At 53.5% G+C, this 57,671-nt stretch carries 49 protein-coding genes and 3 tRNA genes (2 of these 52 cut by a window edge); 32 read left to right on the top strand and 20 right to left on the bottom strand.

Annotation, left to right across the window (positions count from 1 at the left end; translation table 11 throughout):
* The 3 genes from RBB62_RS06815 to RBB62_RS06805 form a co-directional block, all read right to left on the bottom strand.
* Positions 1-42, bottom strand: a tRNA-Met gene (locus tag RBB62_RS06815) (it extends 33 nt beyond the left edge of the window).
* Between the two features lie 83 nt (positions 43-125).
* Positions 126-202, bottom strand: a tRNA-His gene (locus tag RBB62_RS06810).
* 491 nt (positions 203-693) lie between these two features.
* Positions 694-769: transfer RNA gene (locus tag RBB62_RS06805), tRNA-Asn, on the bottom strand.
* 1,321 nt (positions 770-2,090) lie between these two features.
* On the opposite strand from RBB62_RS06805, the gene RBB62_RS06800 reads away from it, so the two are divergent.
* The 5 genes from RBB62_RS06800 (at position 2,091) to RBB62_RS06780 (ending at position 6,479) form a co-directional block, all read left to right on the top strand.
* Positions 2,091-2,861: an ABC transporter ATP-binding protein gene (locus tag RBB62_RS06800; RefSeq protein ID WP_309397989.1), complete on the top strand. Its 771-nt coding sequence runs from the start codon at positions 2,091-2,093 to the stop codon at positions 2,859-2,861.
* A complete protein-coding gene (locus RBB62_RS06795) occupies positions 2,858-3,628 on the top strand; it encodes an ABC transporter permease (RefSeq protein ID WP_309397988.1) in 771 nt (256 codons plus the stop codon). Before RBB62_RS06800 ends, RBB62_RS06795 begins: the two co-directional genes overlap by 4 nt.
* Entirely contained in the window at positions 3,615-4,436 is an 822-nt protein-coding gene (folP, locus tag RBB62_RS06790) for a dihydropteroate synthase (protein ID WP_309397987.1), read from the top strand. Before RBB62_RS06795 ends, folP begins: the two co-directional genes overlap by 14 nt.
* Positions 4,429-4,797: a dihydroneopterin aldolase gene (gene folB / locus RBB62_RS06785; protein WP_309397986.1), complete on the top strand. Its 369-nt coding sequence runs from the start codon at positions 4,429-4,431 to the stop codon at positions 4,795-4,797. The genes folP and folB overlap by 8 nt, the downstream gene beginning before the upstream one ends.
* A gap of 1,025 nt (positions 4,798-5,822) precedes the next feature.
* On the top strand, positions 5,823-6,479 hold the full coding sequence (locus tag RBB62_RS06780) for a polysaccharide deacetylase family protein (protein WP_309397985.1): 657 nt from the start codon (positions 5,823-5,825) through the stop codon (positions 6,477-6,479).
* A gap of 59 nt (positions 6,480-6,538) precedes the next feature.
* Here the strand turns inward: RBB62_RS06780 and RBB62_RS06775 are convergent, their stop codons facing one another.
* Together RBB62_RS06775 and RBB62_RS06770 are read right to left on the bottom strand one after the other, a co-directional pair.
* Positions 6,539-7,225: a hypothetical protein gene (locus RBB62_RS06775; RefSeq protein WP_309397984.1), complete on the bottom strand. Its 687-nt coding sequence runs from the start codon at positions 7,223-7,225 to the stop codon at positions 6,539-6,541.
* A gap of 73 nt (positions 7,226-7,298) precedes the next feature.
* A complete protein-coding gene (locus tag RBB62_RS06770) occupies positions 7,299-8,951 on the bottom strand; it encodes an ATP-binding cassette domain-containing protein (protein ID WP_309397983.1) in 1,653 nt (550 codons plus the stop codon).
* Between the two features lie 55 nt (positions 8,952-9,006).
* Between RBB62_RS06770 and RBB62_RS06765 the strand changes: the two genes are divergently transcribed.
* The gene (locus tag RBB62_RS06765; RefSeq protein ID WP_309397982.1) at positions 9,007-9,597 is read left to right on the top strand and encodes a hypothetical protein; all 591 of its coding nucleotides are present in this window, start codon (positions 9,007-9,009) and stop codon (positions 9,595-9,597) included.
* A 15-nt stretch (positions 9,598-9,612) separates the two neighbouring features.
* Here the strand turns inward: RBB62_RS06765 and RBB62_RS06760 are convergent, their stop codons facing one another.
* Entirely contained in the window at positions 9,613-11,322 is a 1,710-nt protein-coding gene (locus tag RBB62_RS06760) for an NAD-dependent malic enzyme (RefSeq protein WP_309397981.1), read from the bottom strand.
* Positions 11,323-11,698: 376 nt separating this feature from the next.
* On the opposite strand from RBB62_RS06760, the gene RBB62_RS06755 reads away from it, so the two are divergent.
* Both RBB62_RS06755 and RBB62_RS06750 read left to right on the top strand, forming a co-directional pair.
* The gene (locus RBB62_RS06755) at positions 11,699-13,987 is read left to right on the top strand and encodes an ABC transporter ATP-binding protein (protein WP_309397980.1); all 2,289 of its coding nucleotides are present in this window, start codon (positions 11,699-11,701) and stop codon (positions 13,985-13,987) included.
* Positions 13,988-14,015: 28 nt separating this feature from the next.
* Positions 14,016-14,489 carry a DUF1854 domain-containing protein gene (locus RBB62_RS06750; protein ID WP_309397979.1) on the top strand — a complete coding sequence of 158 codons (474 nt, stop codon included), beginning with the start codon at positions 14,016-14,018 and terminating at the stop codon, positions 14,487-14,489.
* Positions 14,490-14,666: 177 nt separating this feature from the next.
* Here the strand turns inward: RBB62_RS06750 and RBB62_RS06745 are convergent, their stop codons facing one another.
* A complete protein-coding gene (locus RBB62_RS06745) occupies positions 14,667-14,966 on the bottom strand; it encodes a hypothetical protein (RefSeq protein WP_309397978.1) in 300 nt (99 codons plus the stop codon).
* Positions 14,967-15,448: 482 nt separating this feature from the next.
* On the opposite strand from RBB62_RS06745, the gene RBB62_RS06740 reads away from it, so the two are divergent.
* The 20 genes from RBB62_RS06740 (at position 15,449) to RBB62_RS06645 (ending at position 35,750) form a co-directional block, all read left to right on the top strand.
* On the top strand, positions 15,449-15,943 hold the full coding sequence (locus tag RBB62_RS06740) for a GbsR/MarR family transcriptional regulator (protein ID WP_309397977.1): 495 nt from the start codon (positions 15,449-15,451) through the stop codon (positions 15,941-15,943).
* A gap of 3 nt (positions 15,944-15,946) precedes the next feature.
* Positions 15,947-16,495, top strand: coding sequence for a transcription termination/antitermination protein NusG (gene nusG / locus RBB62_RS06735; protein ID WP_309397976.1), 549 nt, complete (start codon positions 15,947-15,949; stop codon positions 16,493-16,495).
* A 247-nt stretch (positions 16,496-16,742) separates the two neighbouring features.
* Positions 16,743-17,369, top strand: coding sequence for a WecB/TagA/CpsF family glycosyltransferase (locus tag RBB62_RS06730; RefSeq protein WP_309397975.1), 627 nt, complete (start codon positions 16,743-16,745; stop codon positions 17,367-17,369).
* A gap of 1 nt (position 17,370) precedes the next feature.
* Positions 17,371-18,777 (top strand): hypothetical protein, encoded by a 1,407-nt coding sequence (locus RBB62_RS06725; protein ID WP_309397974.1) that lies wholly within the window; start codon positions 17,371-17,373, stop codon positions 18,775-18,777.
* Positions 18,774-19,622, top strand: coding sequence for an ABC transporter permease (locus RBB62_RS06720; RefSeq protein WP_309397973.1), 849 nt, complete (start codon positions 18,774-18,776; stop codon positions 19,620-19,622). Before RBB62_RS06725 ends, RBB62_RS06720 begins: the two co-directional genes overlap by 4 nt.
* A 2-nt stretch (positions 19,623-19,624) precedes the next feature.
* Positions 19,625-20,866 (top strand): ABC transporter ATP-binding protein, encoded by a 1,242-nt coding sequence (locus RBB62_RS06715; RefSeq protein WP_309397972.1) that lies wholly within the window; start codon positions 19,625-19,627, stop codon positions 20,864-20,866.
* Positions 20,850-21,665, top strand: coding sequence for a class I SAM-dependent methyltransferase (locus RBB62_RS06710; RefSeq protein ID WP_309397971.1), 816 nt, complete (start codon positions 20,850-20,852; stop codon positions 21,663-21,665). Before RBB62_RS06715 ends, RBB62_RS06710 begins: the two co-directional genes overlap by 17 nt.
* 60 nt (positions 21,666-21,725) lie before the next feature.
* On the top strand, positions 21,726-22,883 hold the full coding sequence (locus tag RBB62_RS06705) for a glycosyltransferase (RefSeq protein WP_309397970.1): 1,158 nt from the start codon (positions 21,726-21,728) through the stop codon (positions 22,881-22,883).
* A 29-nt stretch (positions 22,884-22,912) separates the two neighbouring features.
* Positions 22,913-23,977: an acyltransferase family protein gene (locus RBB62_RS06700; protein WP_309397969.1), complete on the top strand. Its 1,065-nt coding sequence runs from the start codon at positions 22,913-22,915 to the stop codon at positions 23,975-23,977.
* Positions 23,978-23,980: 3 nt separating this feature from the next.
* Positions 23,981-25,156, top strand: a complete 1,176-nt coding sequence (locus RBB62_RS06695; protein ID WP_309397968.1) for a glycosyltransferase — start codon at positions 23,981-23,983, stop codon at positions 25,154-25,156.
* Between the two features lie 254 nt (positions 25,157-25,410).
* Complete coding sequence (locus RBB62_RS06690; RefSeq protein ID WP_309397967.1) at positions 25,411-26,286, top strand: glycosyltransferase family 4 protein; 876 nt, start codon at positions 25,411-25,413, stop codon at positions 26,284-26,286.
* Complete coding sequence (locus tag RBB62_RS06685; protein WP_309397966.1) at positions 26,283-27,524, top strand: glycosyltransferase; 1,242 nt, start codon at positions 26,283-26,285, stop codon at positions 27,522-27,524. The genes RBB62_RS06690 and RBB62_RS06685 overlap by 4 nt, the downstream gene beginning before the upstream one ends.
* Positions 27,505-28,383 (top strand): glycosyltransferase family 2 protein, encoded by an 879-nt coding sequence (locus tag RBB62_RS06680; protein ID WP_309397964.1) that lies wholly within the window; start codon positions 27,505-27,507, stop codon positions 28,381-28,383. Before RBB62_RS06685 ends, RBB62_RS06680 begins: the two co-directional genes overlap by 20 nt.
* Positions 28,380-29,531 carry a glycosyltransferase gene (locus RBB62_RS06675; RefSeq protein WP_309397963.1) on the top strand — a complete coding sequence of 384 codons (1,152 nt, stop codon included), beginning with the start codon at positions 28,380-28,382 and terminating at the stop codon, positions 29,529-29,531. Before RBB62_RS06680 ends, RBB62_RS06675 begins: the two co-directional genes overlap by 4 nt.
* Positions 29,528-30,367 carry a hypothetical protein gene (locus tag RBB62_RS06670; protein WP_309397962.1) on the top strand — a complete coding sequence of 280 codons (840 nt, stop codon included), beginning with the start codon at positions 29,528-29,530 and terminating at the stop codon, positions 30,365-30,367. Before RBB62_RS06675 ends, RBB62_RS06670 begins: the two co-directional genes overlap by 4 nt.
* A gap of 26 nt (positions 30,368-30,393) precedes the next feature.
* Positions 30,394-31,401 carry a glycosyltransferase family 4 protein gene (locus tag RBB62_RS06665; RefSeq protein ID WP_309397961.1) on the top strand — a complete coding sequence of 336 codons (1,008 nt, stop codon included), beginning with the start codon at positions 30,394-30,396 and terminating at the stop codon, positions 31,399-31,401.
* Between the two features lie 35 nt (positions 31,402-31,436).
* The gene (locus RBB62_RS06660) at positions 31,437-32,627 is read left to right on the top strand and encodes a glycosyltransferase (protein WP_309397960.1); all 1,191 of its coding nucleotides are present in this window, start codon (positions 31,437-31,439) and stop codon (positions 32,625-32,627) included.
* On the top strand, positions 32,624-33,769 hold the full coding sequence (locus RBB62_RS06655) for a glycosyltransferase family 4 protein (RefSeq protein WP_309397959.1): 1,146 nt from the start codon (positions 32,624-32,626) through the stop codon (positions 33,767-33,769). The genes RBB62_RS06660 and RBB62_RS06655 overlap by 4 nt, the downstream gene beginning before the upstream one ends.
* Positions 33,766-34,917 carry a glycosyltransferase gene (locus RBB62_RS06650; protein ID WP_309397958.1) on the top strand — a complete coding sequence of 384 codons (1,152 nt, stop codon included), beginning with the start codon at positions 33,766-33,768 and terminating at the stop codon, positions 34,915-34,917. Before RBB62_RS06655 ends, RBB62_RS06650 begins: the two co-directional genes overlap by 4 nt.
* Complete coding sequence (locus RBB62_RS06645) at positions 34,914-35,750, top strand: glycosyltransferase family 2 protein (RefSeq protein ID WP_309397957.1); 837 nt, start codon at positions 34,914-34,916, stop codon at positions 35,748-35,750. The genes RBB62_RS06650 and RBB62_RS06645 overlap by 4 nt, the downstream gene beginning before the upstream one ends.
* A 141-nt stretch (positions 35,751-35,891) precedes the next feature.
* Here RBB62_RS06645 and RBB62_RS06640 read toward each other — a convergent pair whose 3' ends face one another.
* The 3 genes from RBB62_RS06640 to tsaD all read right to left on the bottom strand — a co-directional run bounded on the left by RBB62_RS06640 (position 35,892) and on the right by tsaD (position 39,084).
* Positions 35,892-37,601 carry an NADPH-dependent assimilatory sulfite reductase hemoprotein subunit gene (locus RBB62_RS06640; RefSeq protein ID WP_309397956.1) on the bottom strand — a complete coding sequence of 570 codons (1,710 nt, stop codon included), beginning with the start codon at positions 37,599-37,601 and terminating at the stop codon, positions 35,892-35,894.
* Positions 37,602-37,761: 160 nt separating this feature from the next.
* Positions 37,762-38,031 (bottom strand): hypothetical protein, encoded by a 270-nt coding sequence (locus RBB62_RS06635; protein WP_309397955.1) that lies wholly within the window; start codon positions 38,029-38,031, stop codon positions 37,762-37,764.
* Positions 38,032-38,046: 15 nt separating this feature from the next.
* Positions 38,047-39,084, bottom strand: coding sequence for a tRNA (adenosine(37)-N6)-threonylcarbamoyltransferase complex transferase subunit TsaD (gene tsaD / locus RBB62_RS06630; protein ID WP_309397954.1), 1,038 nt, complete (start codon positions 39,082-39,084; stop codon positions 38,047-38,049).
* A gap of 61 nt (positions 39,085-39,145) precedes the next feature.
* Here tsaD and RBB62_RS06625 point away from each other — a divergent pair, with 61 nt between their 5' ends.
* Positions 39,146-40,129, top strand: coding sequence for an SAM-dependent methyltransferase (locus RBB62_RS06625; RefSeq protein WP_309397953.1), 984 nt, complete (start codon positions 39,146-39,148; stop codon positions 40,127-40,129).
* 1,346 nt (positions 40,130-41,475) lie between these two features.
* Here RBB62_RS06625 and trxA read toward each other — a convergent pair.
* The 9 genes from trxA to ilvE all read right to left on the bottom strand — a co-directional run bounded on the left by trxA (position 41,476) and on the right by ilvE (position 48,320).
* Positions 41,476-41,808 carry a thioredoxin gene (gene trxA, locus RBB62_RS06620; protein WP_309397952.1) on the bottom strand — a complete coding sequence of 111 codons (333 nt, stop codon included), beginning with the start codon at positions 41,806-41,808 and terminating at the stop codon, positions 41,476-41,478.
* A 30-nt stretch (positions 41,809-41,838) separates the two neighbouring features.
* On the bottom strand, positions 41,839-42,828 hold the full coding sequence (locus RBB62_RS06615) for a hypothetical protein (protein ID WP_309397951.1): 990 nt from the start codon (positions 42,826-42,828) through the stop codon (positions 41,839-41,841).
* Between the two features lie 115 nt (positions 42,829-42,943).
* On the bottom strand, positions 42,944-43,816 hold the full coding sequence (locus RBB62_RS06610) for a 1,4-dihydroxy-2-naphthoate polyprenyltransferase (RefSeq protein ID WP_309397950.1): 873 nt from the start codon (positions 43,814-43,816) through the stop codon (positions 42,944-42,946).
* Positions 43,817-43,834: 18 nt separating this feature from the next.
* Positions 43,835-44,797, bottom strand: coding sequence for a PulJ/GspJ family protein (locus RBB62_RS06605; RefSeq protein ID WP_309397949.1), 963 nt, complete (start codon positions 44,795-44,797; stop codon positions 43,835-43,837).
* Positions 44,798-44,803: 6 nt separating this feature from the next.
* Positions 44,804-45,439: a type IV pilus modification PilV family protein gene (locus RBB62_RS06600; protein ID WP_309397948.1), complete on the bottom strand. Its 636-nt coding sequence runs from the start codon at positions 45,437-45,439 to the stop codon at positions 44,804-44,806.
* A gap of 8 nt (positions 45,440-45,447) precedes the next feature.
* Positions 45,448-46,158 carry a type II secretion system protein gene (locus RBB62_RS06595; protein ID WP_309397947.1) on the bottom strand — a complete coding sequence of 237 codons (711 nt, stop codon included), beginning with the start codon at positions 46,156-46,158 and terminating at the stop codon, positions 45,448-45,450.
* A 1-nt stretch (position 46,159) separates the two neighbouring features.
* Positions 46,160-46,729: a type II secretion system protein gene (locus RBB62_RS06590; protein ID WP_309397946.1), complete on the bottom strand. Its 570-nt coding sequence runs from the start codon at positions 46,727-46,729 to the stop codon at positions 46,160-46,162.
* A 4-nt stretch (positions 46,730-46,733) separates the two neighbouring features.
* Complete coding sequence (locus RBB62_RS06585) at positions 46,734-47,342, bottom strand: prepilin-type N-terminal cleavage/methylation domain-containing protein (RefSeq protein ID WP_309397945.1); 609 nt, start codon at positions 47,340-47,342, stop codon at positions 46,734-46,736.
* A gap of 111 nt (positions 47,343-47,453) precedes the next feature.
* Entirely contained in the window at positions 47,454-48,320 is an 867-nt protein-coding gene (gene ilvE / locus RBB62_RS06580; protein WP_309397944.1) for a branched-chain-amino-acid transaminase, read from the bottom strand.
* Between the two features lie 150 nt (positions 48,321-48,470).
* Here ilvE and RBB62_RS06575 point away from each other — a divergent pair, with 150 nt between their 5' ends.
* The gene (locus tag RBB62_RS06575) at positions 48,471-48,914 is read left to right on the top strand and encodes a hypothetical protein (protein WP_309397943.1); all 444 of its coding nucleotides are present in this window, start codon (positions 48,471-48,473) and stop codon (positions 48,912-48,914) included.
* 489 nt (positions 48,915-49,403) lie between these two features.
* Here RBB62_RS06575 and RBB62_RS06570 read toward each other — a convergent pair whose 3' ends face one another.
* Positions 49,404-52,691, bottom strand: coding sequence for a GH39 family glycosyl hydrolase (locus RBB62_RS06570; RefSeq protein WP_309397942.1), 3,288 nt, complete (start codon positions 52,689-52,691; stop codon positions 49,404-49,406).
* 400 nt (positions 52,692-53,091) lie between these two features.
* Here RBB62_RS06570 and RBB62_RS06565 point away from each other — a divergent pair, with 400 nt between their 5' ends.
* Complete coding sequence (locus tag RBB62_RS06565) at positions 53,092-56,523, top strand: golvesin C-terminal-like domain-containing protein (protein ID WP_309397941.1); 3,432 nt, start codon at positions 53,092-53,094, stop codon at positions 56,521-56,523.
* Positions 56,524-56,606: 83 nt separating this feature from the next.
* Positions 56,607-57,671, top strand: partial view of a LamG-like jellyroll fold domain-containing protein gene (locus RBB62_RS06560; protein WP_309397940.1) — the beginning only. The gene runs 2,157 nt beyond the window's last position; 1,065 of the gene's 3,222 nt are visible here — the first part of the coding sequence; it begins with the start codon at positions 56,607-56,609; its stop codon lies off the right edge, out of view.

Raw genomic sequence — 57,671 nt, 5'->3', positions numbered from 1 at the left:
CGACGTATGAGACCGGAGCTCTATCCGTTGAGCTACTCTGCGATGAAAGGGAGTCACGAAGAGCCGATGACTAATCGCGAAGCCATGAGATGCGGCAGCATTTCGGTTCCAAGGCTGCGCCTTGGTGGTCAGGTGGGTGGGATTCGAACCCACTTCCCCAGGCTCACAACCTGATGCCCCTGCCCCTTGGGCCACGCACCTGTATTTAAGAAAGAATATGAGATACGCCAGTATCTCGAGTGCAGGGCATTGCCCTGCTGGTAGGCTCAGGAGGACTCAAACCTCCAACACAAGGTTCGCGCCCTTGTATGATCTTCGCTTTCACCATGAGCCCAACAAAAGCTTTGCATTGCAAAGCTTTGAAGAAAGTGGTGCCCCCGCATGGAATCGAACCACACTCCCCTTGGGGAATCGGCGGCTTAGCAAGCGGCGTCGTAACCCACTACGCAGCGTCCTCTAAAAGTGTGAGATGCGCAGCATCTCGGTTCCAAGGCTTGCCTTGAAAAATTGCGCCGCCGTCTGGTTTTCTCCGCATCCTAGCAGAGGGCCATTTCCTGGTGTTCCAACACAGACGGCGGCATCTTCCCTTTAAGGTAATAGTGATGGCTTCGGAGATCATTGTATCTCAGCAGCAGCCATTCGTTAATTATAGAAACGCGGCGCGATTATCATGCGCTCGGGCCTTTGTGAAATTGGCTCGGTGGACAGGCTTCGAACCTGTAACTGCCTCCTTAACAGGGAGGGGTTCTGCCAATTGAACTACCGCCGAACAAAAAAGCCATCAGTATGGCCAACATGAGAAACGCAGTTTCTCGGTTCCAAGGCAAAGCCTTGGTTGCCGTTACACCACCTTCCTATTGCCGAAAAAAGTGAACCGCCGGGCATTGAGCGCCGACGGTTGAATTTAAAAGACGCAGTTTCGCGTCAGAATGCTGGGGCGATACCCAGCTTTGATTTATAAATATAGATAAAGCACTGCTGTTTCGCCCCTCTCGCGATTTCCGGGAGTGGCCGGTTTCGCGGTTTGGACGCCATTTACGAGACGTTCTACCTGGCATAGGGCGGCCAGGACGCCGTTCAACTGTTGCTTTAAATGCTGTAAAAACAAAAAGGCCCGAGCGCTTGGTTGGAGGGCGACTCGGGCTTCACTGGTTATTCGATAACTCATTTCGGTTATTCCTTGGTAAACCGACAACCGCTCTTTCGCGGTTTGGGTGAAGCGCACCCTCTCGCCTTTTGGCGAAAATCTGCCCAGCTCGACTGTGAGCCATAGGCGGTATTAATGCCTAAGTCACCGAGCCGCTCAGAGCAGTTTGGTATGTGGTTAATCAGGTGCATGTCGTTTAGTTGGTTGATGTCCGGAATATTTCTGAAGCTAGTTGCTCTGTCAAATAAAAATATTAATTTATTTTATTTTTTATTTTTATATATCACTTACGTAAGCTCCGCCCGGACAGCTAACTCACCGGTTGCGGCAGGTCAGCGCCAATAGCAGCGCACAAAAAAGCCCGGAAGCAGATTGAGCTAACCGGGCCAGGCGAATGTGTTCGTAGTAAACTTCTATCGATCGCAAAAATGCTTTAGTCGTTTATCGCACACACGCGGCCCTTGGCCCAAGGAACTATAGCCAATCCATTGCGGATTCTTTGATAAATCCCCATGCTGGCCCTCTAGACAAAATTGGACTTTGAGTCGCGTGATCATTGTTCGTGAAAGTTACTGATAGAAATCAATACTACGCCCGAGTCAACAGCGGATTATCGCATCGAGCAAAATGCCCCCTCAAGCTTAGGCGTCACCCAGATTAATCAGCGCAACGGCGATTGCCCAACACAAGATACCCAGACGACGGGTCACCTGCCATCCCGCGCTGAAAAAGCGCTTCGCAGCGCCAGCGTTTCTGACGGTGGTGGTGGACTGTATGGTTGCGGTGTTCATAAAAGGTTGATGCAGACAATTTACTTTTCCCTTAAAATCAAGTGATTTCAGGAATCTTCACCTAAGCGTTGCATTGAAAACAACACATGCTAAGGTTCGCGCCGTTATGCCTTGCCGACTGCTACCCAGAAACTTATGCATCCTGTTCGCGAATGACGACTGAGCCACAACTGCGGATTGAGGGAGTTAGCAAACGATATGCCAACGGGAAGGCTGTCCTCGAAAATTTCTCTTTAGACATTCAAAATGAGGAGTTTGTGGCCTTCATTGGGCCCCGAGGCTGCGGCAAATCGACGATACTGCGCCTCATCGCCGGGCTCACGCCCATCACCTCTGGTCAAATTCAGCATGCTGGCGGCGGGGACATCAATCAACGCACGTCCTACATTTTCCAGGAATCCGCCCTCCTGCCCTGGCGCAATGTCGAGAGTAATGTCGGACTGCCGCTGAGACTGCGCGGCCTAAAAGCAGCCGCCATTAGCGAACGCATCCGCGACGTGCTCAAGCTCTGGGACATCAACCACGTCAGCAACCGCTTTCCGCTGCAACTGACCCCTGGCATGAAGGTCCGCACCTCGCTGGCCCGTGGGTTAATCACCCAACCCCGCACCTTGCTGCTCGATGAACCCTTTGCTGCCCTTGACGCCATTGCCCGCAACAAGCTCAGCGCCGACCTGATGAAAGTCCGCCAGAAGCGCCACTTTACGGCGTGTCTCGTGACTCACTCGGCGGCAGAGGCTGTTTTCCTGGCCAACCGCGTGGTCGTGCTGGCGGCGAATCCCGGCCGCATTGCGGAGATCATTGACGTGCCCGAAAGTTATCCTCGCAAGCTGGAGTGGCGTGAAACCGACGCCTTCCAAGAGGCCGTCAACCAGGTGCGCAATGCCCTGAGCCGCGTGCAGGAGGACGCGAAAAAAGCATGAACCTGAAATTCATCCTACCGATCATCGTCGCGGTGATTTTCTTTGGCGTTTGGGGCTGTCTGGCGTTCATCAACACCGATCTCAACGTCCTGCCCGGGCCGATCGCCACTTGGAAAGCGCTTTGGGCCGACCGCGGCGCGCTCTTTGCCGCGCTGGGCGTGGACACTGCGGCGATGCTGCTTGGTTTCTTTCTCGCCGTGACGCTGGGCGTGCTGACCTCCATTGCACTCATGACTTACCAGGGACTCCGCCTCGCCTTCGCACCGTGGGTGACGATCCTCCGCATGGCGCCCATCATTACCCTTGCTCCGATCGCGATCATTGCACCGGTTTCGAGCTTTGTTTCGGTCCTCATCGTCACGATGCTAGCGTGCTTTTTTCCAGTCGTTTACGTGGCGACTCCGGCGCTGATGGCAACGGACAAACCCCTACTCGACCTCTTCACGACCTACCGCGCGAGCTACTGGCAGGAGATCACCATGCTGCGCCTGCCGCATGCCCTGCCCCAGCTCCTCACAGCAATTAAGCGCGCGGCAATTTACGCGCCGATGGCCGCCATTGTGACAGATTACCTGGCGGGACTGATGATGAAAAAACCCGGCCTTGGCCAACTGCTGGGCCAATACATCGACGCGCAAAACTACGCTGGCGTCACCGCTCTCTGCATACTTGCGGCGCTGACTGGCGTCGTCATGGCGGGCACGGTTCACGCGATTTCCTACTGGACCCTCATGCACTGGCACGACAACGAACATGGACACGCTTAAGCAACGCTGGACGCCGCCGCTCTGGGGCCAACGCACCTACCTGATGGGTATCCTCAACGTCACGCCTGACTCCTTTTCCGACGGCGGCCAATTCGCCACGCCGCTCAACGCGCTCGGCCAGGCGCAAGCAATGGTGCGCGAAGGCGCGGACCTAATCGACGTCGGTGCCGAGTCCACTCGACCGGGCGCGGAAACCATCTCCGCCGAGGAGGAAATTGACCGCCTGCTGCCCGTGCTCGAAGCGCTAGAGGAAGTCCTCGAAACACCCATTTCGGTCGACACCTATAAGGCCTCCGTGGCCCGCAAGGCGCTCGAAGCCGGTGCCCACATCATCAACGACATTTGGGGCTTCCAACACGATCCCGACATGGCCGCGACTGTGGCCGAATTTGGCGCTGGCGCCGTGCTGATGCACAACGGCCGCGGCGCGGAATACACCGGCGACATCGTCGATGAGGTGAAGCGTTTCCTCGAGCACTCCATCAACCTCGCGCTTCACGCGGGCGTGGATAAAAGCCGAATCGTGCTCGACCCCGGCATCGGCTTTGGCAAAAGCGTCGAGCAAAACCTCACGCTCATGCGCCGCCTTGGCGAGTTGCGTAGCCTCGGCTTTCCGATTCTCCTCGGCGCATCGCGCAAATCCGTGATCGGCAAAACACTCGACCTCGATGTCGACCAACGCCTCGAAGGCACCCTGGCGACCAGCGTGGTCGGCGTCCAACAAGGCGCGGACATCATTCGCGTACACGACCTGCAAGCCAACCAACGCGCCATCCGCATGGCCGATGCGATTTACCGTCATGGATAAAATCCACCTGCGCGACATGGCCTTCCGCGGCCACCACGGCTGCCTCGAATTTGAGCGCCGCGACGGCCAGATGTTTTACGTCGACCTCGCGCTCGGGCTCAACCTCCGCAAAGCAGGCCTCAGCGACGACCTCAACGACTCCGTCAACTACGCCTTGGTCTTTGAAACCGTCCGCAAAGTCGTCGAAGAAGAGACGCATAATTTAATCGAGCGCGTGGCCGAGCACATTGCAGCGCAGGTCATGGAAGCGTTCCCGCCCGTCCAGCAAGTCGACGTGGAGATCAAAAAGCCCAACGCCCCCATCGCCGGAAATTTCCGCGAGGTGGCGGTGGCGATTTCGCGGATGAGGAGTGGGAAGTGAGGAAAAAGATTAAAGGAAAAAGATTAAAGTCCAGCGAGGCGCATTGGAGAATCCCAACGCACACGGATTCCTTTGTGGAGTGCGCCAGCCCTCTGGCGCTTTTAGCATTTTGCGCAAACCGAGAAGGTCCGAAGCGGCTTTGCTCCGTTCCAAAGCGCCAGAGGGCTGGCGCACTCCACATCGCAAATTCGCGCACAGTCACTTTTTCCTTTAATCTTTTTCCTTTTTCCTCCCCCAAGGGGTGCCCAGGGGGGGGGGGGGTAAAACCGTCTCGCATCAATCTATCAAAGAACAAAATTCCCGCCCGCTCGCCGTCAACGAGGCGCAGGTGGGGCGCAGGCAGCTCAGGGGCCACCGGCAGGAGCGACGCAAATACGTCTGCTCACACGTCTGACGCTGCGCTGGGCAGGCTGGCATAGAGCGTCCGGCGTGGAGTTGGTTTACGGCAACATTGGGCGTCGGGCGCCGGGCATTTTACACCTACCTGGCGGCGAATGGGCCCGCTGACGTAACTCTCACACGACGGCGACTCGAAAGCCCCCGCATGGCGTCGACTGGGATACCTGAGTGGTGATCGCTAAGGCGGATGATGTTGGATGGGTAAGTTCATAAGTATGTAGGTGGGTAAGTTCGGGAGTTTAGAGTTGGGTGTTCCTATTAAACTGACTGAGGTAGCGCAGGCGCGTTCCCGAGCCGCACCCCATGCTGACAGTTTTCCAAACCATCATCCCCCAAAGTAGATTGAATAAACCCACTCCGATGGGGTGTGGGGCGGGGACGCGCCTGCGCTACCTCAGAGTGATGGCTAGAATGAATTAACGATGATCACTTGAATACTATTCCATCCACCCCAATTTGCCAAATATAAAGTGCTCACCTGAGCATTTTATTAGTGAGTGGCTCTGACTATTAACTCGCGCTGGGGATCAATGGGTTACAAACCCACTTGCGCCCATAATGCGTTATATTTAGCTGGCGTTGCCGCCCCCTACCCGTTCAAAATGCGGCCACTCATGCAAAAACCAATGCGAGTTGTCCAATGCTGGGATGACGGTGTGACCACCGATATCCCACTGATCGAAATCCTCCGCCGCCACCAAGCCAAGGCGACGTTTAACCTGAACACCAGCGTTTATCAGCAGGAGCGTTCCTACCTGACCACCTTCAAGGGGACCGAGGTGCTGCGCCTGGCAATGTCCGAGCTGCGCGGCGTTTACGAGGGCTTCACTATCGGTAATCACACCGTCAGCCATCCCTCTTTACCCACGCTACCCGACGCCGAGGCGCGCCGCGAAATCGTGGATGGGCGCGACTTCCTGCAGCAGCATTTTCAGCAGCCAGTTGACGGCTTTGCCTACCCAATCGGCCACTATGACGCGCGCATCATGGAGCTCGTGCGCGAAGCTGGCCATGCCTACGCACGCACGATTGTGCCAACAGACGTCGCCTTTCCACCAGCCGACCCAATGGCTTTTCACCCGCATTGCCACTTCCTGGCTGAGGATTTTGACACCAAGTACGAGGCCGCGAAAACCAGCGGCGTCTTCTACTTCTGGGGGCATTCATTCGAGCTGCTCGATGACGCAATGTGGACCGACTTTGAGCGCAGAATCTCCCGCATCGCCGCTGACCCAGAATCCGAATGGGCCGAGCTAACCGATCTGTTCGCCGCAATTCACTAACCCTTGGCCAAGCTTGCCTGACATAGCCGTGCTTTCAGCCCTTGAATTAAAGTTTATCTCTAAAGATTCTTCAAAATGATATTCTCCTCAATCTGCTGCTCCGCATAGCGACTGGTCGCATACTGGTCCAGTATCTCGCCATCGGAAGATCGTAAGAAAATCACCAAGTCAATCCGGCTACTACCGCTCTTTGAATCCGTCGAGCGCCCCATCGTCCTGAAGCTGTTGTATTGAATGGCCATCCAGGATGTTTTGTCACCGACTTCGAATTCCCAAATACTGTCGTCCTTGCAGACGCCTTTGATTTTCTTACGTCCCCAGCTGGAACCATTGTAAAAGAAGCAGTCTGCCACCACATCGACTTCAAACGGGCAAAACGTCTTCACCTTCACGCCGAAACGACGCTCTTTGGTCCCCTTACGGTACTCGGTGCCGAACATATCGTAGCTCTTCGACTCACGACTGGAAGTAAACAACGAACGCACGTCAATGCTCGCCGGGAAAATGCCGATCACTGCATTTCGCGCAACATCCTTACTGGCGTCATCCAGCAAATCATAATCGTATTTAAACACGCGGCCGTCATCTCGCTTGAGCGTGAGCTTCCCATTATAGAAACCGGTTATCGTGCACTTAATCTCCTGCCCCTCTTTATTACTCAGGGTCAGCAGCTTCTCCTTGGAAAAGGCCTCGCTGCCAAGCACGACAAAAAGCAGCAGGAAAATAAAATAGCGAACAGCAAACATTGGGATAAATCATTGCCCGATCTCCCGCCAATTCAAGTAATATATAAAATTATTTTAAACCTTATCCGAACAATCACCATTGCTTCTTTGAACAACCAATCGCAACCATTACAATGCCTGCGGTGCCTTGGAGCCCGAGCACCGTTAATGCGAGCCAGGGCGAGGTAATCCATTCGCTGTTGGAATCACGGTAGGCGTCGAAAACTCGGCTGTCGACCATCGAGCTCATGTAGCCGCCCCACCCCCAGTAGGCATTGATAAAAGGCCGGCAAACCCAGATTAGATAACTCGGCAAAGCCAGCACCACGCCCGAGAGCGGCAGCTGAAATCCGACCAAGTAAATCGACAAGAGCGATGCTTTTTCCGCCGAGCGAAACAGCGCGCTGAAGCCCAGGCAGACCAAGGTCATCGACACACAAACGCCGGCCAAGACCGCAATCTGCGAAAGCCAGGGGCCCGGAAATTGGCAGATCACTTTAACAAAGCCCGTCATCCACGCGCCTTGCAACGCCGCCAGCACGCCCACGAAGACCAGTTTCGACAGCGCATAGGAGCCGACGCTCAGCCCCGACAAGCGCTCCTTTTCGTAGAGCGTTCGCTCACCCGCGATCTCGCGCGCGCCGTTGTTGGAGCCCATCAAGGTGAGCAAGATCACTTGGAACATGATCAGCCCCGTAACGAGCGAGGCGGTTTCCATTTTCTCGATGCGGATCTGGATCTCCTCCTGCATCTGCTGGAGCGTCCCCTCACGCTCTAAGGCCAGGCTTTCGATCTGCGGCAGGCCATCGAGCGCGAAAATCACCACCAGGCACGGGAAGCCAAAGGTAATGGCCAGCGTGAGCCACAGGTAGCCGCTGTCGCGGAAAAAAAGCAGCAACCGACGACTGAGCAGCGTCATAAACTGCGCCGCCATGCCGGGACGCGCCTCAGTCACGGATTGCGCTGGCTGCGGTGGAGGTGTTTCAAGTGCTGCCTTGGCCTCGGCCCAACGCTCCTGCCAATGGCTCAGCTCATGCTGGTTGAGCAGGTCGTAAAGGTGCAGGGCGTCAGGGATGCCAAAGTATGCGCAGAGTTCTTCGTTGTTCCCCTGGAAGACCACATCGCCCTCGTAAACCACCGTAATGCGGTCGAAGAGCTCCAGCTTGGCCAGGTTGTGAATGATGCACAGGAAGGTCTTGCCGTCGCGTTCGCTCAGGCTGCGCAGGAGCGCGAGGATCTGGTCTTCGGACAAGGGGTCGAGGCCGGAGGTCACTTCGTCGCAAACCAGGCATTGCGGATCGAGCGTCATTTCGAGGCCCAGACCAAGGCGACGCAGTTGCCCGCCCGAAAGCGACTCCACGCGCTTCTCGCGGTGCTGCGCCAGGCCAATGGTTTCCAAAATATCCTCCAACCGCTGCTTGCGCTTAGCCGTATCGGCCACATTGAGCTGGAGCGTGAAGCGGATTGACTCCTCCACCGTCAGCTTCGGCTGGGCGATGCTGAACTGCGGCGCAAAGCCCACCAAGCCGACCAAGTCCTCCGATCGGCGGATTAATTGGTCGCCACAATAGGCTTCTCCCTCGGACGGCAAGATGCCGAGGATGGCTTTCATCAGGGTAGTTTTTCCGCAGCCGGAGGGGCCAATGACGGCGTTCAGCCCGCCTTCGAGGAACTCAGCCGAGGCCCCCCGTAAAATCATGGGGCCCTGGCCGCCGGCGCGGACAATCATATTTTTGCAACGTAGCATGAATCAAAAAAGCATTTGCGTGGTTTAACAGGATTGATTGACTCAAGTTGTGGCAATGCGAAAAAAACTCCCAATTTATCTCACCCTCGGACTCCTGCTGGCCCTCACCCCGCTAGAAGCGATCCAAGTCAAAGAAAACGCCCTGCGTAACAAGCGCCTGTTCGGGATCGAACTGCCGGAAAACCTGCAGTCCTTCTACGGGCGGCACGACCGCATAAATTCCGTTTCTTTGCAGGAATACCAGGCCGGGCCTTACGCGGTGACCGAAGTCGTGATCGACATGGCCTCCAGCCCCTGTCAGCTCCGCCTTTACCATACTGAGTTGGGCACCCTGCAGGACCTGAAAGACGCCGCACCCAGCGGCCCCAATGGCTACAAGCCCAACGTGCCAAGCCAAGTCACCAAGTTAGCCGAAAAAGGCGCGCAACGCGCCAATACCACCAATCCCCCCGTCATTAAAGACTACCCGGTCACCACGCATGCCAAGACAATTGAGTTTCGTGTCTCCTCCAAAGTAGAGCTCGAGACTTTCTACAAGTCATTCGTTGGCGCCTTCACGCAAAACAACGCGACTGGTGCCTCCGATGAGTCAGACGACAAAGCCGAGGCCCGAGGCCTCGCCGGCACTCTCTTCCAGTTAGATTAAATTGGTTTCTCCGGATTAGTCCGGGCGATACGGCAGGTAATCCGCCTGCCAGACTTTACCGCGCACGAGGCTTTCCAGGTCATCTTTCGTGCCCACTGTCGCGACGCCTTCGTCGTAAGCCTGTGCGCCCACCGCCAAGGCAATCGCCTGGCAAACTTCGCGCGCGTCTTCCAAGAGCGGCAACAGAGGCGCGGCTGGATCTTCAAGCGAAGGCGCATGGCTGGCGAGGCACTCGACGGCGGCGAAGATCATGTCGTCACTGACAACACTGGGCTTCGTCGCCACCACGCCCAAGCCAATGCCGGGGAAAATGAACGCGTTGTTACACTGCGTCACGGGAATGGTTTTGCCCTGATAAACGGCATCGCCAAACGGGCTACCCGTCGCGACAACCGCGCGGCCTTCCGTCCAGTTAATCACGTCTTGCGGAACCGCTTCGCATTTCGAGGTCGGATTGCTGAGCGGCATGACGATGGGCCGCTCCACGCGGTCGGCCATCGCGCGGATAATCGCCTCCGTGAAGGCGCCCGTTTGCGACGAGACACCGAAGAGCACCGATGGCGCAGCATGTTTCACGACCTCGGCCAATGTGATGTTTTGCGCGTCCTGCACATGCCAGTCGGCAAATGCGTCGGGCGACTTCGCGTAGGGCTTCTGGAAATCTGCGAGGTCTTGGCCTTCCTGCAAAACGCCGTTGATGTCCACCAGGTAAAAGCGGCTGTAGGCCTCCTCTTCCGACAGACCTTCGCGCATCATCATGAGGCGAATTTTATCAGCGATGCCCACGCCCGCCGTGCCACCGCCAAGGAAGGCCACACGCTGATCTTTGAGCGACTGCCCCGTCGTCTTGAGTGCAGCCAGCAGAGTCGCGAGCGCGACGGCTCCAGTGCCTTGGATATCGTCGTTAAACGTGCAAAGCTGCGGACGATAGGTTTGCAAAATGCGGGTCGCGTTCGCCTTCCCGAAGTCTTCCCAGTGCAGGTAAACCTTGGGAAACTTGCGCTTCACGGTGTCGACAAACTGCGCGATGAAGTCGTCGTAATCCTTGCCGCGCACGCGCTCATGACGCCAGCCAATGTATTCCGGATCATTGAGCAGTGACTCGTTGTTCGTGCCCACGTCGAGGCCGATCGGCAGGCAGGTGCTCGGGTTGACGCCCGCGCAGATCGTGTAGAGCGCGAGTTTGCCCACCGTGATCCCGATACCGCCGGCACCTTCGTCGCCCAGGCCGAGGATGCGCTCGCCGTCGGTCACGCAGATCACATCGACGTCCTTAAAGGCGCGGTGTTCGAGGATTTCCTCCATGCGGTCGCGGTCCGGATAACTCAGGTAAATGCCGCGCGGTTGATTAAAATTATGGCTGTAGTTCGCAATGGCTTCGCCGACGACCGGCGTATAAATCAGCGGCACCATCTCGCTGACGTGATCCTGAATGATGCGGTAGAACAGCGTCTCGTTGCGGTCGAGCAGGCTGTTGAGGAAAATGTTTTTATCGAGTTCGGTCGGCTGGCGTTCCAGCTCGTCCAAGACCTCCGTCAGTTGAATGTCGATCGAGCGCTCCGCCGAAGGGAGCAGCCCTTTCAAGCCGAGCTGGAAGCGTTCTTCCGCGCTGAAGGCCAGGCCTTTATTTAAAAATGGATGATGCAGCAGCGACAGGCCGCGCAAGGCAACGCTCAAGTATTGTTCGCCGGTAGCAGGCATGGTTTTGGGTAAGGCATCAATCATGCGCAGATCAATAAACCACGGCTTGATTTTAGGCGATGGGAAAATTGCCCGCCTCTTATTTTGCCCGTCATCAATCTGTGACAAAATGAAGGGTTGACGCGCTGGGCATATTTATCATCTTAACTCTTCCACGAAAGGACCCACCAACCATGATGAATCACGCAGCACATATAAAATCCGGCTCACAGACAGCCCGCTGCGCAGGGATTTTCCTCATCGCGGTCATGGCCACTCTCGCCTCTCCGGGTCCCCACGTCACTGCCTGACGATTGCGCATTTGCCGCAAAAACGCACACCCGGGACCTCGAAAGCCCGGGCTTTTTGTTTATTCACCCAATTGCGCTACCTCGAACTCTCTATTAACTGACCACCAGCAATGTCCACCGAAACTACAGACCGCCACCAATTGGACCGCCAGATCATCGAACGCTACGCCGGGCAACCCTCCAGAATTCCCGCCGAGCTGATCGACCGCGTGAAAACGCTCAACAACGGGCGCGGGCCCATGCTGTATGCTTTGGTCGACCTCAATGCCGAGGGTAAGCTCCAACAAGGCTGGCTCGTGCTCGGCCACGACGAGTTGTTTTACTTTGCCTCGGCCGAAGACACCTCCCCCGAGCGTGTCGCGCGCAGCGAAATCGAGGCCGTCACCGAGCTGCCCGGCCTGAGCTCCAGCGCCCTACTCTTCCTGCGCCATGACTCGCGTTTACCGCTGATGCAGGTCAATTACTCGCGCCGGCAAAAGCAGGCTATGGAGAACATCCGCTTCGTCGTGGACCAGCAGTTGAAGGGGCACACCGTGTCGCCCGAAGACTCAGACCGCGCGTATGCGGAGTCCGTCAGCGCGAAGATTAAAGACGCGCAGTCCTCGCTCATGTCGGACCAGTTTCAGATCATGAAGCGGCTGCTCAAATACGTGCTGCCCTACCGCAAGGAGGTGATCATCGGCTTTGCCTGCGCCCTGGTTTACACGGCAATCAACCTCGTCGTTCCCTACGCGACGAAGTACCTGATCGACCAAGTGCTCACGCCGATGGAAAACGGAGAGCTCACCAGCGAGATGGCCACGAAGATCAGCTTTGTCATTCTCGGCGGTCTGGCCGTGCTCTATTTGGTGCGCGAGATCTGCGTGTGGCTTCGCCTTAAATGGCTTGCCTATCTTGGCGAATATGTAGCGCACGATTTGCGGCGCGACCTCTACGGCCACCTGCAAAAGCTCAGCCTGAATTTCTTCTCCAAGAAGCAGACCGGCAGCATCATCAGCCGCGTCAGCTCGGACACCGACCGCCTGTGGGACTTCATTGCCTTCGGCGTCGTCGAATCGACGCTGGCCGTGATCATGCTCATCGGCTTGGGCGCGATGCTCATCGGGTTAGACTGGCAACTCGGGCTCATCCTCGTGCTCCCGATCCCCGGCTACCTGTATGCGTTTTACCGGCACAGCAAGCACATCAATACCTACTTCCTCAAAGCCTGGCGCAAGTGGTCAGACGTGACCGCCGTGCTCTCGGACACCATTCCCGGCATGCGCGTCGTGAAGGCCTTTAGCCAGGAAAAGCGCGAAGTCGGCCGCTTTGGCGAGCGCAACCAGAAAGCCTTTGAGAGCTTCAAGAGCGTGCACGATGTGTGGACCAAATTCTGGCCCATGCTCATGGGCACCGTGCAATTTGTGACGCTCATTGTCTGGGCCATCGCGCTACCCCGCGTATTTGGCGAATGGGGCGCGCCACTGTCGGTTGGCACCTTTGTTGCCTACCTGATGTACATGGGGCTCTTCTTCCAGCCGCTCAACACGCTGGGGCAACTCACGCGCATGCTCAACCGCGCCGTCAGCTCCGCGCACCGTGTTTTTGAAATCATCGACACCGAGCCCGATCCCGCCCTCTCCGGCGAACGCGCTTTAGTCGACGACCTCGCAGGCGACATCCGCGTGGAAAACCTGACGTTCTCTTATGACGGCGTGCATGAGACGCTGCGCAACGTGGATTTCCACATCAAGCCAGGCGAAATGATTGGCCTCGTCGGCCCTTCGGGCGCGGGCAAAAGCACGATCACGAACCTCATCGCCGGTTTCTATCAGGCAACGGGCGGCCGCATCGTGGTCGATGGGCGCGACTTGTCCGAAGTGGATGTTTCGAGCTACCGTCAGCACCTCGGTATGGTTTTGCAAGAGCCCTTCCTGTTCCACGGCTCGTTATTGGAAAACATCCGTTATGGCCAGCGCGACGCCAGTCTCGCGGACGTCATCGAGGCAGCCCGAGCGGCGAACGCCCACGACTTCATCTGCAAGCTGCCGCTCGGCTACGACACCGTGGTCGGCGAGCGCGGGCACACGCTGTCCGGCGGTGAGCGTCAGCGAATATCCATTGCGCGTGCGATTCTGCACAACCCGAAGATCCTCATCCTCGACGAGGCCACGAGCAACGTCGACACCGAGACGGAGCGGAAGATTCAGGACGCGCTGAACCACCTCGTCCGCGGGCGCACGGTGATTGCCATTGCCCACCGCCTATCGACGCTCAAGCAGGCCGACCGCCTGCTCGTCATGAAGAACGGCCAACTCGTCGAAGAAGGCACGCATCAGGCGCTGCTCGAAATCGAAGACGGCGTTTACCGCAAACTCCACGACATGCAAAGCGAGCTGCACGAGCAGTTCGCGATCTAGCCACGAACAATCTCAATAGCCAACGACCATGAATTCCACCGAACCACTCCAACTCACCTCATGCGGGGCCGGGCGCCTGACCGCTTGGCGCGAAGGTGAAGACGCCGCGCTCGTGCGCCCAGTCAAGTGCTTCCCGCTCAGCGATCCCGGGCATCACCTCTCCCTGCGCAACGACAAGAACGAGGAGCTGGCCTTCATCGCCGACCCTACAGAGCTCGATGCGAGCTCACAGGCAGCGCTGATTGAAGCCCTCGCGGCGGGCAGCTTTACGTTCAACGTCACCGCGATTGAAGAGATCAAGACGGACTTTGAGCTACGCGCGTGGAAGGTCGACACCGCCGCCGGCCCCCGGCAGTTCCAAACTGCGCTCGACGCCTGGCCCCGTAACGTCGATGATGGCGGCTACCTGATTGAGGACGTTTTTGGCGACCTCTATCGCCTGCCCGCGCTCAATCAGCTCGATAAGGACAGCGCCAAGCGTCTGTGGATGATGGTCGGCTAGAGATAACAAGCCCTTAGAGGGCGTCTAAAAACTCAATTGGTCTACGCCGGAGAGCGTCTTCGGGGTCAAAATATCATTTCTTCATTTCGACGAAACTGGTTTCGCCTCGATTCAGAAGCCGAAATCTTGCCTCCCAAATACATCTCGCCGACTCGATCAGACTTTTTAGACGCCCTCTTAGCCTGGTAGCATATCTGAGTAGCAGTTACTCGGCGTGTATTCCTTGATAAATTTCATTAAGGAATCATCTCCCGGGAAATCAAAGAATCGAAATGCTTCAGGCATTACGCCCGATTCCAGAAAACTGTAGAGACCATAATGTTCTACGGGATATTTTTCGCGTAGCAACATACAGTGCCCACGCAACACCAGACGAAAATCCGGATCGATTTTTAAAATATGCAGCAGGCGCTGGGTCAGGCCTTGTAGTTCACCAAAAAACTGAGGGGTATTACTCTCGAAATATACATAAACCATCCACCCCAGAATACATTAGTCACCACAGCCGTAAAGCCCATTTGGGATGAATAAGAATCATACTAACCCTAAAAACTGTTCACACTACGGCTTGCGATCATAGGGACACTTCGATTGACCGATTTGGAGATGCCAACGCTTCCTAGCAGCCACAACTGTGCGATATTGGCGGCTATCGCCATGCCAAAACCAGGAATCGCGACCAACTGGTAAACTCTTTCAAGCTAGGGAGTTTTCATCTGACTTGGCCGAATCAGGTGGGGAAAAGATTGAAATGCCAACGCAGTGATCTTCCAATCTGGCTCCAAGCCTTGAGCCGAGTGCTTTTCCGCGCCAGCGGCGTTGGCTTTTCGCTCACAGGCAAGTCGATCAGCCGGGCAATCAGCCCCACAAAAGTGGTCATTACTACAGTGAAGACTGGACTATCATTTATTTCAAAAAAACTTGAAAATAGCGGATTTGAGAACAGAATATTACCTTAAATGGATGATAACCCGACAGTTACCGCGCTGTCCGAACTGGAGGCTGAAGCGGTTGCACTATTTGTTAGACTCGTGCAGGTGCTCGGCCTACCGAAGTCGATTGGGCAAATCTACGGGCTGATTTACATTTCGCCAAAACCTGTTTCCATGGAGGACATAACCTTGCGGCTAGGCATCAGCTTGGGCTCAGCCAGCCAAGGACTACGCCAACTGCGCTCGCTCAAGGCAATTCGCGTCACCTTCATTCCCGGTCAGCGCAAGGACCACTACCTACCAGAAACCGAGTTTCGCAAACTCATCTCCAACTTCATAGAAGACCAAGTGCGCCCGCATATCGAAGTCGGCCAGGCAGCGATTGACCACATGGAAAAATTAACGATAGAAGCGCCCGAGCCCGAAGCCGCTCACTACCGCGCCCGAATTGACAAGCTACGCCGCCTGCACACCATAGCGGGCAGCGCAACGCCTGCACTCGCCAAGTTTATCAATTTCTAAAAAATGCCGCTCATCCCACCCAGTTGCGAAACGCCGTTATGGTTCTGCATCAAGACGCAACCGCGTCGCGAAAGAGCAGCCTACAAGACTCTGCAAACCCTGCCCGGCGTCCTCCCCCTACTGCCAATGGCGCGCTACCCCAAGCAAACCAGCAAAGGAAAACGCAATACGAGTGAGGCCATATTTCCGGGGTATCTGTTTTGCTATTTCTCACCGGTTGACTCCAGCCGCAGCGTTCAGTATTCGCAGGGTGTGGCCTACATCATCAAGCGCGGCGACAAGCTTGTCTCGCTGCGCGAAGAATTAATCGAGGAGATTCGCGAGCTAGCGCCAGAAGGCGTACTCGACCTCGAGCCCAAGCCAATTGTGCCCGGAGAACGCGTGCGCCTGATTCAAGGTATTTTCTCTGGCAACGAGGCGGAAGTCGTCAGCTTGGCACCCTCCGCTGAACGCGTCAAAGTGCTATTGGAAATCCTCGGGCGCGAACAAGAAATCAGCCTACCACTCGAAGAAATCGAGCGCATATTCGAAAACCCTTTCAACGACGAGTAACCCTACACTGCCGCCTACCGCGGTGATCCGCCCACATGGGCGAAGCCCACAGTCCCTTAAAGCACACATTGGCTTTGCGCACCCACGCATCCGGCCAAGGGCGGCAGCATACTCAAGCCTTAGGACTCAGCGCACGATGACACGCGTACTGGGAATCAATTTCTTTCAAGGCTCCCCCGAGGAGGCGGTGAAGCGCGCATTAAGCGGCGGACTAACTGTGGCCCCATCCGGGCCGAACTTAGCCGACATGGACATCATGCCAGCCTACAGCCGCGCAGTCCAATCCGCAGATCTAGCGGTAGTCGACAGCGGCTTCCTAGTGCTTTGCTGGAAGTTTTTTCGCAAAAAAAAACTCAGCCGTCTTTCCGGACTTCTACTACTCGAAACCATACTTGCCAACGTAGAGCCCCTGCGCGACATGGAACAAGTCTGGGTAATGCCCACGGCAGAATCTGCGGAGCGCACGCGCACATACCTCAATGCCTGCGGTATTAAGCTTTCACTCAAAAACTTTTACATCGCACCACACTACGACAGTGGAGCACTTGAAGACATTGCTTTGCGGGACAAAGTAAGTGCGATGCGCCCTGCACTGATCATGGTAAATGTTGCAGGTGGTAAACAGGAAGTACTTGGGCACTGGCTACTACAACAGCTCGACTACCGACCAGCCGTGATCTGCACTGGCGCAGCAATTGCCTTTAAAACAGGAGAACAGGCAAATATCCCAACTTGGGGCGATCGCCTGTTTCTGGGATGGTTCTTACGAATACTCTCTGACCCCAAGCGCTACTTTGGCCGCTACTGGCGCGCCATACGGCTGTGGCGTCATGTCCGAAAATATGGCGAACGAGCGCCAGTGATCCAAGCCTGAGATGTCGTTAATAAAGAACCATCCGGCGAATCGGCCCAACACATACACAAGTGAAGGCGCGCATCAGCAGGCCTCAGCCAAAGCACCACTACAAACAAAAAATAATTCCGGACTCAACCGACAGTTAAAATACTTGATTTGGCTTTATGTGTTTTTGCTCCTGTTCGATGGCGCATTTCGTAAGTGGTTTCTACCTGGCCTCTCAGACGTGTTACTCGTTTCGCGCGTTCCTGTAATTGCACTCATCTACATATTAGCCATTCCCGCCCGAGCTTTCACCGTCAACGGCTTTGTGGCGATGGCCGGATTCTTGAGTTTGGTCACCTTGCCACTGGCATTGCTCGGACATGGCAGCATCCCCACCGCAATCTATGGTCTGCTCGCCAACTTCTACGCAATTCCATTAATCTTCGTCATTCCCAAAGTTCTCGATTACGATGAAACATTACAGATTGGGAAAGCGCTACTCATCATGGTCATTCCCATGACGGCCTTAATTAGCCTGCAATTTTACGCGCCACAAAGCGCCTGGGTCAACCGAAGTGTAGGCGGGGTCGAAGGTGCAGGATTTACTGGAGCACTAGGTCGCTTTCGACCACCTGGTACGTTTAGTTTTATCTCCGGCGTTGCCCAGTTTTATACGTTGGCATTTGCGTTTTTCCTCAACGAGTTCATCAATAAACGCAGTTTGCCACTATGGTTTCTCCTCCCGACTGGGGCCGCGTTCACAATGGCAATTTACGGCTCGATAAGCCGACTGCTCGCCTTGTCTATCGTAATGGTATTTGCCTTCGGCGTGCTCGGCCTAGTGCTCAATGGACGCAAACTGCATAACACAATCAAGGTGCTTATCGCACTAATAGTTTTCTTCGCAATCGCATCCCAATTTACCTATTTCGCGGACGGCATGGAAACTTTTATGGCACGCTGGGAGCAAGCGAAAGGTGGCGAAGACGGCTCAACGAAAGAAGCCGTTGTGGACCGCACATTGGATAATATCATGGCCCCTTTTTTCATCTATCAATACGATAGCATTATCGGTGAAGGGATCGGCCTCGGTACGAACGTCGGTGCAAAATTCGCAACGGGCAGCCGTGCCTTTCTTGGTGGCGAAAGCGAATGGGGTCGAGTTCTGGTTGAAATGGGGCCAATCATTGGCATCACCTATATTGCACTACGCTGCGCACTCACAGCGATGCTGCTGATCCGAGCATTCTGGAGCTTAAAAAAGGGCAATCTCCTGCCTTGGTTACTCTTTGCCTCTTGCCTGTTCCTCGTGCTGAATGGTCAGTGGGGGCAGCAAACTACGCTAGGATTTGCGATACTTTCGGCCGGCTTTGTATTGTCTACATCCATCGTTTCAAAGCCCGAGGAAACCATGAATAACTATCGCGCTCGACGACCATGAGCTCACTACCAAACGAAACCATCATACGCCCCTCATCTGGGCCAAAGACTTTTGATTTGCGTGAACTAATGCAGTATCGGGATTTACTCCTGCTACTCATACGTCGAGATTTCGTCGCACGATACAAGCAGACTATTCTGGGACCATTATGGGCGATTTTACAACCTGTCATGACCGCTATCGTATTTACCGTCGTATTCGGCAAAGTAGCGAAAATACCAACCGACGAAGCGCCACCTTTTTTATTTTACCTTTCCGGCATGCTTTTCTGGCAGTTATTTGCTGGCTCCGTCAGTGCGGCGGGTAACTCACTACAAGCCAATGCCACGTTGTTTACCAAAGTCTATTTCCCACGCATTATCCCCTCTTTGGCGACTTTGGCGTCTCAGTTGATTCCATTCTCAATTCAGTTCGGTATCTTCACTGGTTTCTACATTTGGTATTTACTCATGAGTGATGTGGCGCAGTTGCACGCTCTACGCCTAATCTGGCTACCGGTTTTGCTGCTGCTGGTATTCACTCTAGCACTCGGCATTAGCCTAACCTACTCGGCGCTAACCGCAAAGTACAGGGATCTGAATCATGCACTTGGCTTTCTTATTCAGCTAGGATTATACGTAACCCCAGTAATTTACCCGGTGTCTCAAGTGAGTGAAAACTGGCGCTGGTTGGTCTGGCTGAATCCTATGGCTGCGCCAATTACCACCTGCAAATGGATCTTCCTCGACGCAGGCGCTCTACCTCTCATCCCATTGCTTTCCTCTATGGCCTTCGCCATCATTTTGCTCCCTTTATCCATGCGCTTCTTTCACCGCATTCAACGGACATTCGTCGATACCGTCTAACCATGGACTCACCAGTAATCCAAGTTAAAGGGCTCTCCAAGGAATACCGCATTGGCGGTATCGGCGCCAGCTCATTACGCGATGAAATCAACGCGCGCTGGCAGCAGATGCGTGGCTCCTCACAAGAAAAGAGCCAATCGATTTTCAATGCACTCAACGACGTCAACTTTTCAGTATCAAAAGGAGAAATCCTGGGCATAATTGGCCGAAATGGAGCAGGTAAATCCACCCTTCTCAAAATACTATCCCGAATCACCGAACCAACAGCTGGCGAAATTAGGCTTCGTGGGCGCGTTGCTTCTTTACTTGAAGTTGGCACTGGCTTCCACCCTGAGCTATCCGGGCGTGAAAACATATTTCTTAGCGGCGCCGTGCTCGGCATGAGCCGTAAAGAAATAAGTGAAAAGTTTGATGACATTGTCCGTTTCGCCGAGATTGAGAAGTTTATTGATTCTCCAATCAAACGCTACTCCTCTGGGATGTCGGTACGACTCGGTTTTGCCGTTGCGGCACACTTAAGTTCAGACATCTTGATTGTCGATGAAGTGCTAGCTGTCGGTGATGTAAACTTTCAAGAGAAATGTATGGAGAAAATGAATCAAATCCGCTCTAGCGGTCGTACGATTCTATTTGTCAGCCATAACCCGATTTCCATCGAGCTACTGTGTCACCGCTGCATTCTGCTAGAGCAAGGACAGTTGGTTTTCTCGGGCACGCCACGTGAAACGTTAGACCGCTACGAAGACATTTGTCGGAACAGACATGCTCAAGTCGGCACTGAAGATCACGGAGACACCAGCTTAAAAGTCGAAGTGTGGCAGAACAACACCCCTTGCTTTCAGCCTGACATTGCACAGCCGATGACCATTCGCATGTCATTTCAGATTCCCAACACCTGGCCTAAAGTATTCCCCAATTTCCAACTACGCACTTCGACGCAGCAAATCGCGTTTTCCTCAGTTTCCCCTCACCTTTGCAGTGAACACTGCGATGAAAAAAAACGCAGTGTGCATTACACCGCCGACTGTGAAATTCCCGGAGGCCTACTCAATGCAGAGAAATATAAAATCTCTGCTTATTTTCTTAGCCCCAATGGTCTGACAGTGGACAGCTGGGATAATGCCTGCACCTTTACCGCAACCGAGAATCCGAGTCTGCGCCCCATTAACTTTAATGGTGACTGGGTTGGAGTCCTGCGGCCCACACTCCCTTGGAAGGTTTCCCAACATGAAGTTGAAAGATAAGTTTTCCAGATTCCTTGCAACCAAACTCCTGAAGCACCCACGGCTACGCGTGCACTTCATGCAGGTAATTAAAGATCAGCACTTCAACGAATTTGGCATGAAGTGCTTTTTGAGCAATCGCGAATACATCCCCATTAGCTTTTGCGATTCAGCGACATCTTTGGGCGAAATATTCATCGAAGGAGAATATGATTGGCTACCCGCAGAATCCACACCTAAACGCTGGCTAGACTTAGGCTGCAACAATGGCTACTTCAGCCTACTGATGCTGTTTCGTCAGGCGCGTGAAAAGCGTTCCGAGTGCGAGGCTCTCCTGGTCGATGGAGACCCTAGGTTCTCCAAAGCGATTGAATCGATAAACGATAGCCTAAAGCTGGCGCAAAACCTACGCTTTGAGCAGGGCCTTATTGGGCCTAAGGTGCCGGAAGCCAATTTTGCATTGCATGGCGGCATGGTCTCCCGAATTGAGAGTGAATTAAATGACAACTGCTCAAACCTGGCAGTCCCTATACTGTCGGAAAAAAACATCATGAATCAGCTAGCCCCACCCTACGACCTGGTCAAAGTGGACATCGAAGGCGCCGAAGCAGATTTCCTCCAAAATTACCCAACAGTTCTTCAGCACACTAAAACATTAATCATCGAGTGGCATTCATGGAATAGTCAGAAAATGCCCGCAGATCAGTTTAAAGAGCTGCTGCTCGCACAAGGTTTCAAGACCGTTAAAGAATGCAAATCACAACAACTTGACGGTGAAACCGACCCCACGACCTTGCACACCTATTTTTGCCAAAAATAATCCTGCGTAGTATTTTAAGACGCAAAAAATCCAGTGATTTCCCAGCCCGCAATTTCAGTCATGCCCAAACAGCGTAAAGTTCTATTTGCGCTGCCTTCTATGGCTTTTGGCGGCGCCGAGCGCATGGCAATTTGCTTGATCACTCAGTTGGTTGAACGCGGACATCGGCTTCAATTAACGTCGCCTGTGCATGCAGATAATCCAAGCCTAAATGCAGAACTGCATGGCTGTAAGATTCCCATCCACGCATGGCCTTCAACCCCAGGACAAAAACTACGCGATCTAGGCCAACTTTCACTGAATGTTTTCAAGTGGCTGCGGCTGCTTCGCCAAGTGGATGTTGATATAATTCACGTAAATACCCCGTGGCCCAATCTTGCACTGGACTTACTCATTGCCGCAGCGATGCTAAAACTACCAGTGCTGATGCTGCATCAACTAGTGCCCCCGGATCAAGCCTACAGTCAGCAGACCCAAAAGCTCTATCACTGGATGCACGAACGCGGCCTACAGTTAGCTGCAGTTAGCAATAGTAACGCTGAGGTTCTAGCACATTCGCTAAGACTCGATACTGAGCAAATTCAAGTTATCGAAAATGCTGCGGTCAGCCAGGCTGAAAGCCAAAGTGATGCCCAAGCAATTCAGACTTTTACGCACAATCATCATATCCCACCAAATTCCATAATCGTGCTGTGCATTGGTCGCATCTCAGATCAAAAAGGCTATGATCTAGTAGCGCCTGCCGCGTATCACATCACTCGAATAAATCCAAAGGTGCATTTCGTTTGGGTGGGTGACGGTCCAGACCGCAGTAAACTCGAAACGCAGCTCGAAAACTATAAACTTAAGGAGCGATTCACCATCACAGGTTGGCTAAGCGAACCGCTACCAGCACTACAAAGTGCCGATCTTTTGCTCTTCCCATCAAGGTATGAGGGCCTACCTATTTCCATCATCGAAGCGATGCAGATTGGGCTGCCAATTGTCGCCGCCGACTGCAATGGTGTTTCAGATCTGCTAAGTGCTGGTCACAACGCAAGGTTGTTCCGCAGTCAAGATACCTGCGACCTAATGGAAAACCTGCGTTCAGCAATCGCAGATCCAAACAGCATGCGCGCCCTAGCGAAACAGGCTCAGATAGACGCTGAGCAATACAGTCTTAGCCGAATGGCTGATCAAGCAGAGCAGTTCTACGAACGCATGCTAAATGAGCGCTAATCGACTGATCAATTAACCATCCGACCATCTTGAAACACCTCCCCAAAGTGGACGGCCTTCGCGCAATTGCGGTTGCAGGCGTACTGGTGGCGCATTACCTGCCAACGGACAATGTCATTCAGTTCATGCCTTGGGGTTTACTAGGCGTACAGCTATTTTTCGTAATCAGCGGATTCCTCATCACTGGCATTCTGTTAGATGCGCGGGGGAAGGCAAAAAATTCAGATGTCCTCAAAGCATTTTATATGCGTCGCTTTCTTCGCATCATTCCACCGTATTATTTATTACTCGCCATCTATTCCATATTGGGAGTCAGCTTTGCTTCAGGAACGCTACTTGCCTCCGCCTTATACTACTTGAATATTTTCGAAAGTGCCTTTCCCGGCGAGTATCCTTACATTGGTCATTTCTGGACGCTGTGCATCGAAGAACAATTCTACCTAGTCTGGCCTTGGGTGATTATATTTTTACCGCGTTCAAAACTACTCATCTTTACAATTCTCGCGATGTTATTTGCACCCACCAGTCGCGTGTTACTTGATCTTGCCGGCTTGCCATACTTAAGCATTCGCAACTTGCCTACCAGCGCCTTGGACTCTTTAGGCGGCGGCGCATTATTAGCGCTCATGCATCATGGCTATGCACCTCGCCTCATGCAATGGTGGCAAAGATACTACGGGTGGCTTTTTGCACTTGGACTCTTGCTGTACTTCGCAACTCATTTTAACACTGCACTGAGTATTTCGCATCTCTGGATAGGTCTTTTCGGCACGGCAATCTGCGGCATGTCGGCAGTTCATTATTCAACGCTCAACTACGACACACTCTTTGATCGTTTTCTCACGAATCGTTGCGTCCAGTATATTGGTAAAATCAGCTACGGCATATACCTCTACCAGTTCCTGACTCTGTTTCCGCTCTATAAACTCGTTTCTATACTCGGCCATCCCACAATCTTAAAAAACGACTATATTTACGCCTTAACCTGGACTTCCATGACGATAGCAACAGCAGCGATATCATGGCATTGCTTTGAACGTCCTCTGCTCAGGCTAAAGAAACTTTTCCAATATACTTCCGGAAAAGCTGCTTGACCGATGCGATTTCTAATCATCAGCCCGACACCAACACATCCTGTCTCCGCTGGTAATTGTATGCGGATTGTCAATCTGATCCATGCATTACAAGAGCTCGGGCATGATGTGCATTTCCTGCATGTTACTTACACCCAAGGGGAGCCAGATGCAATGCGTGCATGTTGGGGTAAAAATTTCCACGAGTATCATTACCGCAAGCCCTGGCAAAAATATCATTGGCATGGTATCCCTATACCGGACCGCATTTCACGCAAAATATTGAACTTCGGCTGGCTCCATCAACGAATCGACCAAATGTATGATCACGGTCTGGACGACCATCTGCTCGCACTACAGGAAGAACATTCATTCGATGCAGTCATGGTCGAATATGTGTTCTTTTCTGCCGCTTTAAACGTATTTCCAGAGACAGTTCATAAACTCATCGACACGCACGATGTCTATACCGATAGGCATCTCATGCTCAGCCAAAACAACATGCGCGTAGAATGGTTCTTCACCATTGAATCAGAGGAACGCAAAGGCCTCAAACGCGCACACACCGTTCTTGCGATTCAAGATGAAGAGAACAGAAAGCTACGACAAATACTAAAGCACTCTCGCCCCGTTTTCACTGTAGGTCATTTTCTGCCACCCTCACCTCAAGCCCCTCCCAGTCAGCTAAAAACTCTCATGATAATTGGCTCTGGCAACTCACTCAACATACGCTATTTTCAAGAATTTATTGATAATTGCTGGAACCCAATTTTCTCCAAGCATCCCGAGCTTAGGCTCAAAATAGTCGGCAGTGTTTGCCAGAATTTAAAGAGAACACCTGGGGTAGAATTACTTGGATTTGTCGAAAAAATCGAGCAAACGTATGCCGACTCCGACTTAGTCATTAATCCTTTGCTCACAGGAACTGGGCTTAAGATAAAAAGCCTGGAAGCCATCTCCTATGGTCGAGCTCTGTTAACCACGCCTATTGGCCTCGAAGGCCTGGAAGACGCAGATGGAAAGTGTGCGATGCTGGCAACTACATTCAAAGAAATGGCACAGGCAATCGAACAACTCTTATCGACCCCACAACGCTTGAGCGCAATGAGTCAAGCTGCCGCAGAATACGCTGGCCAATATCAGACCAAGCAAATTCAAGCGCTGCAAACAGCACTTGAGCGACAACCTCGCTCTGCATGAGCCAGCCTCCCCAGAGAATTATTTTCGGTGTCGATGCGAATGCCCTATCTGGCGTCGACACGCTGCACTGTACACTGGCCCAAGCGTTTTCCAGGAATGGCTACGCCGTCACTCTACTTCTTTTCGGACGAAATTCTAATGACGAATTACCAGTCTGCTCGAACTGTGAATGCATCGACATATCCGGGCCGTCAGTCTGGCAACGTATCATACGACCGCGTAGACGGCATTGGACACGCCACTTTCAAAATGTAATGCAGCGTAAAGCACATGCTGCAATTCGTGAACGCTTGCCTGCAACACTCATTGCAGGCCACTTGAGCAGCCTATGGATGCAGCCAACTCAAGGGTTAACCCAACTCGGTGTCATACACGCAGCCGACTCTGGCAACTGTAAAACATTAGTTCAGCATCACAAAAATTGGGATGCATGTGTCGCTGTGAGCCAAGAGGCTTACGACATGGTTGCTGAAAAATGCCCGTCAATAATACAGCGCACGACCGTCATCCTCAACGGTGTCGACGTTCCCACATCCATACCCAAACGTAGAACTGCACCCCTGCGCGTTTTGGTTGCCGGGCGCATTGAGCAAAGCCAAAAGAGAGTCCTGGATCTACCGCCGCTCTTAGCAAAAATGAAAAAACTCGATCAATATGAATTCATCATTGCTGGAGAAGGTGAAGAGCTTGCGCGATTGCAGGCAGGCATTCAAGCCGAAGCCCCCGAGGCCCGTGTTCAGTTTCTTGGTAAGCTCAACCACAAAGAGCTGCTAAAATCCATGAAACAAATCGATGTTTTTTTGCTTTTATCGGCATACGAAGGAACGCCCATGGCCTTACTAGAATCCATGTCGCGCGGCTGCATTCCCGTTTCGTCGACAGGTTGTGGGGGAGCACTTCCGTTAATCGAATCAGTATGCCCAGAACATTTATTCGCACCAGCGGACACCGAACGTGCAGCACGCATTCTGGACAAGCTTGCTACAACTAGCGAAACAACCCGACAAGCTTTGCAACGCAAAGTCTATGACTCCTTAAAAGACAGCCCGCACACTATTGATGTGACTATCCAAGCTTACATTGACTTGATAACACAAGTGCGCTGCTTAGCAACGACTCATCGATTGTGAAGATCGTCTTTATCAATCACACACGCTCTGGAGGAGGTGGAGCCACCATCGCCGCAGAACGCTTAGTTGAAGGGCTGAAGGAAGCCGGACATCATGTAAATTGGCTCGTCAAAGACCTTCATAATAATGATGCCCCCAATGACTACGATGTCATTCCACAAGGCGCAATTGATCGAATCCTAGAATGGCCCCTGAAGCAATTTCTCACACTTGGTGCTGGTCGTAGGCAAACATTTGCACTCCTCAAGCATCCATTCGTCGAGCAAGCAGATCTTATTCATTTGCATAACCTTCACCCCAGCTACTTCAACTTTCTCGCGCTACCAAGGCTCAGCCGCAACAAGCCAATAGTATGGACTCTGCATGATATGTGGGCGCTTACCGGTCACTGTGCTTTCAGCCAAGACTGTGAACGTTGGCAAGTCGGCTGCGGCCAATGCCCCTACCTTGGAGTCTACCCAGGCCTTCGCCACGATGGCACCGCTCTCGAATGGAGGCTCAAACGTTGGGCACTTAAACGAACACATGCACACTTATTAACTCCAAGCCGTTGGTTAGCCGACTGCGCCAGTACGAGCATCGCCAGTTCTCTTCCACAAGCAGTAATACCTTATGGTCTAAATACGCAACGCTATACCCCAGGAGATCGGCGGCATGCACAATCCAAGCTCGGCCTTAAAGGTGATCGCATTACGCTCCTACTCACTAGCGCAAATCTCGATGACCCGCGCAAACCACAAGGCATCCTATGCGAAGCATTAAATATGCTCGCGAATTCACACCCAAACACCTTCCAAGTCCTAACCTTTGGCGGTGGTGACCTCCGTAAAAAACTAAATCCACACATCACAATCACAGCGCTCGGACGCTTAACAGACGACACAGCAAAAGTACAAGCCTATCAGGCGGCTGACGTGCTGTTATTTGCATCACGTGGCGATAATTTGCCGTTGACCATTCAAGAAGCGTTAGCCTGCGGCACACCGGTAATTGCGAACCGTGTTGGCGGAGCAGTGGAAATGGTCATTCCCGGGCAAACTGGCTTACTCACTGAGCAGTTATCGCCCGAGTCTTTCCAACTTGCTATCGCATCATTTCTGAAGCTGCCAACCAACAAGCGCAATACACTCGCGCTGCAAGCACGCGAATTCGCCGTCGCGAACTTCGATCTTGCTCGCCATGTCGAGCATACACTCGCCCAATATACCAAGGCCATAAATGACTTCACCGCTAACTGACATCCAGCCACTTAAGTCATCGCAATCATGGCCCTTTAATTGCGCTGTTGGACAACGTCTGAACGACAAGCCAGAGGTGTCAGTCATTATTCCCAGCTTTAACCAAGCAGCATACCTCGAAGCCGCAATTCGTTCCGTTCTATGCCAAGACTACCCTGCCATCGAATGTTTGGTGCTGGACGGAGGCAGCAAGGATGGCTCCTGCGAAATAATTAAACATTATGAGTCAGCACTAGCCTTTTCACGATCTCACCCTGACAACGGACAGGCGGCTGCTGTCAACGAAGGGGCATCCAAAGCGCGTGGTAAGTATGTTTCTTTTCTCAACAGTGACGACCTGCTGGTCCCCGGAGCCATCCAAAAAATTGTCGAAGCCTTCGAGCGGAATCCCGAGGTCCGACTCGTGCACGGGCATCGCATTTTAATCGACTCCCATGACCACGTGGCTGGGTGGACTTCCTGCACCCCCTTTAACCCTCAGCACACCATATACACAATCAATTCTGAAACCGCATTTTGGCGGCGCGAAGTATTCGAGGAAATTGGCGGCTTCAATGAATCTCTGCGCTTTGCCCTCGACCTCGATTTCTTCTGCCGTATCTACACGCGGCATCCTGTTTTGCTGATCAATGAATTCCTTGGCTTCTATCGTTTTCATCCTGAATCAAAGTCCGAAACTTTGAGCGATGTCTGCCAAACCGAGAGCAGGCAATGCTGGCGGGAAATATTTAAAACTGAATTCCCAGTAATAAACCCATCAAAAAAGTCGTTTGGAGATCAACTGAAACATTTGCTGCTCGGCATGCGCTCACCTTCTCTCGCACTACTCCCCTATTTACGGTCAAAGCTGCTGCGATGAAGTCTGATTCAACAACCAGCATTCTCATGCTATGTGGTTCATTGGAACCCGGACGCGATGGCGTAGGCGACTACACCCGCCGCCTGGCGAAGGCGTTGAATCTGTCTGGGGTAAAAACGACCATGCTCGCTCTGGCGGATAAACAAGCCGAGACGCCGGCGGAAGAAGTCCAGGCCGACGTTCCTGCGATCCGCTTGCCCTATAGCGCATCGCTAAAGCAGAAGATGGAACAGTTAGCCAAGCTCATCCAAAGGGAGCAGCCTGAGCATGTAGTGTTGCAATACGTACCGTTTTCCTTTCACCCGAAGGGATTGGCAGACTCACTGCTAAAGGCGCTTTACCACGAGCTTAACGGTTTGCCAATCCATTGGATGTGTCACGAGATTTGGTGCGGTCTCAGCACGCAAAGCGGCATAAAGGAGCGCCTACTAGGCGCACTACAGCGTCGCATTCTGAGGAAATACCTACGCCATGCATCATCAATCTCAACCAGCAATCCGGACTACCAGCAAAGGCTGTCTACGATAACGACTCTCCCCGTCCAACTGCTTCCACTGTTTGGCAACATTCCTTGTAGCCACGCCTTGAGCGCCGCCGAATGTAAAGCAGTCCGTGACCAAATACTCCCACTCGAAAATGACAACGCGCTGATTTTTCTGATTTTTGGACGAATCGCACCCGACTTTCCAGCACAAGCGTTCTTACAATTCTTGGACCAACAATTAGAGCGTGCGGGCAGACAAGGCTGTATTGTTTCCATTGGTCGTATTGATCGCGGTGAAGCAGCTTGGCAATCACTAGCCAAATCACCATACAGCAATCTTTCATTTGTCCGCGCCGGAGAGATGTCAGAAGACGAAGTAGATCGCGTAATTCAGGCCGTTGACTTTGGCATCGCCACCACCCCACTCGAAGGCATCGGCAAGAGCGGCTCCAGCATGGCAATTCTCGAACGCGGCAAGCCGATGCTCGGGCACTTTCTTCAAAAGCAAACGTTGGGCTTGTGCCCTAACCAATTTGCCAAGGGGCAAGTCATCGACTATAGATATCTACAACCAGAGAGGTTGAAAACACCGCTAACCTATTGCCCTCAGGATCAACTTCCGCTGGTCGCGCAAAAGTTGCGGACCTCCCTTGGCATACAATGAAAGCCTATTCGCTAATATGCCATCGAGATGTATCCCAAGCCTTGCTTTGCTTGGGCTCATTTCAAGCTATGTGCGATGACGATATCCAACTTCAGCTTTTCGACGATGGCAGCCTGACTGAAAAAGACACTCACCTTCTCTGCGACCAACTAAGCCTATCCACCAGTGACATCCATCACATTCAGGACATACCACAGCTGACGCCCTATCCTTATTTGCAAAAAGCTCGCACCCGCTTCGTCATGTGCCGCAAGCTGTTGGATATCCCGCTTATTGACGATGCCCCCAAGCTACTCCTCGACACAGATATGCTCTTCTTAAGAGCTTTTCATGGCATCACTGACGCCGCAGAAAAATACAGCTTTGTTTGCATGCGAGACCAACAAAGTGCGTATTCTCCCAAACTCATTACCCGGCTCAAATTACGCACACAGGGCAGCCCGCTCATCAGTCATGCCAATGCCGGCTTTTTACTGATCGATCCAAAGATTATCGACTTAGAGCGCCTGGAGTATTTTTTCAGCAATGACAATCACTTGGTATTCCCAGCACTCGTCGAGCAAACCGCCTGGGCCCTAATGGCCGCACAAACCAGCACACCACAATATTGGGAGCCACGCGCCATTGCCTTCCCTCCATCGGATCTCCAGGTAGACGCATCGACAATAGGTTGGCATTTCGCGTCCGACTACCGTGGGCTTCTCAGTAAAGCGTCAGTCCCCGCCCCATCGACACAGCCCTCCGCCTTACTAAAAACAACTCCAGCTCCACACATGAGTTTGGTCGAAGAATTCCAACGCGCTTGCCGACGCGTCCAATCGATTTTTAAAGCATGACACGTGTGCTAATAGTCTCTCCAACGATGGGCGCTTACGGCGGAATCGAAGCATTCGTCCTAGAGCTAGGACGCTATTTGAACCAATGCAATTCCTACGCCGTCAAGCTATGCTTTAAACTCGTTTCTGGCTACAAAATTGATGTCCGACTAGAGCAAATTCTTACCGAATCTCCACTCAACTATACGGTGGTTCAAAAATGCTCACGCGAACTCTATCACGAGATTCGATCTGCTGACATAGTGCACATGCAAAACGCATCGCCCGATGTCGCGATGCTAAGCAGACTTTGCGGTGCAAAGCTAGTTCAAACAATCCATAATCATTTGCACGATCGGGGCTTCCTACGCACCTGCACTTGGAAGTTTGGCGCAGCGTTAGCAGATCTTCGCATCTATAATTCAAACTTTGTCCAAGACTCTTGGACACGCCACCAGACACCTCGAGATCTGGTGATCCCTACTGTATCGGAATTCACACAGAATTTCGCGCCATTCGAGACAAGACGCGGTTTTGTGTTTCTTTCCAGACTCATTCCAAACAAAGGGGCCGACACGCTGATCCAAGCCTACAGCGCAGCCGACATCCCCCATCAGGATTGGCCCTTGCATATACTCGGGGATGGCCCCTTGCGCCAGGAACTCGAAGCCATCGCAGCTCAAGGTCCAAGCAGTATTCATTTTGCAGGCTTCATCAGTGAAGCAGAAAAGCAAAAAACGCTACGCCATGCACGTTGGCTGATTGCTCCGCCCAATACTCGCGAAGACATGGGCCTCACTCCGCTCGAAGCACGCGCAAATGGTATTCCAGTTATTGCAACACGCGATGGCGGGCTTGCTGAATCTGCGGGAGCCGATGCCCTTATCTGTACACCAGGCAATGTCAGCGAATTACGAGCTCTTATCGAAAAAGCCGCAGCAATGCCATCAGCAGAATATGAAAAGCGCTCACACGGAGCATTCGAGTCGCTCAAGACTCACCTAAAACCAATGAGCATCTATCCCGAGCTCTACCAACAGTTACTCAAAGCATGAGTGTAGTGCTAGCGCACCCCACGGGTAACAATTTTGTGCGCGAAGCTGCCATCGCACTGCATACAGCTGGCCAACTAACCTCGCTGCATTTAAGTATCGCAGCCTGCGGAACAAATTTTTTCCAGCAAATCGCAAAACTACCGGGGATGAGCGAGATCAGTCGGCGCGAATACCCCAACGAACTGTCGCCAGTGTTATCACTACATCCATCACGCGAAATGGTTCGCTTGCTCGCGCAAAGACTAGGCATGCAATCACTGATTCAACACGAGACTGGCTGGGCATGCGTCGATTCCTGCTACCACTACTTCGACCAGAAAGTGGCGAGTCACATTGCACGTCAAAAGGCACTCGATTCAGTTTACGCCTACGAAGATGGCGCTCTTCAAAGCTTTGCCGCAGCCAAGGCCAAAGGAGCTCGCTGTATATACGATTTACCCATTGCCCACTGGCAACTGAGCAGACAGATTCTGGAAGAGGAATCCGAGCGCCTACCTGCGTGGTGCCAAACCATGACTGGTGCGATGGACTCCGATGCAAAGCGCCAACGAAAAGATGAAGAACTTGCACTTGCCGATTCCATTATATGCCCGAGCCAGTTCGTTGCGGATTCCATCCCTAAATCCGTCCGCCTAGAGAAGCCTGTGCATGTCATTCCTTTCGGATCGCCCGAAAACATTCCGGCTCCCCAGCCACGAAAGCAGCACAATGGGAAGCTACGCGTGCTATTCGCGGGTTCCATGACTCAGCGTAAAGGCTTGGGCGATCTCATGGCGGCAATGCAAATGCTCAGTCCTGAGAAGTTTGAACTGCATGTTCTCGGCAGTCCAGTGGCACCAATTTCATTTTACCATGAGCAATGTCCTGGATTTATCCATCATGCGCCTCGACCACATACTGAGGTTCTTAAGCTCATGCAAAGCTGCGATATTTTTGCCCTGCCTTCGCTAGTTGAAGGACGAGCTTTGGTTCAACAAGAGGCACTCTCTTGCGGTCTACCAATAATCGTCACTGCGAACGCGGGCGCCCAGGATTTAGTCGAAGACGGCAAGGCCGGATTCCTTGTCCCGATCCGTTCCCCACAAGTCATCGCCGAAAAGCTGGAAATCCTGCACCATGACCGCGACTTACTCAAATCGATGCAGGCCGCAGCACCACTCAAAGCAGCGTCTGTCACTTGGGCTAACTATCGATCCGGCATCGTGTCCGCAGTCAGTCGCGCATGAAGATTCTCCTGCTAGCAAACTACGAGCAAGACAATCAATTCAGTATGCTGGGCTTTGCTGGAATGATGAAAGCTGGTTTGGAACAGACTGGGCATGAGGTTACCATGTTCCAACCACGAGTAAATTTTGGTAAGGGTCGCAACACTCATCAGGGGATTGGCAAGTGGCTAGGTTATTACGATAAATACATCATTGGACCTCGAAACCTAAAACGCGTCATTAAGAATTCGAGCCCGGATATTGTTCACATTTGCGACCACGCCAACGCAGTTTACCTACCGCATATAAAAGGACCGAAGACAATCGTCACCTGTCACGATCTCTTCGCGATTAAAACATGGCTGGGGAAAATTGCCGGTCAGTCAAAATCTGCCATCGGCGCACTCCAGCAAAAGTGGATCTTCAACCACCTAATAAAATCGCCCTCAATTGCCTGCGTCTCACACGCCACTCGAGATGACCTCAACACACTCGCACCCGAAACCAAAAGTCGTACCAATGTCATCCTCTCGGGCCTACCATATCCATATGAACCTCTTCCCCCTGAGCAAGCAGACAAGATTATTTCAGGCGCAGAGCTTGTAACGATTTCCGGTGAGCCCATGCCGCGAAAGTTCATTCTGCATGTTGGCAACAACAGTTGGTATAAAAACCGTATTGGCGTTATCGAGATAGCCAAGAAGGCTTTCGGCTCTGTTTCAGACATCGGCCTGGTGCTTGCTGGACAACCAGTAAACGAGGAGCTTCGCCATGCAATGGTTGGGCTCGAAGACCGCATATCAATCTTGGAACGGCCTTCTAACTCGGTCCTTCAAGCTTTGTATTGCAAAGCAACTTGTTTTCTTTTCCCGTCGCTAGCCGAGGGATTCGGCTGGCCTCCACTCGAGGCACAGGCCTGTGGTTGCCCAGTAGTTGTTTCCAACATCGAACCTCTACGCTCCAATTGTAAATCTGCGCTTTTCATCGATCCCCTCAACACCTCTGATTCTGCACAGCACCTAGTTGGACTATTAAACGATTCCAGTCGGCTAAGGAAACTAAGTCTCGATGGGCTTAAAAATGCAGAACGCTTCAAGCCAAAGGCGATGATTGATGCCTACATTTCGCTTTACGAACAAGCAGTTCGCTCCCATGCCGCATGAAGATATTGCGACTCATACATTCGGCAAATCCACAAGGTGGCGGGCCGATCATGGGCATCACTCTATCCACCCGCCTCTTCATCGAACGCGGGCATGAAGTCACGCTTGTCAGCTTGGATGATCCAGCTAAAGCACGAGATTACAAGATCCCGGGTGACTTCATTCCAATCGGCCCCGGTAAAAGCAGCTTTGGCTATTGCCCAAACTTAGATCGCTGGCTCTCAGAAAATTTGAAGCACTTCGATACCGTCATCATCCACGGCACATGGCAGTATCATGGCTTCGCAACATGGCGCGCAACCCGATGCTTGGGCAAAGAAGCGCCTCCCTACTTCGTTTTCACCCACGGCATGCTCGACCCGTGGTTCAAGCGTGCCTACCCCCTCAAACACCTTAAGAAATGGCTCTACTGGCCTTGGGGAGAGTATCGTGTTCTGCGTGATGCAAGGGCAGTTCTCTTCACCTCCGAAGAAGAGAAACTCCTGGCTCGCGAATCCTTCTGGCTCTATCGCGCTAACGAGCAAGTCGTCAGCTATGGGACGCTGGCGCCAGCAATTTCCGAAGAAGACATCAAGACGATCTGGTCGAAACTTTGCCCTGCAAAGTTAACGGGCCCCTATTTACTCTTCCTTGGACGCCTACACATCAAGAAGGGCCTCGATTTACTTATTTCAGCTTATCGAGATTTAAAAGCAAGCGGCTGCCAACTACCCGACTTGGTCATTGCTGGCCCGGAGCAAGATCCCACTTTTGCCAAAGAGATCAAGAAGCAAGCAGCCGACGACCCGCAAATTCACTTTATCGGCATGCTATCGGGCAATGATAAATGGGCCGCTCTCGCAAACGCCGACGCATTGATCCTGCCATCACATCAGGAAAACTTCGGTATCGTCGTCGCTGAATCTTTGGCGATGGGCACACCAGTCTTGGTTAGCAACAAGGTAAACATCTGGAGAGAAATCGATAGCGATGGCGCTGGCTTCGTGGCTCACGATAACTTAGCCGGAACCAAGCAATTGCTCGCTTCATTTCTGGATATACCTGTCGAGAAAAAGCAAGCTATGCGCCTTGCAGCAAAAAGATCCTTCGAGTCTCGCTTCGAGCTTGAGCGTTCGATTGACGAACTCATCGGCATCATCACACCATGAGCCCGCTAGACCTGACAGTCGTGCTGCCGGTGCGCAATGAAGAGCGCAACCTTGGCGAAGCACTCAAGGCATTAGGTAAAGACTTTGCGATGCAAAGTATTGTCGTCGATTCCAATAGCACAGACCGCACCGTAGCCATCGCGAAAGAACATGGCGCTGAAGTCATCAATTTCGAATGGGACGGCAAGTTTCCCAAAAAGCGCAATTGGCTGCTGCGCAATCACACGCCGACAACCGAGTGGGTGCTCTTCCTCGACGCCGATGAATGGCTTACCGATGACTTCAAGGCCGAGGTTCGCGCAGCGCTCGCTAACACCGAGCACGTCGGCTTCTGGCTGAACTACACAATCTACTTTGAAGGCAGGCCGCTCGAGGGTGGCTATCCACTGAAGAAACTCGCGCTGTTTCGAGTGGGCGCAGGCGAATATGAACGTATCGATGAAGATCGCTGGAGCCAACTCGACATGGAGATTCACGAGCATCCAGTGCTCGATGGAACCACCGGCGAAATAGAAGCAAAAATTGATCATCGTGACCTACGGGGACTCGACCATTGGAAAAAGAAACATGCAGATTATGCCGCTTGGGAAGCTCATCGCTACTTAGCGATCAAAGACAACTCTGCGTTGCAAAGTAAGTGGAGCACTTTCCAGAAAATCAAATACCGACTAATGGGCACTCCACTGCTGGGCCCCGTATTTTTCTTTGGCTGCCTCTTCGGTATGGGTGGCTGGCGTGACGGCAAACGCGGCGTCCAATGGGCTTTGCTCAAGGCCAGCTATTTCAATGAGATCAGCCGAATGGTAAGAGCTGAGCAAAAACAAAAAAGCTAGCCATCCACTCTTACACAGCGGCTTGTCAGGAGACTGCGCCCTACCCTTTCACAAAAACAGCCCGTTCACATCGAACGGGCTGATTCGTTTTTAAAAGGTCATTTGCGCACTGCGCAAATCTAACGGTGCAGCGGGACGCTGCTAGTTTTCAATCCAGAATTCGGTCTTGGAATCGTTGACTGCTTTCACGTAACCGGCGCGGATGGTGAAGTCGCCGAACTTCTCGCCTTCCTTGCGCTCCTTGGCGTAACGAAGGAGTATCGGCTTAAGCTCGTCGAGCACCTGCTGATGGGTGATGCTATCGCGGTAAAGCTTGTTCACACGGTTACCGGTAAAGCTGGCGCCGAGGTAGAGGTTATACTTACCCGGGCTGCGGCCAACGAAACCGATTTCCGCAAGGAACGGACGAGCGCAACCATTTGGGCAACCCGTCATGCGGATGACGATTTCGTCTTCACGCAGGCCTGCTTCGTCGAGTATATTTTCGATATCCGTAATCAGGTCGGGCAGGTAGCGCTCGGACTCGGCCAACGCGAGGCCGCAAGTCGGCAGGGCCACGCAGGCCATCGAGTTGAGGCGCAGGCCGCTGGTGTTCAAGCGATCCATGATGCCGGCTTCCTGCAAAATCTTTTCAATCGCCGGCTTCGACTCTTCCGAGATCGCGCCGATGACGAGATTTTGATTCGCACTCAGGCGGAAGTCGCCGGTGTGAATCTTAGCCACTTCGCGAAGCGCGGTCTTCATCGGGAAATCAGCGGTGTCGAGCACGCGACCGTTCTGGATGAACAGCGTCAGGTGCCACTTGTCGTCGATGCCTTTCACCCAGCCATAACGATCGCCAGTGTGTTCGAAGGTAAAGTCGCGGGCTTCTTCAATGGTCACGCCGGAACGCTTAGCGACTTCGGCACGGAAGGCGTCGAGGCCCATGTCTTCGACGGTGTATTTCAGACGGGCATGCTTGCGGTCGCTGCGGTCGCCATTGTCGCGCTGAGTGGTCACGACGGCTTCAGCAATCTTGATTGCGTCTTCGGTCTTGATGAAGCCGAGCATCTGAGCGACGCGCGGATAAGTCACCTTGTTGTTGTGAGTCATGCCCATGCCACCGCCGACAGTCACGTTGTAGCCGATGAGCTTGTCGTCTTCCACAATCGCGATGTAGCCGAGGTCGTGCGCGTAGATGTCCACATCGTTGCTTGGCGGAACCGCGATTACGGTCTTAAATTTGCGCGGCAGGTAAGTCTTGCCGTAGATCGGCTCCACGTCCTCTTCGCTGGACTCCAGCTTCTCGCCGTCGAGCCAGATTTCGTGGTAGGCGCGGGTGGCGGGGGTCAGGTGCGTGTTGATGTCCTCAGCCAGCTTCTGCACCTCAGCATGGACAGCGCTCTGGTAAGGATTCGGGTTGCACATGACGTTGCGGTTCACGTCGCCGCAAGCCGCAATGGTGTCGAGGCAAGCGTCGTTGATCTCCTTGATCGAGCGCTTGAGGTTGCTCTTGATGATGCCGTGAAACTGGAATGCCTGGCGCGTGGTGAGCTTCAACGTGCCGTTGGCAAATTGATCAGAGATGCGGTCCATCTCAAGCCACTGCTGCGCGGTGCAGACGCCGCCCGGCACGCGCACACGCGCCATGAAGCTGTATGCCTTATCAAGCTTTTGCTTGCGACGCTCGTTGCGCACGTCGCGGTCGTCTTGCTGGTAGATGCCGTGAAACTTCGTCAGCTGGCCATCGTCGTCGGACAACGCTCCCGTGCTAACATCGGCCAATCCTTCCAGGATCGTACCCCGGAGAAAGTTACTGTTCTCCTTAATCGTTTCGTTCTTCGACAACTTCTTTGCGGTGGTTTCGGCCATAATCATTAGAAAGTTGGGCGAGTTTTCGCTTCCTGACAACAAAATTAAGTATCTTAGGCAATATAGTCAAGTTAATGGCCAGCGTCTTTAGCTACGCTTATTCGGCAGCTATTTTAACTCAAAGAAAATTTACGTATCCCCCACGTCACATAAAGCAGCTTCACTCAGTCTGCACCTCTGCCACGCAACCCCCAAAAGCACGCCAGTATACTATAGCCAAGGACATCAGCCCGTAGCCGAGTAGCCAGACCTTGCCCGAGGGAAACGGCGATATCCAATACGCGTCGCCAAGGTAGATGAGCACTTTATTACCGATTTCGCCAATGCCGTAAACGCCCCCGTCCAAGGAAAAGTTCCACCAGGGTCTGTCGCCAACAAACATCATCAAAGCGCTTTCTAGTAAAAACTCACCTATGGCCAGGATGTTCATTCGTGACAGCTTTTTCTACGCTAAAGTCAGCGGCACAGACGGATCAAACGTCATGCTGCCAATAGGCTGCTCCTGCGACTCCGGGTCGAGCCAACCGGCAAAAGCGATCATCGCGGCGTTGTCCCCGGTGTGCTTGCGTTGGGCCATGAGCACTGGCAGGCGCTTTCTGCGGGCGAGCGTTTCCATCTCCTCGCGGAGCAGGGTGTTGTTCGCAACGCCACCCGAGAGCCCAATGCTCGCAACCTTGGTTTTGGCCAGCACGTGGCGCGTTTTGTTAACGAGCTGGCGCACAATGGCCGCCTGGTAATCCGCGCAAATGTCGGGCAACGCGCCGGCAAGCTCGTCATCGGTCATCGCTTCGAGCTGGTAGCGCAAACTGGTCTTCAGCCCGGAAAAGCTAAACCGAAAGTCGGTGCTTTTGGCGATGCCGGTGGGAAACTCAAAGCGTCCGGTCTTGCCCTTGGCGGCGGTCTTTTCGATCTGAATCCCGCCCGGGTATGGCATGCCAAGGAGCTTGGCCCCCTTGTCGATGGCTTCGCCAGCGGCGTCGTCGACCGTCTGGGCAAGCAGGCGGATGCGGCGCTGTTCATCGATTAAAAACAGCACCGTGTTCCCGCCCGAAACGAGCAATCCAAGATGCGGCAGTAGCTTTTGAAAGTTCGCTTCGAAGTCTTGGGGGGCCTCCGCATGCAGGGCGATGAACGGCGAAAACGCGTGCCCGCGCAAGTGGTTGACCGACACCAAAGGCGCGCCCCAGGCGGTCGAGAGCGACTTGGCCACCGCGATCCCGACTGCGAGGCAGCCCGCGAGCCCGGGCCCGGTCGTGACCGCGATCTCATCCACCGGCTCCAGCGCGACATCAGCCTGCGCCTTGGCCAGCAGCGGCCCGAAATTATGCACGTGCTCGCGGCTCGCCAGGTCGGGCACCACGCCGCCGTATTCGCCATGCAGCGCGATCTGCGAGTGCACCCACTCGCCCAGCATCCCCGCCTCGCTGTCAAACAACGCCAGGGCCGACTCGTCACACGAACTTTCTATCGCCAGGTATCTCATCGCAAAAAAACTTCCGCGCCAATGCTTGCGCGAACCTCCATGAGGAACAATCTTTTGCGCCGTGGCAACCCGTGAAACCATCCCCGCCCCACTCCTTTCCGCCTTCCGCGACGCGGCCGACGCCGAGGGGTGCCTGACCTACGCCGACTTCTCGCGCCTCGCGCTCTACCACGAGACCGAGGGCTACTACCGGCGCGACCGTCAACGCGTGGGCAAAAAACAGGGCACGGACTTCTACACCTCCGTCTCCGTAGGCAACGTCTTTGGCCGCATGATCGCCGAGGCCGCACGCCAGCTCATTGCGCCTCAAAACCCGTCGGACTTCACCTTGGCCGAGATCGGTGCCGAGCCCGAGGGGGGTATGTTTGCGGGCGTCGAAACCGGCTTTGGCGCGGTGAAAACTTTTCCGCTTGGCCATGAATTCCAACCCGATCCGCATACCGTGCTCGTGGCCAACGAAATCCTCGACGCCCAGCCCTTTCACCGCCTCGAATTCTACGAGGGAGCGTGGCGCGAATGGGGTGTGGCGGTCGATGGCGACTCCCTGATCGAAGTTCCGCTGGATAAATTGAGCGAGCCCGTTCAGAAACACCTCGCCGACGCCTTGCCCGCGGAATCGCTCCCTGGTTACCGGCTCGACATCGCGCTGGAAGCCGAAACGCTCGTCCAACAATGGGCGGCGGGCAACTGGTCGGGCGCGATGATCCTGATCGACTACGGCAAGGACTGGCCCGAGCTGACCACCGTCACCCCGCAAGGCACGGCCCGCGCATATTTTCAGCATCAGCAGCACAACGAGCTCCTCACTCTACCCGGCCAACAGGACCTCACGACCCATGTCTGCTGGGACCGCATCGAGGCGGTGCTCAAAGCATCGGACTTCGCACCCCTGCCCTACGAGCGGCAGGAAGCATTCTTAGTCAAACGCGGCTGGGCCGAGATCGAGCGTCTCAGCGCCGACTTCGAAAGCCGCCGCCAACTGCAATCCCTGATCCACCCCAGCGGCTTCGGATCGAAGTTCCAAGTCCTCGCGGCCACGCGGTGAGTGGTGGCAATTTTTAGGTAGAGACGGTTGCCCTCAACCGTCCGTCATAGATCGCTGGACACCAATTGAAGCGCGGACGGTTGAGGGCAACCGCCCCTACCTTCAAAATATGTAAACTCGCGCTGTAGGGGGGCCGAGGGGGGGGGTAAATCCACCTTAAATTGATTTCAAAGAACACTGCACAACTCGCCCGATCGCCGGGACGGGGCGCAGGTGGGACACAGGCGACTTAGAGGCCACCGGTTGGAGTTGCCCCCAAGATGCCCGGGCAACGCCAATTGACGCGCGCGAAACTACGGCAGGGCAAAGCTCACACGTCGACGCTGCGTTGACTTGGCTGGCATAGGGCGTCGGCGGGCAGCACGCTAGTGGCCTTGGGCGTCGCGGATTGGTTGCTGTCACCAAGTCAGCCCGCGAATAAGCCCGCCAAAAACGTTGCTGCGCCGCGCGCGACCGAAAGGCCCGCATGGCGTCGACTGGGATACCTCAGTGGAGTTGCTAAGGCGGATGCTGTTGGAGGAAGTTCATCTGTGTGTCAGTTCGGTAAATTACGAGTAGTCAGTGGCGAATTGGAGGAGCGCGAAATTTCAGCGAGCACTGCATTGAACGGCGCTATGCTGAGAGCCAGCGTAAACACTTGCCGAAGGTTCACGTTCCGGGAGTGAGGCGCTGACGTAGCATAGGCGGGAGGCAACGCAGAAAGGCGCTTTAAAGTGATCAATTAGACACTAAACGACACCCCGTTCAGCGCCAAGCAAAAAGTGAACGCGTGAGCATTTTATTAGAGCATTCTTCATCTAACTTGGCCGAATCAGATGGGGATGAGATTGGAGGCAGCGCAAGGCGGCATTGATTGAGCGGGCTGGAAGCCCGTGATTAATATGCCAACGCCGCGACCTTCCAATCTGGCCCCAAGCCTTTAACCGAGCGCTTTTCCGCGTCAGCTTCGTTGGCCTTTCACTCACGCACTTCCAGTGCGCTACGATCAAGCTGCCCTGCTGGACACGAAAAATCACTGCGGCCTGATCGGCAAAGTTAGGTGAAAAGTGCTCTAGTGAGCATCTCTCGCAATTAACACACGTTGGGGATCAACGACTTATACCGTTTGTCAAAAGATTTGAGAGTTTCGCAGTATCACTTGTTGTAATAAAACTAATTTCAAACAGGAAGATCGGAAAGAGCGGGAAGTTTCTTGCTGCTTCCCGCTCTTTCCGAGCTTCCTGTTAAATCCACCGCATCCTGGGTTCTTTTTAAGTCTCAATAAGGTTGAGAATCGGTATAAGTCTGCAAAAAAATCCCGCTTCGCAGGGCGAAACGGGATTTGAAAGGTTGTTCGCTTCGACCGCTTAGGCAAGCTTGGTCAAGCGAGCGCTGAGCTCGGCCTTGCTGGTCATGCCGATGATCTGGTCAACCACTTCGCCGCCCTTGTAGACGAGCATCGTGGGCAGGCGATTCACGCCATACTTTGAGGCCAGTTCGGTGTTTTCTTCGACGTCGACCTTGCAGATTTTGATCGTGCCATCGAGCTCTTCGGCGAGCTCGTCGAGGATAGGCGCCAGCATTTTGCAGGGTCCACACCAAGGAGCCCAAAAGTCCACGAGGACCGGGGTGCCGGCTACTAATACTTCGCTATCGAAGTCGCTGGAAGTGAGTTCTTTGATTTTTTCAGATGTTGCCATGTGATCTTGGTCGGAGTTTGTCCGGATTCCTTACCCGCCCATATTCATGAATGTGAGGGCAGCGAAAGCCAAGGTAGCCACGGCGGCGATTGCGTCAAACGCAACCCACACAATGCTCATACCTGTATTTTCTTCTTCCTCAGGCTGCTGTTGTGCGTGGCGGCCTGGAGCAGGTGCTGCCTTCGGGCGGGGAGCAGAGCGCGGCGCTGCAGCTGCGGGCTTAGGCAGCTTGGAAGTCGCAGGCTTGGCAGCCGAGGTGCCTTCGGCCTTGGCAGCCGGGACAGGCAGCTTGGTCGGGCTGGCCTTAGCAACAGGAGTGGGCAAAGGTTGCTTGGCGGCCGGCTTGGCTTCGACAGGCTTCTTTGCTGCAACTGGGGTCGGCTTGGGCATCGGAACGACCTTGGGCTCTTCCTTTGCGGCAGGCTTGATCTCCGGCTTGGCTGTTTCCTTGGCAACCGGCTTGATTTCGGGAGTAGCGGGCTCTTCCTTCTTTTCTTCAGCCTTGACCTCTTCCTTAAATGGCGCACGCGAGATGTCCAACTTGGTGGGCGTCGGGCGCGGGATGGGCTTGGGCTCAAATTTCTTTGCTTCGGGCTTGGCGGCTTCCGGCTCCGACTTCTTTACTTCGGGCTCAGCTTTCTTCGCCACTTCTGGAGCGGGCTTCACTTCAGGCTTGGATTCGGCCTTGGGTGTTTCTTCTTCGTCACCCCAAGTGTCTGCTGGCTTGGTCGTTTGATCGATGCGCGGCGCGAAGGGTGAGCGGGTCACCTTAAACTTTGGTTTTTCGATCGGCGCTTTGGGGCCGTCAGCCACTGTATCCTTGGCAGCCTCTTCGGTGGCGTCCGATTCAATCTTCTTACGAACGGGCTCGGGAAGACGCGCCTTAGGACGCTGACGCTTTTTGGGGAAAGCTGCATCGCGAGACACCACTTCACCGGGAAGGCTCGCAGCGATCTTGGCTAGACGTTCCTTGTCAGCATCGGAGGGAGGGGTAGGCTTGTCCGGGTTGGTGTCACTCATAGCAAAAAGATTTCAAACTGATCGGTGTATGTCAAGCGCTCGGAAAGCGCATTAACGCTAACACTATCATCTTTTTAGCGATTTTTGCACCCTGGTAGCCTGAAAAGCACACCACTCAGAGAACAAGCCCAACCGCGAGCAAACCGCTGTAGAACAGTAAGAGTTTGGCCGTCTGCGCGAGCACCAGTTGAAAGTCGTCTCGCGATTTAGCACGCCGCAGCAGGATGCAAAGAAAGATGCCTAGCGGAACCATTCCCAGTGGCAGCAGCATAGTCCAGCCATAGCCGCGCAGGGCCAAGCCAACTGGAATGCCCAGGGCCAGCACAACGCTGCCGACATATTGACGCCAAGCCGCTGCTCTGCCCAAACGCACCACCAGGGTTCGCTTGCCAGCCACGCGGTCGGTTTCCAGATCACGGTAATTATTCACCACCAGCAGATTCACCGAAAGCGCCCCTACTCCCGCCCCCAGAAGCCAGGCAATGTTGGAAAACACACCAGCCTGAACGTAATAGGTGAAACCAACCGCCACGAGGCCGAAAAAGATAAACACAAAGACGTCGCCCAGGCCGTTGTAGCCGAGCGGATAAGGCCCACCGGTGTAAGCCACCGCACAGATGATGCTCAACACGCCTACCAGCACCAGCCACCAGCCGCCCCAGTAAACCAGTGACAAGCCAACGATAAACGCAAGTCCGAGGACCATAATCGTGGCTCGTTTCATCGTGGCCGGAGTAATCAGACCAGCAGCAACGGCGCGTGTCGGCCCAATGCGCTCCTGAGTATCGGCACCCTGCACGAAGTCGAAGTAATCGTTGGCAAAATTCGTCCCGACCTGGATCAATAATGCAAAGGCCAGGCAAATCAAAGCGGGCGTCACCGAGAGCACGCCATCATGCGCCGCCAACGCTGTGCCAACCAAGACTGGCGCAATGGCGGCGGGCAGCGTTTTCGGCCGCGCCGCAAGTATCCAGGCGCCAATCTTCATGCAAGCTTGACTGGTCGCCTACAGCGGTTTCGCCATGATCTGAATACGGCGCGAGAAGGTCTGCCCGTATTCATCCACCAGCTTAAACCACAGATCCGTATCCCCATCCGAGCCCTTCAGAACGCTCGCATCGTTATTCTGGATCAGCTGCATACCTTCATTCGACATGACCGTCACCGTGATGTCCACAAACTCCAAGGTCCCGGTCACAGTAGGATCATCCACTATGTTAAGCTTGTTGGTATACTGGAAGTTCTGTCCATCGCCTGTTCCATCACCTCCAGAGGTAATTGAGCGTAACTCCCCATTCTCATCAGTATACCAGAACACCAAGCTGAAATCTACGATGTTTGCAGCCAGAAAGTTTTCCATCCTGCTGATTGTATTAATATTAACAGTGCCAACATTGCCATGTTGATCATAATACCCGGAGTCCATGATCGCATCCCTCAAGAGAGCCTGATCGCTGCCCATCACATCCTCGAAAGTATGCTCTGAATCGATTAACAGGCGATAGAGGCCAAACATCGGAAAAGTCGAACTGCTACTCGCAGTGCCGCCAGTAACCGGATCCTGATACTTTAGTGCGTAGCCTACCGTACAAATGTCTCCGTAAATTGGCAAGCCCCCACTGGTCTCGCGTGGTCGGTCCTCCACGCGCGCCATAAAGTAAATCTCAGGCATTTCAGGCAAAGCGCCATCAAAACTTTCGATCTGAGTCGAAGTGGAAGGTTCATCATATATGACATCCAGCCAGCAAAAATCTCGATTGCGCAGCACCATCGTCTCCAAGTCCGTCGCCATGATGTCCAGCGCCACGCGCGCCTCGTAATTCGCAGTCAGCTGACCAGTTGATCGATTCCAAACTGTGAGCACGTTCGTGGTCAGGCTGAGGACGATCAAAATAATGATGGTCATGATCCCGGTCGCAGCCAGGATCTCGATAAGGGTAAAACCTTTTGCTTTGGTGTCTTTATGCATGACAGATCAACGAAGCTTAGCCGTGGTGTAGCTGAAAAGAGGGTCAATAGTCGTGTTGAGATCATCAAGACCGCCACTCCCCCGGGCAATGGCTTGGCCAACGTCGATGGCGTAAATCGATACAAGGATGGGGAAATAGCCTTGGACTGCGAGGTTGTCCGGCTCGAAATCATAGGTATTGGCACCATCTTGCATACCCTCTTCCAAAAAGACGACGAAAACCGATCCTCCATCCAGCTCCGCTCCACTGGTACCGTCGAAAGCCTCTTGAAAATCGGTGAAGTCGCTGCTGTATTTCAGAACAACTGGCGAATCTTGACCAAATCCCGTACGCTCGGTCCAGAAATACAAGACGACTACATTTTCCATCATCATCCCCAAATCTTCGAACTTGCTGGTGGAAGTTTCATTCACCGTTTTCTCGTAGATTTCGTCACTCATCAGGGCGGCGTTCAGGCGCGTGCGCACACCATTGGCTTCGTTACTGTCTACCACATCACGAACCGAAGACATCGTGGGACCAAACAACCCCAACAAGGCCAAAATCGATACCGCGATGACACCAACGGCCAAAATCACCTCAGTGAGAGAGAAGCCAGCCTGCGCGCGCAATTGAGAAGAACTAGGGATAGTTGATTTCATAGAAAAGATTATTGGTTAGCCAACGCGGATTCTACGTGCCCCGCTTCATCAAGATTGATGACCCCACCAAAACGACGAACCGCAAAACCATTGGTTTGATAGGGCTTAATGATCACATCACTCACCTCGCCATCGTCTGATTCTGAACGGCCAGCGCCAAACACTACGATGTCACCAGGCGATTTCGCCGAACCGTCGCTGTTAAAAGCATAGTAATACCACTGGTTCGGATTCGCACCAGCAGCCGTGACGGGATAAGTAAAAGAATCTGTCTGGCTATTGCTGCTGGAAATGAGGCTGGTCTCACTGTCTTCGACGCTAACTCTGCCACCATCACCATTCTCCGGAACATAAAACACACCAGCTGGCAAATAAACACCTGAGTTAGCGGGCAACCAAGTATCGCCTTCACCATCATCATTGGTATCTGCCCAGTAGACCACGCCCATGTAGCGGAGGTATTTTTTTTCAGCATCGAGCCCGCCGCTGTTATCGGCATAGATAATCACCGCCGCATCTGTGCGACGCATGGAGGCCACCGTCCGGGCAGCCTGAAACATTCCAATCGCGGCGCTTTGGCCGGACTTTAAATTCGCACTGGTGTTATCTGGCAGGCTCAGACCGATCACCGCCGCCATCACGGAAATAATCGCAATCACGGCCAACAACTCGACCAGGGAGAAACCTGTTTTACGACTGTTCGTGGTTGTGGCTCTCATCTTACCAGTTCGTTACGGTTTCATAATCTTCGCCATCAGCCTCATCCACCCAAATTGCGACCCGAGTTTTCAGATCGTCTCCGTCCACGTCATCGGGGGCGTTTGAAATATCAACTATACCATCACCATTGGCGTCAACCTTGATGTGAATATTCGGATTTCCGAAAGCATCCACCAAGACATAGTCCGTGCCTTCCTGCAGCTCAGAATCTCCAAACGAGTAAAAACCGATTGCTTTGCGGTTCTCAGACGTGTCACGCTCACCAGTGCTGGGATCACGGCCACTCAACGCCTTCATGAAGTCTTGGCTTTTGCTGCCGCCATCGAGCACCAACTCACCTTCAGTCGCCAAACTGCCAATCTTCGGATAGTGGCCGTACTCATTCTTGTAGGCCTCCAACGCAGTGGCCCAACCGCTAAACTGAGCCTTGGTCTTGGCCTTGAGCGCATTTTTCTTTGCGCCACCCACTACCGGAATCAGGATGCCAGCCAGAATGCCAATGATGGCCACAACGGTTAGCAGTTCAACGAGGGTAAAGCCGCGGCTTTTGTTTGGGGTGTGCTTCTTCATGTTTTTAGAATTCTTGTCCGTAGATAAAGTTATCAACATTTTTGTCGTCGTCAAAGTAGTCGGGAGGCAGGTTGCCAGTTGACAAATCTGTGCTGTCACTATCGCTATCGCCCCCTTCGCAGACCAAAATAAATGCTGGAAAATTCCAAGTGGAGGTGTTGTTGCGTTTGTAGTAATAAATGTAATTATTCCCCCAAGGGTCTTGGAAGCGACCATTGGAATCGATAGTGAAATCCTCCTCATCAATGAACGGGCGACGATTAGCGGTAGGAACTGTATCATTAGGGTTCACCGTAGTATCGCCATTTCCATCTGTCGTTGGCGTCATCTTATACTCCCCGGTAAGGTGCTTCACCAAATTTTCGGTGTCGTCCTCACCCAGCCAGGGGTAGTCGCCATATTTCAGTTTATAGCTTTCCAGAGCGGTTGCAATGGCCTGCATCTCTGCCTGAGCCTTCGAGCGCGCCTGCTTGACCGCAATGCCACGCGTCAAACCAAACACAATCGACGAAAGGATCGCAATGATGGCAATGACGATCAGGAGCTCAACCAAAGTGAACCCTTGGCGACGCTTGACGGAAGGATGCTGATAATCGGGGTGGTGATAAAGCATAGCTGAAACTATAAATTTGCGGCTTGAGCAGGCGTCTGTCAAATAAAGACAGAGCCATATGTTGAGTATCACCCGGCAGGGGATTTTGCACGGGTGACGGGTCTTACGACCTTAAATCCGCGTACCGTCTTCCGAAACACGCGCATGGAAGGCCTCCAGCACACGTTTCGTGATCTCTCCGGGCTTACCGTCGCCGATTGGGCGGCCGTCAATTTCGACCACGGGCACCACCTCCGCAGCGGTTCCAGAAAGGAAGCACTCCTGCGCGATCCAGAGGTCATAGCGGGTCAAATTCGTCTCCACCAACTCGATGCCGAGATCCTTGGCAATCTCTACCACGGCCTGGCGCGTAATGCCTGTCAGCGAACCCGCATTCACTGGTGGAGTGAAAATTTTGCCACCTTGCACGATGAATGCATTGTCCCCGGTGCACTCGGCCACGTAGCCCTGATCGTTGAGCATAAAGGCCTCAACGTAGCCCAAATTACCCGCCTCAATCTTGGCGAGAATGTTGTTCAGGTAGTTCAGGCTCTTGACCATTGGAGGCAGCGCCGCCGGGCTGTTGCGACGGGTCGCCACCGTGATGACCTTCAGGCCGTCAGTGTAGAACTCCTTGGGGTACAACTGAATCTGGTCCGCAATGATGATCAATTGCGGCTCCTTACAGCTCTTGGGCGAAAGGCCCAGCGAACCCACGCCACGCGAAACAATCAGGCGGATGTAGCCGTTTTGCAGACCGTTTTCACGACACGATGCACAAACTGCTTCCGCGATCTCCGCACGGGTCCAAGGCATTTCCAGCATGATGGCGCGCGCGGAGAACTCCAAACGCTCCAAATGCTCATCCAGCTTGTAGACGTTACCGTTATACAGGCGAATGCCTTCAAAGATGCCGTCCCCATAGAGGAAGCCATGGTCAAAAACCGAGACCTTGGCGTCCGCCTGGTCTACAAAATCGCCGTTCATGTAAACTTTCATCGCAAAACGAAACTCGATAGCTGTTCCCTTCGGCTTTGTCTAGTGCCTTTTCACTTTGAATAAAGGTCACTAACGAAAGAATTCATGCATCGCCAGCCATTCTCGACTTGAATAAAATGAGGCATTCAGGCTATAGTTGAAATTTAGAAGATGAAAAAAGTAATCCTCAGCATGCTGGCTCTTGGTTTCGCGGCTTACGCGTTCGCCGAAACTGGGTCAATCCACGCGCCCGCCACCGGTGACGACGCTGCCCTGGATTATGATCCCAATGCCCAGTTGCAGGAGTTTTTCAACGCCCTACCCAACGATCTGCAAAGCCGCATCGGCGACTACCGCGAAAAGGCAACCATTGTCGCACAGGAAGTCGCAGAATACAACGAACGCCCACGCAACGGCCTACCCCCATCGTCTTTCAAATCTGCGCAACGCAAACGCATGAAAATTGAGGCCCAAATGGCCAGCCTCCGTCTCGAGCAAAAAGCCATTGCCAAGGAATACTATGACCTCCTGGCCTCCGGTTGGACACCCCCCAACAACTCCAACATAATCCGCCTCCTCGTCGCCCAAACCAACGACCAACCTGCCGCCACTTAGGCAAACGCCCCGTTGCATTGGTCGCTTGCCCAGTGGGCCAAGAGCCAAACCCAAGGAATCCTAAGACTGCCGCATGTGGTTTCCGAACAATACCGTTTCTCGAAAGATTTGAGAGTTTCGCAGTATCACTTGCTATAATTCCTTTCCGGCCTTCCGGTTAAATCCTCCGTATGCTGGGTTATTCATTCAAGGCGAAGCGGTTAGTAAATACATCCCGTAGGCCAATCAGGGCGTTACCGCTTGAGTCGCTGGAGGCAGAGGAAACCAAGGCTGAGCAGGCCAGCCATCAGCGCAGTGCCCGATGGCTCACCTTCCGTTCGCCAAGCCGTTTTATCTGCTTCATTTGCAGCATGTGCGTCAAAACGGCTATGTCCTGCAGACCCGAAAATCCTAAAAAAAGCCACAGAAACCAATGTGCTTTGGCTTCCTTCGATTTTCGGAGCTCTCTTCAATGGTGTGATGTTTTCCTTATATAAACTCCCATTAGAATCATTTGGTGTAATCGGAAATGAAACTTAGCCACTGCATCTGACATGGTGGAAGCTGCATATTAATTGGCTGACCTTCAAGGACCGTAACACGAACTGCCTGAGTTGGAGCCGCATCATTATCCATTGGCAAAGGAACCGAAATCTCGCCCTCGCGCCCGCCACTGAGGATCAACTCACCACCATTGCGATACTTGATGGCCTTGAATTGAAAAGTATAGGTTCCGGGATCTAAATTGATTCTGAATGTAGCAGGACGATGCAGCTGGACGAAATCTTTCTCCAAAGGGTCCTTTAACCAGCCAGCATTCATATTCTTCCCTGAAACTTTGCTGGTGAAACCGTACCCCTTGACCTCATCGTAAGCATCCTCTTTGACAACCGTCACGAATGGACGGATGCTACCGACTTTCATCTGCCCGACGTGCTCGTGCGTCCCAAAATCAATCAGGTAGGCGCGTGCGTTTTCCATAAAGGCAATCTTTTCACGGCGGGCAACTTCTCGGGCAATGGCTCGGTCAAGCAGTTGGTCGACCACGCCTTGCTTTTCAATAGATCGAATATAAATCGGAAAATCGCTAAGCTGATAATCGGCAGTCAGGTCAACCTTAGCAACTCCGCCAAAGGCGTTTGTGACCTCACACTCGCCGAGATCCAGCCCCAACGGAGCAACCCCCTTCGGCACATGAGCCGACAAGAAATAGCCGTTCGGCTCACGCCAGAGATAAATCCACACGTCAGGATCATCCGTAAGCAAACGATACGAGCGCGGCGCGGTGACGCCATCCATCTGCCGGATCAGCGTAGCCATCGTAAAGAAGGATGCGCGTAGCGATCCATCGTTACGAATTAGCCCTGCGCCACCATGATGTGTCGGCGTCGAGCCCGCGATTCGATAAAGCATCATTTTCTGCACACCATTAGCCAAGCCAAGCATACATCCGCGAGGTAACTTAGCGGCCTGGTGACGCTCAGTCCGGCCAATCGGACCGCCCACATCATAGCCCATTTCCGTCACCCAAATCGGCATATCCGCCTTGTATTTGTCACGCCAATCCGCGAGATCGATCAAATACTCTTCAATGATTTTCGAACTCGCGTCCCCCTTCCCCGTTCGGTTCGCATTCGGGTCGCGCGTGGCCGTTTCAGGGTCCTGCTTGCCGGTGTAGTAGTGCACACTGAGGACATCGGTAAAGTCCAGCGGCGTCTTACCATCTTCGTAAGTAAAGCTCTGCATGGTATCGATCCAGTCCATCGTAATGCCAGCCCAGCCCCCGTTCACGCGAAGCGCTTGCGAGTCAGCTTTTTTAACGGCTTCGGCACCCACACGGAAAAGCTCATAAAACTCCTCCAAGGTCCCGATAAAAAACCCCCATGAAGGCGCCGTTAAGTTGGGCTCATTCCAAATTTCAAAGGCCTGCATGTAATTCAAACCGGTCCGCTTATCGTTGGTGTACAGACTTTCTACATCAGCCTCTGCCTGCCCATAGCGCGCCACTGCCTGATAGATCGCCTCACCATAATCGGCATAGTCAATTGGCGGATAGCGTTTACGGTTTTTCTTGATGTCAGGGCCTGCTGACGTAGCCCACTTGGGAGTTTCAAAAATATAGGGCAAGATCGACAGCCCAGCTTCGTTGAAGGCTGCAAAGTATTCATCCATAGGCACATTCCAAGGGGCGACCGACCCATCAAATCGAAAGTCTTTGGGCGCGGGGTTGTAGAATGGCCATTTGAGATTTTCGAAACGCACCCAACCAAAGCCCAAGCGCTTAATTTCAGGCACGTAGCGCGGACTATTTACATTGATGCCGAATCGCGAATCCGGCCGTATCGCGACCTCTCCTTCAGGCATCACGAAATAGTCTTTGTTTTTTACGTAAGTTAAACCATCGTTCTGATACGAGAGCGCATATTGGTATGCGTTCGACCCCAATCCTTCTGACGGAGAAAATTCAACCAGTTGAAAACTCCGCGCCGGCACTTCGACTGACAGCGTCTCCTGAAAGACGGTGTCACCTACCTGAGGAGCACCAATGACCTCATCCTCAGCCCCATCATAAACGTGAATCGATGCCAACGAACGGAAAAAGCCTGGTAATTCCTGATCACCATCATGATGACGAATTCGCAGCAAACGAGCCTTAAAAGGCGCATCTGCTTTAACCTCTACGTACCCCCAGCTCTTCTGTAGGTCTATGCCCTGCAGCCCAGCTACCGGCTCAAAGTTTTTCCCATCCACCGATGTTTCGATATCAATTTTGCGAATCCAGTTTCCATCGCCTGGTTTAACTTCGATCATCTGGATTTCGCGCACTTGGCCTAGATCGAGCATTTCGTAGACGGTGTGCTTCTGCCCTTTCGCCAACGAAGGAGTCAGGCAAGTATCATCAGCGCCATCGGTTAAGCTATTATCTTCCAATCGTTCACCATCGATCACAAACCAACTCGTTTGCCCCTGCGCATGATCACTGCCCATGCCCGGTCGTGGCAACTCCGGCGTCAAGTAACGAGGATTTGTTTGCAAAGAGCCACTCAAGGGAAGGCTCAAATCGACATCTTGATAATTGTGCACCAGGACCCTTCCCCGAAACGCATCTCCTGGCTCGCCCCAATCGGCGGCAAGTAATTCAACGCGAATTGAGACCTCAGTCGTCTCCATCTCGGAGAGAGCAAACAAACCGTCCACGGTTATTTCACTAAGCCCCCGACTCCTGGCATACCATACAACCTGCACCGACTTAATCGGCTGATCCACTTCGCCATTTTTAGCATCCTGCGAATAGGCTGTAGCAAACGTCGATGCATCGACGTTAAACTCGACCCACTGCCAGCCAGTCCAGTCAGCATCAACAAGTGCTTCCATTGCCTCGCCCTCGCTATCACGGACTTGAAAGCCGACCTGCTTCACATTCGCATTATCTGCTAGGTAGATCCACGAACCCAGGGCCACAATATCCCCCTCTAATCGTGCATGAATGCGAAAGTCACCCTTCGCACCCGCTCCCTCGGCTTCGCCTGAAAACTGTAATGCAGTGTCGCCCACCTTCGCCTCCAAATCGCGATTTGCCTCAGGATACTGAACGCTCATATTCAATGAATTCCTTTCCGCGACATCACCCGGCTCGATCGCCGACAGCATTAGGAGCTGCTGTTTTCCGCTCGGTGAAGCCAACAAGCTATCCGAGGGCAATGTAGATATATTTGCGACTACATGCGCAGCCGCAATGAAGGCGCAGACAGCCGTAAACACCAGCCGTTTTCGCAGCATACTAATTAGGTAACTCATAGAGATGTTTGGGTTAGTTGAGATAAATTTCGATGCAATTGCACTCCAAATGAACCTTACATCGAAGAACGGTCAACACCCTTGTGAACATTCTCATAAAAAACCGATCTCCAAAACTTTCTTCTTGAAAATTATCGTTTTGGGAAACAAAGCTTACTGCGATGAAGCCTTGCGCCTTACCCAGGTTTAACTGAATTAAGATTAGCAATCGGCCGCAAGAAGAACAACAACCCAAACATACTCCCCCATCTCAACTCTCGCGCCCCGAAATGTGAACATTCTCATTTATAATCAGAGAATAATCACCATTCCACCTTCTCCAACATAACCCTAGAATTGAACGCGCCCCCTGGACACGCTGTCTTTTGCGCGTCTCGATTCCCCAAACCCAACCCCTACGATGCCAAAAATACCTATATGTTCGGCTCCACTACTGACGGCTGGATTGCTGCTATTCAGCCCGTCTCTGGACGCTATCGAAATAATAGTCGATAACACCGACAGCAGCCAAACGTCATCCACCGGCGCGTGGTCGACTTCCAGCTCTACCGCTGGGTACTACGGAAGCGATTATGCGCACGACAACAACACCAACAAAGGCCAGAACACCTTTACCTTCACGCCGGATATCCCTACTACCGACTACTACGAAGTGTTTCTCCGCTGGTGCTCCTACTCCAACCGAGCCACGAACGTTCCCGTGACGGTGACTCACGCGGATGGAACCGAAAACTTCCTGATCGACCAAACCGTTGCCGGCGGCCAATGGGTCCCGCTGGGCGTCTACTCATTTGATGCCAACGACACCGGTAACGTTCTGATCGAAACAACCGGCACCAGCGGTTACGTTATCGCAGATGCGGTTCGCCTCCTGACCAGCGTGCCCGCACCGGAAGGACTGGCCGCACAGTGGCAATTGAACGAAACCACCGGCCTGGTAGCCTTCGATTCCGCCAATCTCCACGACGGCGACCTGTATGGCGACGTTAGTTGGACACGCAACGGTAAGCACCTGGGCGCAGCGGAATTTGATGGAGACAATGACTGGATCGAGGTCATGGACAGCGACGCTTTTGATGGCGACGCCGTTACGATTTCCTGCTGGTTCAGCCCACGCACCTTGGATGCAAATCCGCGCGGCATTGTATCGAAACGCCAAACGTATACCCAGCAACGCGCTTTCAGCATCTTCACCTGGCACAGCAACCAACTGTATATTGACATCGGTTCTGAGCGTTTTGCCACCGGCTACGTGGTAACGGATCAACATCGTTGGCATCACCTGTCCGTAGTCTTTGACGGAGCGCTTTCACAAGGTCGCCTCAAGCTATACGTCGATGGCGAGTTGGAGTTTGAAGCGCAACCGAACGCCACAGCAATTGCCGACACCAGCGCCAATCTGTTTATCGGTTCGCTGAATGCCAACTACGGCACAACCTTCGATGGTTTCATTGACGATGTCCGCTTTTACGAGCGCGCCTTGGACAGCGTCGAAATCAACAATGTACTGGATAGTGGCATGGAGCACACCAAGCTACACCTGACCGCCAGCATGATCATTGACGAAACCGCTGCCTCCAACATGGAAGCACTCGTCGATGAGCAAGACCATTGCGGCGACCCCGTCTTCGATCTGCCCAACGCGAACTCCCCTACCTCGAACTATGGCAACGCCGCTAGCTGGTATTACCCGCTGCACGCCATCATCGACCTTGGGGCTGAGCACGAGATCAGCTACATCGCCTTCTTTGATAGCAACAACAATGGCGAAATTGAAATCTCCTCCGGTGAACCGTTCAACTGGACTTCGCTCATCACGGACAACCTGACGGCCTACCAGCAGTGGAAAGTATATCCGGTTGATGTAAATACCCGCTACATTCGCTACACGGACTACAACGGCATTTCACCGCCCGAAATCCTGATTTACGGCACGTCGCTCGGCACCGTGGAACCCGAGCCAGAGCCGGTTCACTACTCGCCGCCGCCCTTCGATCAGTTTCTTGGAGTCAACGCTCAGGGCCGCAATCCACTGCATCGCCTGGAAGCCGTCGGATTCATTCGCCAATACCGCAGCTGGGCTTACTGCGAAGGACACAACAACTGGGCAACTTATCCCGGTTATCCCAACAACTTAAACGGCTTTGCTCCGGCTTACACGAATGGCAACTACGACAATATCTACACCCGCTACGACACCGTCGGTCTCGATTTGGTAATGACCATTCAGGACTCGGTCAAGTGGCTCGATGGCATCGGCGGTTCGATCAAACCTAACGCCGGACGCCCATCGGATGAACCCGCATCTTACATTGAGCACGCAGACCACCTGTTCCAAACTGCGGCACGCTACGGCAGCCAGCCAGTTGCGGACAACCTGCTCAAGCTGAACAGCAACAACCCGCGCTACAGCGGCATGGGCCTCGTCCAATATTATGAAAATTGGAATGAGCAAAACCGCTGGTGGGACGGCCGCGATGAATACTTCACGCCGTATGAATATGCCGCGATGTCCAGCGCTGACGCCGACGGTCACCAAGGCGTCCTTGGCTCGGACAAGGGCATCTGGAACGCTGATCCGAATACACGCCTGGCAATGGGCGGCATCGTGAAGATGGACCTCGATTACATCAAGGCCATGCGCTTCTGGGCGCTGCACAACCGCATCGACGGCGAACTACCGTGGGACGTCATTAACCTGCACCACTACGCCAACGACCGCGACGGCGAACAATACGTGAATGCCCAAGGCATCAGCCCTGAGGAAGATAACCTCCGTGAGCGCCTACTCGTGTTCCGCGATTATTGCGACCGTTACATGCCCGGCGTTGAACTATGGGTGTCTGAGTTTGGCTATGACACCGCCAGCACTTCGCCACAGCATGCACCCGCGATCGGCACGTTTAGCGCAGAAGAAGTCCAAGCCCAATGGAATGTCCGTAGCTTCCTGGCGATGGCGGCAGGTGGCGTTGATCGCGCCATGGTTTACAGCTTGGCTGACGACGTTTCCAGCGGTACCGGTCTCTACAATACCTGCGGCCTCACCTCCGACGAATGGAGCGGCTACCAGCCCAAGCCGGCATGGTGGTATGTTTACACGCTGAAAAATCGTCTCAAGGGCCTCTACTTCGAAGACGTTCAGGATTCCGGAGATGAGGACGTGCGCATCTATCGCTTCATGGATGGTAATGGCGTCATCAAGGCCTACGCGGTCTGGTGCCCCACGGTTAACCAAACCGAAGTCAATGGCTATTCGCTCCAACTGCAAGGCAGCCCGACTACGGCTGATTTGGTCGAGCTAACCGTTGGCGACCCGGACGGCGTAAAAACACCGCTTACGATCAATAGCGGCGCTGTCAGCATCGACGTTAGCGAACGTCCGGTCTTCGTCATGATCGACCACACCGAGCCCGACTTCGAGTTGACGCAAAAGCTTACGCTGACTCCGTCTATGGTTACCAACGAGTCCGGCCTCGGCGATGCGACCATGATGGTTGACGAGCAAACTCTATCCGGCGATCCACGTGACGATAATGGCGGCTCGCCAACCACCAGTTGGTCTCCCGGCGGCGGCGCTCACAGCGCCTACATTGATCTGGGCCAGGTGCGCAACATCGACCGTATCTATCTCTATGATACCTCGAACTCCGGCCCGTTGACCATTGAAATCGGCACGCCCGGAAACTGGAGCACACTCACCGAAAGTCAGATGACGGGATACAATTCCTGGTGGGAATACGTCTACAATGTAGACACCACGCAAACCCAGTATCTCCGCATCACCCGCACCGGCGGTGCCAACTTTAATGAGATAGTCATCTACGGTAAGTAAGGCTAACGCAAAACCATGAGTTAAGCATAGCGGAGCCAACGTTCATCAACTGCGGCTCCGCTATTTCAATTTCCTCAACGCCCATGAAAAACCACTTCAAGAAATTCCTAACGCTCTCTAGCTTGCTGATCGCCTACCTCAGCCAGCAAACACTGATGGCCGAAAATCAATACCTCGTCTCAGAAGTTGATGGCGGCATGCCCTACCTGCTGCACGTGCCCGATGAGTATGATGACAACCCCGATAAATCTTACCCGACCATCATTTACCTCCACGGCTACGGTGAACGCTGCGCCCCTGCCAGCTATGGCACCACCGATGAGCTCGCCGATCTGGAAAACGCCAGTGGCACGCCCGCTCGTCTCATTCGGGATGGCTACACGATGGCGGCTGAAGTCGATGGCGTCACCGAATACTTTATAGTAATTTCTCCGCAGATTCGCTCGAGCCGAGGCCACTGGAATGCCGCCGATGTCGTGGCATTACTCGACGAAGTCTCGGCCAATGTGCGCGTCGATCCAGACCGCGTGTATCTGACTGGTTTTAGCTTTGGCGGCACCGGCGTGTGGCGCGTATTAACCGAATCCGCCAACGAACCCAACCGCTTTGCTGCCGCCGCCCCGATTTGCGGTTGGTCCAATGTCTCAAGCAAGCACGGTACCATTGCGGAAAACAAAGTCGCCCTTTGGTCCATGAGTGGTCTCAGCGATCCAACCGAACACACGCCTGAGCGCGTCTTGATTTCCAACCGGGAGTTGCGCAAACACCTTCCCGAAGTGGACCACTTCGTCACGCTCTACCCCGGCGTCGGCCATTCCAACAACCGCTCTTACAATCTCGGCAACACCTTTCATGATCCAAACCTCTACCAATGGTTTCTACAACAAAGCCTGCAGACGCCCGGCCTAACACCGCGCACGAACTTGGCTGATCGCTCGGAAACAACGGCCACTGCAGGCGACGTCCAAGGCTCATATGGCGCTGGCCGCGTGAAGAATAACACCAACACCTTCTGGGGCTCAGATACCGACAACTACGACAACAAGTGGGTGATGCTCGACCTTGGGCAAATTGAAGTCGTCGACCAAGTTTACCTGCGATTCGCATCGTCCACCAGCGCATCCCTCCAGCCCACGGCGCCTCATGGC

This window comes from Cerasicoccus maritimus, from assembly GCA_031296935.1.
Taxonomy (GTDB): Bacteria; Verrucomicrobiota; Verrucomicrobiia; order Opitutales; family Cerasicoccaceae; genus Cerasicoccus; species Cerasicoccus maritimus.
This window is presented reverse-complemented; position numbering and strand designations above follow the sequence as displayed.

Excerpts from the sequence above, each read along its gene's own strand:
- RBB62_RS06695 (WP_309397968.1), top strand. The coding sequence starts at position 23,981 with ATGCGATTTCTAATCATCAGCCCGACACCAACACATCCTGTCTCCGCT.
- RBB62_RS06715 (WP_309397972.1), top strand. The coding sequence starts at position 19,625 with ATGGACTCACCAGTAATCCAAGTTAAAGGGCTCTCCAAGGAATACCGC.
- RBB62_RS06610 (WP_309397950.1), bottom strand. The coding sequence starts at position 43,816 with ATGAAGATTGGCGCCTGGATACTTGCGGCGCGGCCGAAAACGCTGCCC.
- RBB62_RS06655 (WP_309397959.1), top strand. The coding sequence starts at position 32,624 with ATGAAGATTCTCCTGCTAGCAAACTACGAGCAAGACAATCAATTCAGT.
- RBB62_RS06645 (WP_309397957.1), top strand. The coding sequence starts at position 34,914 with ATGAGCCCGCTAGACCTGACAGTCGTGCTGCCGGTGCGCAATGAAGAG.
- RBB62_RS06800 (WP_309397989.1), top strand. The coding sequence starts at position 2,091 with ATGACGACTGAGCCACAACTGCGGATTGAGGGAGTTAGCAAACGATAT.
- RBB62_RS06755 (WP_309397980.1), top strand. The coding sequence starts at position 11,699 with ATGTCCACCGAAACTACAGACCGCCACCAATTGGACCGCCAGATCATC.
- RBB62_RS06585 (WP_309397945.1), bottom strand. The coding sequence starts at position 47,342 with ATGCTTTATCACCACCCCGATTATCAGCATCCTTCCGTCAAGCGTCGC.
- RBB62_RS06635 (WP_309397955.1), bottom strand. The coding sequence starts at position 38,031 with ATGAACATCCTGGCCATAGGTGAGTTTTTACTAGAAAGCGCTTTGATG.
- RBB62_RS06720 (WP_309397973.1), top strand. The coding sequence starts at position 18,774 with ATGAGCTCACTACCAAACGAAACCATCATACGCCCCTCATCTGGGCCA.
- tsaD (WP_309397954.1), bottom strand. The coding sequence starts at position 39,084 with ATGAGATACCTGGCGATAGAAAGTTCGTGTGACGAGTCGGCCCTGGCG.
- nusG (WP_309397976.1), top strand. The coding sequence starts at position 15,947 with ATGCCGCTCATCCCACCCAGTTGCGAAACGCCGTTATGGTTCTGCATC.
- RBB62_RS06590 (WP_309397946.1), bottom strand. The coding sequence starts at position 46,729 with ATGAAGAAGCACACCCCAAACAAAAGCCGCGGCTTTACCCTCGTTGAA.
- RBB62_RS06640 (WP_309397956.1), bottom strand. The coding sequence starts at position 37,601 with ATGGCCGAAACCACCGCAAAGAAGTTGTCGAAGAACGAAACGATTAAG.
- RBB62_RS06570 (WP_309397942.1), bottom strand. The coding sequence starts at position 52,691 with ATGAGTTACCTAATTAGTATGCTGCGAAAACGGCTGGTGTTTACGGCT.
- trxA (WP_309397952.1), bottom strand. The coding sequence starts at position 41,808 with ATGGCAACATCTGAAAAAATCAAAGAACTCACTTCCAGCGACTTCGAT.
- RBB62_RS06760 (WP_309397981.1), bottom strand. The coding sequence starts at position 11,322 with ATGATTGATGCCTTACCCAAAACCATGCCTGCTACCGGCGAACAATAC.
- RBB62_RS06780 (WP_309397985.1), top strand. The coding sequence starts at position 5,823 with ATGCGAGTTGTCCAATGCTGGGATGACGGTGTGACCACCGATATCCCA.
- RBB62_RS06675 (WP_309397963.1), top strand. The coding sequence starts at position 28,380 with ATGAAGTCTGATTCAACAACCAGCATTCTCATGCTATGTGGTTCATTG.
- RBB62_RS06595 (WP_309397947.1), bottom strand. The coding sequence starts at position 46,158 with ATGAGAGCCACAACCACGAACAGTCGTAAAACAGGTTTCTCCCTGGTC.
- RBB62_RS06600 (WP_309397948.1), bottom strand. The coding sequence starts at position 45,439 with ATGAAATCAACTATCCCTAGTTCTTCTCAATTGCGCGCGCAGGCTGGC.
- RBB62_RS06770 (WP_309397983.1), bottom strand. The coding sequence starts at position 8,951 with ATGCTACGTTGCAAAAATATGATTGTCCGCGCCGGCGGCCAGGGCCCC.
- RBB62_RS06740 (WP_309397977.1), top strand. The coding sequence starts at position 15,449 with ATGGATGATAACCCGACAGTTACCGCGCTGTCCGAACTGGAGGCTGAA.
- RBB62_RS06565 (WP_309397941.1), top strand. The coding sequence starts at position 53,092 with ATGCCAAAAATACCTATATGTTCGGCTCCACTACTGACGGCTGGATTG.
- RBB62_RS06730 (WP_309397975.1), top strand. The coding sequence starts at position 16,743 with ATGGACATCATGCCAGCCTACAGCCGCGCAGTCCAATCCGCAGATCTA.
- RBB62_RS06665 (WP_309397961.1), top strand. The coding sequence starts at position 30,394 with ATGGGCGCTTACGGCGGAATCGAAGCATTCGTCCTAGAGCTAGGACGC.
- RBB62_RS06690 (WP_309397967.1), top strand. The coding sequence starts at position 25,411 with ATGCAGCGTAAAGCACATGCTGCAATTCGTGAACGCTTGCCTGCAACA.
- RBB62_RS06765 (WP_309397982.1), top strand. The coding sequence starts at position 9,007 with ATGCGAAAAAAACTCCCAATTTATCTCACCCTCGGACTCCTGCTGGCC.
- RBB62_RS06680 (WP_309397964.1), top strand. The coding sequence starts at position 27,505 with ATGACTTCACCGCTAACTGACATCCAGCCACTTAAGTCATCGCAATCA.
- RBB62_RS06605 (WP_309397949.1), bottom strand. The coding sequence starts at position 44,797 with ATGCATAAAGACACCAAAGCAAAAGGTTTTACCCTTATCGAGATCCTG.
- ilvE (WP_309397944.1), bottom strand. The coding sequence starts at position 48,320 with ATGAAAGTTTACATGAACGGCGATTTTGTAGACCAGGCGGACGCCAAG.
- RBB62_RS06575 (WP_309397943.1), top strand. The coding sequence starts at position 48,471 with ATGAAAAAAGTAATCCTCAGCATGCTGGCTCTTGGTTTCGCGGCTTAC.
- RBB62_RS06775 (WP_309397984.1), bottom strand. The coding sequence starts at position 7,225 with ATGTTTGCTGTTCGCTATTTTATTTTCCTGCTGCTTTTTGTCGTGCTT.
- RBB62_RS06750 (WP_309397979.1), top strand. The coding sequence starts at position 14,016 with ATGAATTCCACCGAACCACTCCAACTCACCTCATGCGGGGCCGGGCGC.
- folB (WP_309397986.1), top strand. The coding sequence starts at position 4,429 with ATGGATAAAATCCACCTGCGCGACATGGCCTTCCGCGGCCACCACGGC.
- RBB62_RS06615 (WP_309397951.1), bottom strand. The coding sequence starts at position 42,828 with ATGAGTGACACCAACCCGGACAAGCCTACCCCTCCCTCCGATGCTGAC.
- RBB62_RS06710 (WP_309397971.1), top strand. The coding sequence starts at position 20,850 with ATGAAGTTGAAAGATAAGTTTTCCAGATTCCTTGCAACCAAACTCCTG.
- RBB62_RS06670 (WP_309397962.1), top strand. The coding sequence starts at position 29,528 with ATGAAAGCCTATTCGCTAATATGCCATCGAGATGTATCCCAAGCCTTG.
- RBB62_RS06650 (WP_309397958.1), top strand. The coding sequence starts at position 33,766 with ATGAAGATATTGCGACTCATACATTCGGCAAATCCACAAGGTGGCGGG.
- RBB62_RS06745 (WP_309397978.1), bottom strand. The coding sequence starts at position 14,966 with ATGGTTTATGTATATTTCGAGAGTAATACCCCTCAGTTTTTTGGTGAA.
- RBB62_RS06795 (WP_309397988.1), top strand. The coding sequence starts at position 2,858 with ATGAACCTGAAATTCATCCTACCGATCATCGTCGCGGTGATTTTCTTT.
- folP (WP_309397987.1), top strand. The coding sequence starts at position 3,615 with ATGGACACGCTTAAGCAACGCTGGACGCCGCCGCTCTGGGGCCAACGC.
- RBB62_RS06705 (WP_309397970.1), top strand. The coding sequence starts at position 21,726 with ATGCCCAAACAGCGTAAAGTTCTATTTGCGCTGCCTTCTATGGCTTTT.
- RBB62_RS06725 (WP_309397974.1), top strand. The coding sequence starts at position 17,371 with ATGTCGTTAATAAAGAACCATCCGGCGAATCGGCCCAACACATACACA.